Genomic DNA, 40,859 nt, shown 5'->3' with positions numbered 1-40,859 from the left:
GAATAGAAGATTGATGTCATTGGTCTTTGTTTCGACTTTGAAGCCGTTTTCTTTCAGTATGCTTTTTATACATGCTATAGTGTTTTCTTCTTGATAGCAAGTTATAATTATGCTATTTGTATGTGGCTTTGATACTATGTGGTGGTTTTTAAGAGCTTTTCTTAAAAGCTCATATACAACATCTTGGTAAACTTTATTTACCTTTATTCTTATCCTACCCTCTTTGGCGCTTACAATTTGCACTTCTTTCATACTTTTTATTTTAGATGTCTTTTGTTAATATTCTGTTAATTTTTTGCTTTTATATAATGATATATATCAATATCAGTTGCTTATAAAAGCCCAAATACTCTTATGCTCTTTTTTGGCTAAACGCTTTATATAGTCCATCATCTTCTTATAACCTTTTTCACCTTTGGTGGCGATTAGCGTTTGTCTAAACTGTTCAAATCCGGATACTTTAAGTAAAGATGTGGGAGTGTATAGATGTTTGGGGTCTATATTGTAAGAGTCTCTTTGTTTTTTTAGTTTGTGTTTTTTTAGCCACTCTGGTGTTATGTAGTTTCCGGTAACTCCTGCTTCTCTTCTTAAAAGGGTATAATCTGGACAATATCCTTTGTTAAAAGCCACTTTTACTTTTGGTTTTATGGCTTTTATAGGACTAAAATTGGGTTTTTTGCTCCATATATCGGTGAAAATAGAAGCGGTTTGGTCGTATATAGACATAGGCGGAATACCTAAAATCTCTTCTATGGTTTTTACTATGTTTATTTGAGAATAGTGTTTATAAGATATGTATCCTTTTTTTACCCATGGGCTTATCACCACCGCAAAAGTCCTATGTGCGTCTATATGGTCTGCCCCAGACTGGGCATCGTCTTCGGTGATAAATATAGCCATATGCTTCCAGTAAGGGGTATGGGATAGATATTCTACAATTTTGGCGGTAGCGTAATCGTTGTTTGCCACATAGTAGTTTGGCGTGTAATAACAAGGGTTAAACCCAGCGGTGTGGTCATCCGGAAGCCATATATATAAAAACCTAGGCATTTTATGGGATTTAAGCCACTTTATAGCCTCATCGGCTCTATAAGTATCTAGTATAAACCTATCCCAACCAGGATATGAAAGGGCTATATGTTTTTTCAAAGAAGGTGGTATGTCCCCTTCTCTGTTTCTTGTGACAAATTCTCCAAAATCTTCAAAACTAACATGGTTTTTAAGAAGATTGTTAAAAAGATAGAGTTTGTAAGGGTAAGATATCCAAGGATTGCTCCACTTTCCAAGCTTTTTTAAGTCTTCATATATAGCAAATGGGTTATCTTTTCCTATTGGAATACCACCCCAACCAGAAGCTAGTCCAAAACCCATGTAACTTATCCACCCTGGGTTTTCCATAAGCCCCCTTCTAGAATAGTACTGAGCCCAAGTGCGCTCCACAAAATCCGATGAGTTTGCCCCGGCGGTCCATTGGTGTCCTTGGGCTGTAACTTCTCCATCCGCATAAAAGTTTGCCATCAGTACATAGTTATTGGCAAAATTAAACAAGTTTGGAAGTTCTTTTTCCCCATAAACAGCTAAATTTGGGTCTGCCCAAGCCCCAGCTCTTTTATAAGTCCCAAACTCTTCATCAAAAGTCTTGTTTTCTCTTAATATAAAAACCACATACTTTATATGATGTCTTAGAAAAGATACCAACTTTTTGTCTTTTTTCATATCGTTTAGATTATCATAAGCATATACATCTTTTGTGTAAGTGTTTAGGTTTTTAGAAATATCAGAAAAAGAGACCTTCTGCAAGAGTCCTGGCATCTCTATACCTATCCAGTAGTAGTTTGGATTTGGATATGAACCAAGACCTTTGGCGGATACTATGTATATATTTTTGTTATCTTTTGTCATAGAACTAGGATACCAACCAGTAGGGACAGAGCCTATTAGTTTTTTGGATTTTAAATCAAATATATTTACCGCGTTTAAACCAGCGCTTGATACAAAAAGCTTTCCATCTTTCTCAAACATGCTGTTTGGATATGAACCCACCTCTTGATTTTTAAACATTTTATCTTCTAAAAAGTCAGAAACTTTAAGATTTTTCGTATCTATTATACCTATTTTATTTGTGTTTGCAAGGCTTACGAAGAGCTTTCCATCTTTATAGTATAGGTTTGTGGGGTGCATGCCAGCCACTTGGCTTTTTTTGTTTAGTTTTTTACCAAGCTCTATGTGTTTTATAAGTTTAAAGTCTTTTTTATCCAATACAGCCACAGAGTTATTCCCCCAAAGGCTTACAAATATGTACTTATTATTTGAAGTGATGTCATAGGGGTATGGTCCAACATTTACATAGTCTATCTTTTGAGTTTTTTCGTTTATTCTAGCAATAGCGTTTGATAAAAGCCCGCAAGCGTATATGTATCCATCAGATTCATAAACACAGGAAGTGAAAAAATGTCTCAAATCATACCTTGCTCCTTGATATATGTAAGGATATTGATTTTTTGGAAATTTTTTTGCATCAAGATGTATTTTCTTATCAAGCACAAGCTTATCGCTCTTTACATCAAAAACAAGCACATTGTCAAAATCCCCGCCCGCTACATATAGTTTATGGCTTTTATAATAAAGTCCTTGATATAGATTTTGGTAAGATATGAAAAGCATATGCGGGTCTTTTGAAGTAGAGACCTCGGAAGGGTATGCCCTCACTTGGAAGACTTCGCGTAAATTTTTATCGTACATATTTATGGTTTGATAAGGGGTAGCTCCGTTTGTAAGCACAAACACGTGATGTTTTGACACCACCACGTTTGTAGGAAAGTTTGGAGTAGATATATATTTGCCAACCGGGTTTATCTTCCACCCCCAAGGCGTTTGATGAGCAAAGGCAATGCTTGAAAATAAGCTAAGCATAAGCAAGAGCTTTTTCATATTTATTCTCCTTCATTCAGTCTATAGTTTACTTTTAAATCAAAGGTTATACCACCTTTAGGTGGTGGTGGAAACTTCAGACTCTTTATGAGTTCTTTAGTATACTCATCTAAAATATAGCTACCGCTGGAGTTTAAAAGGCTAACACTATCTACTCTACCAGAACTAGATATTCTAACTTTTACAAAAACACTACCCGAATCACCTCTTCTCTTAGCCAAAGAAGGATAATGTTTATGCTCTTCTATTATCTCATAAACCTTAGTTAAATATAGAGATATTTCATCACGTGTGGGTTTTGATGATGAAGCCGGCGGAGAAGGTTTTTGAGAAACTTGAGAAGGAGAAGCTTTTTCCTCTACGGGTTTTGATGGTTCTTTTGTTATATTTTGCTCCTGTGGATTTATAACCTTTTTAGGCACTGGCACTGGTTCCGGAGGCGGTATTTTAGAAACTATAGGTTTTTCCACAGGTTTTGGTTTTTGTATCTGATGGACTGGTATATGTTTTGCTACTTTTTTGACTATGTGTTTTATAACTTTCTTCTCTACATGTTTTTCTACTGGTTTTTGAGTTATAGGTTTATTTAAGGGCAGATTCGTAACAAGATGAACTTTTATCTCTTTTGGCATCCTATAGTTATATATATTTACTTTTAAAAGCGTTGCTAGAAAGAAGACAAATAAAGAGAAAATAATAGCTACAAAAAACGAAACTATTCTATATTTTTTCTCGTCTAAATACAAATTGTTTGTCATGATTGTTTATTTACTATGGATATATTTGAAATGCCTGCTTGTTGTATGTGATCCATAACATTTACAAGGGTTTGTACGTTTGCGTTTTTGTCAGGTACTATATAGACATTTATATTGTTGGCCTCTTTGTATTGGTTTTTAAGATTTTGAAAATATGATGATAAACCATCTAAACTGTAAGGATATTTGTTTGAACCCACGTAAACTAGGTTGTTTTTTGTAAGATAGACCTTTACATTTTTTACTCTTGGTAATGGGTCTGTATATTTAGACGCTGGTACGCTTAGTTGTTTACCGTTTAGAGATATGGAGTTTATTGTTAAAAGCACAAAAAACGTCAACAAAAACAACATAACATCTATCATAGGAACTATATGTATTTCTTCTTTCTCTTGGTGCTCTTCTTCCCATAGGTTTGCCATATTAATTTCCTCCTGCAAAAATTAGTTTAGCTTCATCTTTGATGTTTCTTATCATATCGTTTAGCATCTTATAAAATACCAAATCCCAAAGTGCCAAACATATACCGAAAGCGGTAGCCACAAGGGCAAATCCTATAGATTTGCTTATAACCACTGGATTTGAAATCCCTCTCGATGCTAAGTTGGCAAAAGATTCTATCAAAGCCAATATACTTCCAAGTAGCCCAAGTAAAGGTCCTGATGTTACTCCAAAGTCCAATATCCACATACTACTCTTTAACTTTGTTATGAGTTTGTATGCTTCCTTTTCCGACACTTTACCCACTTGATTCTTTATCTTGCTTATCTGAATAAACTTATAAATTATTACATAGTTAGATACGATAAAGACTATACCCATAATAACAAAAACAGCTTTATGCAATAACTCTAAATCCATCATTTCCTCCTTCAAAACCAGTATAAAAAACTTTTGTTAATTTTTTGTTAAGAAAACCCATCTCCCCCTCTCCTGCTTGCATGAAAAAGAAGCATTAAAAATCTGCCCTCAAAGAACCATATATAGTGAAAGGTGCTCCAGGATAAGCCTGAACATACCCTCCGTTTACTCCATAATACCCTCCGCTTGATATATACTCAAACTCGTTGTATTTTTTGTTGGTTATATTGAGCGCTGTAAGGGTAAAGTCTATATCCCTCAACTTTAGCTCTTTCGACAACCTTAAAGAAGGCATAACTATAAAAGACATGCTAGCATTTAAAGTGTAATAGCTTGGCATCTTTTGGGTATCTGGCAATCCAGTGTTGTTGTTAAACATAGATTGAGAGCCCACATATTGATACCAAGCAGATGGCTTTACTATGATTCCACCAAGATAATCCAGCAAGTATGAATAGCTAGCTCCTAAGTTAAACAACGTATGAGGTACATAAGACACCGGAAGACTACCGGCATTTGTTACAGCACCATTTGCGTTTGTATAAGTGTAGTTATTGAAATTAGCATCTTCGTATGTACCGTTTGTCCATATATAAAAGTGTTTTGTTGGATAGTAATCTGCAAAGAGGTTTACACCTTTATAAACAGAAGTACCTGCTCCGTCTCCAAGATAGTTGCCATTTGCATCGTAAATTGGGAAAAATAGATTAGAGAATATCATATGGAAATAATTGGCGCCTACAAACACTTTTTCTGCGTATGGAATATGTTGTTTTAAGATTTTAAAACCTATTTGATATTGTTGAGACTTTTCTAAGTGTATTTCTGAGGCAGGTACTGATTGATAAGGACCTCCACCACCACCGTTTTCTGGCACTTTATAGGTTTCAGCGTAGTTTCCATATAATGACAACCAATCAAAAGGTTTATAGCTTAAAGCCAAAGAAGGCTCTGTCTTAGTGAAATTAGTATGAGCAGATGGATATTGGGCTTCATTACCTTTTGGGTTTAATTGACAGGCAAGTGGAAAATCTGAGCATGTAGAATTGTTATAATCTGTTATAAAATCTACCCACCTTATACCTGGTTCTATCTCAAGCTTGTAAAATTTAATCTTATCTTCTATAAAAGCTGCTACATCTGTTTGATTCCAGTAGTTGCTCCTATATTTTGCGTTTGGCACAGTTGGACTTCCATAAACACCTGGTGCAAGTTCTACAGAAGGATTCCAGAAAGCATTCCTTGAGTTGTATTGAGAATATAGCCAATAACCACCAAAGGCTAAGTTGTTGTAATAAATGTTGTTTAACTCAAAGTAAAGCTTATCTCCAAACACCTTATCGTATGGGTTGTTGTACTCATACAAGTTTCCCGGATTTGAGCCAAGCGGATAATCGTTGTAGTGATTGTGTCTTCTAAAGCCATATCTAAACCAAACAAGATTATGGAATTTAGTATGCTTATCAAAATTTAAATTTAGTTTTGAGTAAACTAAGTCTATGCCGTTTTGGTCTAATTTATGCAATACACTAAAATCAGGAGCACTATAAAAACCAGTGGTAGCCTGACTTAAAAGTGGCGTGTTTGGGCTTCCATCTGCTGTAAGTCCAGGCTGAGGAGATACTGGTATCGGTGGATTTCTCCAGTAAAAGGATTGGGCAGCGTAAGCACCCAATGAAAAATCACCATCACCGTTTGCAAATACTTTTTTAGTTTTTATATAATATGCATAGTTATGAGATGGATATCTAAAGCCGTCCACCGATGTAACATAGTTGTTGCCAGCTCCCCATCCTGCTGCAACTACTGTGCGCCAACCGTGTATATCTCCTGTGTCAAATGCCAAAAATAGGTTTCTTGAGTTAAAGCTTCCATAGGATAAATCTACAAACCCTCCCATGTTCTTGGTGGGTTGAAGTGGAGTGAATTGTACCTGACCACCTAGGTCGTTATACCATCTATTTTTAGGATTACCAGGTCCATATATTATACTTATACCTTGTATTAGGTCTAGCTGAGGCAATTGGTTTGATTGCCAGAGTCCAGTGGAGGGGTCTACCAAAGGTACGCCATCAAATGTCACACCTATACTGCCGTTATCTATACCTGTAGCTCCAGTAAATCCACCCCATCCCTGCCTTATACCATTTATGACTATAGACTGCTTTCTGGAGCTTCCAACTCCAAAACTGCTTATAGTAACCCCTGGCGCATAAGACATAATTTGAGCCACATTTCCCGTAGGACCAGCTACTTTTAGCTGGTCTTTTTTGATTACTTTGATGCTAAAATTTGATTTAAATATATACTTATCTTTTAGCTTCAAAAGTGCTCTATGATATCTTTTCTCCTTTTTCTTTTCTATAGAAGATACATGCTCAGCTCCTACGTTTATCTGTCCTATGTTGTAAACTGGGCTTGAGTTAGGCTCTCCAAAAGAAAACCCAATACTAAAGACAGCTATGCTAAGTAATATTTTTTTTAAGCTTTTAGTATACATACTTTTGTCCTCCTATTCAAATTTGACGTCTATTATATAAGTCTATTGTTAATTTTTTGTTAAGATTTTGTTAATTTTTGGTTAATAAAACTCCTTCCCTTCCCTCTCCTGCTTGCATGAAAAAGAAGCATTAGAAATAAGCTCTAGCTCCGGCGGATATGGTAAATGGCGGTGCTACATAATAAGTGCCGGATGTATTACCAGTACCTATATATCCTATATAAGTTTTATTGGTGAGGTTGTATGCATTTAAAAATAACGATATCTTTTTTTGGAATATATGAACATCTCTTGATACATTTAGATTAAATACCACATAAGAAGGTATTTCTTGAGTATTTGTGGAATCTCCGTATCTTGAGCTTTCGTATATGGCGTATGGGAATATATCAAACCCATATATCTTATAGTCTAATCCAACTTTTGCCATATACTTTGGAGTATTTGGAAGCTGATTGCCGACCACATTTAGAAATTGAGATCCTGAGTAGTATCCGTTTTGGAAAGTAGCTTTGTTGTAAGAGCCAGAGGCTATAAGTGTAAGGTTTTTTAGTAGATTTCCAGCCACAAAAATTTCACCTCCGTAAGCGTGTACCTTTCCGACGTTTTGAGGATAGGTTATTTGTGGATTGTTTGGTTCAGCAAAATACTCTATCTTGTCCTTGTAATCCACGTAGTATACGTCTGGTTTTATAAGGAAGTTTCCAAGGCTTATATTTATACCAGCATCATAACTGTCCGCTTGCTCCGGCGATAGATTGTTTATAACCTCCTGAGCTGTAGTACCTTTTGGTGGTGAACCTTGATAGCTTCCTGGGATTTGAAAATTCTTTGCGTAGTTAAAATACGGAGCTAAATATTTGTTAATACGATAAGATATGTTTATAGTAGGGAGCAATTTTCTATATGTTCTATCGTATGATTGACTTGGTATACTTTGCAATGGATAGTTGTATATATCATCATCTGGCAGGTCAGGTAGTTTCGCATATGTGTTGTATTCAATATAATTTCTTCTAATCTGAGCATATTTTAAGCCAAGTTCAAAGCTAAACCTATGAAAGTTATTTAAATCAAAGACTACGTATGGGGTGTTTGTAATAGTGTAAACTTTGTCTATATATCCATAATAGTTTAGACTCGCTATATATGAGCCATTTTGAAAGTTTGCCAGTTTTAGGTTTTTATTAAAATTTTCAAGGTCAGCGTTCTCATACCAATAACCTAAGGTGACTTTGAAGGGGGTTTTATGAAATACCGCTTGAGCTATAAATCCTGGTCTTTTTGTGTAGTTGTAGCTTATGCTTTGATTTACGGCGTTTTGCTTAGAATTATAGTAAGCAGAACTTCCATACCCTCTTCCCCTCCAATAATATGGCTTTAGCTCAAAGTAAAGATTTTTTGTAGCGTCAAAACTTATGTTGCCCCTAAATTCATAGTTTTGGTAAGGGTTGTAGAAGAATTTGTAGTAATTGGCGTCTATCTTTGGATTTCCAGTAAGAGAACCGTTGTAATCAAGGTCTTTGTAGGCACTCAAATTTTGAGCCTGCTGATAATTAAGCCCGCGATAATAATAATTTAACTGATTGTTTTCATCCATATAAAAGTCTGCATGAAGTCTGCCAAGGTTTGCTACCCACCCAAAGGTTACGTGGTCTCTGTATTTTGGGCTTTGTCCTGGACCTTTCCATTTGTTAGCCTGAGCATGAGATAAAGATATGAAAAATCTTGAGTTCATAAGCGGCAAAAACCCAGAATCAATACGAGTAAAGGTCTTCTCAAATCCGAAAGAACCAAATATTTGCTCTAATTCTAGTCCAAACTTATCCCTTGGCGGTATTGTCCTAAGGGCTATTCTACCACCTAAATCAGAATAAAGAGGAGAGGTTTTGCCTGTGCCTCCCCTAGTGATAGTTTCTGCTTCTATGTTTTCCATGTCCGCATACTCGTTTGGATATATGGCAAAATTACCAGAATCGTTTAGAGGCATACCATCTATAGTGACTCCTATTTGACTGTTGTTGAAACCTCTTATAGTAACTTCACCACCAGATAATCCATAAGGGTCTTGGGTTTGAAAGTTTACAGACGGTAAAAGCTCTAAAGCTTGATATATATTTGCTCCACCTACGTTTAACTTGTTTATGAGTTTCTTCTCCACTTTTTCCTTAGCTTTAGCGTATTTTTTGGTTTTTATGTACTTTTGACCCTGTTTTTGTTTTTCTTTATGAGCGTTTACATTTACATTGAGAGTAGGCTCTTCTTGAGCATATGATATAAATGATATCAGAAATCCTAAGCCAACTACGTAAACTAGTTTACTTTTCATAAACACCTCCTTGTTTTTTCATTTTACTTTCATTATGTTAATTTTTTATTAATAAGCATTAAAAAATTGTCATATTAGACAAACTAAAATTTATCGGCACTATCATAAAAAATTTTAGTCTTCTTAACCAAAAATTAATTTTTCGGCCTTAAATTAAATTTAAATCTAAAAGGAGGTAATTAGCCATGGTTAAATATTTTGATGAGATTAGGCATCTTTTGGAAGAGGGCGAAGAGCTTTTGCTATCAGTATTTGATAGTGGAATATATCATATGCTCACTTATAATAAATATTACAATGTGATATTTTATTTTAAAGCTGAAAAATTTGGCAACGACCAAAAATACTCCAGAACTTCCGAAGAGATAATAACTCCCTTAAGCTTAAAGGAAAAGTTATCACACCTGTTGTCGCCAAAAGTCATAGAATTTTTGGAAAAATTTTTAGAAAAAAGCATGGTAGAAAATCGCCAATATGCAACTTGAACAAGCGATTTTGCTGTTGGAACCGAAGTTAGATGTGTATTTAGAACAAGAGGAAGAGCTTATGGCCTTTGAACAGATGATAAGAGCATCATTTGACTGTTTTGTAATAAACCAAGAGAATACTTTGATATACGATGTAAACGATATAAAAAGCCTAAAACTACCAACAAACGTGAAAGTTTACAATTTAGATTGCAACTTTTATAAATCTCATATAGGTAAAGCTGAAGACATAAAAGTTATAAATCCTCATATAAGCAAGATGTGGATATCTTCTACAGATACTAGAGCTGATTTCTCTGAAGCTTTAGAAAGTATAAAAGCCGATAAGCTAAGCGGCTTTTTAGAGATAAAGTCAAAGTTCTTGGGAGTAGATAGTTTTTTGTATTTTAAAAATGGTGAGATTTTGAACGTAAAATTTGGAGATTTAGAACAAGAGCCAGCTATAGGCTTTTTGGTGAAAAAGATATCTGATAGGATAGTGAGTATGAATTTCTACAAACTCAAAGAAGATATGGTAAAAGTATACGCTTCATCGCACAAGCTTTTGTATTTGGAAGAAGATGAGGTTATAAAAAGCTTAGATTTTGGGCTTGATTTAAAAAATGTGCTTGTGCAAGGTATGTTTCCAAGCGGATACTTTCAAATATACATAGAAAACGGCAAAAAAATATTTCAAATATTAAATGATGAGCTGGTGGATAAAATAGAAATATACGAACCTTTTTATTTGGCAGTATTTTCTCTAGAGTTTAAAAAGACCGAGTTAGATATATTTGATTTTCTTAAAAGCTATAAACCAGCAAATATAAGGTTAAAACCCACGAGCGCCGATAAGAATTTTGTGTTCTTTTGTCCTATGTGTTGGAATGCTATAAACCAAGAAGATAAGATTTGCCCACATTGTGGGTACAACATAGAATATTTTATAAAATTACCTTACGAGACCAAATTGATAATAGCTCTTAACCATCCTATAGCAGATTATAGAATTACGGCTTTGAACGTGATAAAAGTAAAAAATGTAAAGATGGCCGTCCCTTTTGTGAAGGAAATAATATTAAAAGAGGATAATCCAGCGGTAATTCAAGCAGCAATAAATACATTAGTGGTAATGGACGAAAAAGCTTGCGAATTTTTAAAGGGAGTGTTAGAAGAACATGAATACAACACAATAAAAAGATATGTAGAAGAAACTTATAGGAGGTATTGCAGATGAAGGTAGTATTTTTTGACAAGGAGTTGTCGAAATCTTTAACAAGAAACTATGAAAACATGGAATCTTTATTAGAAGATAATATTTTACAAGAGTATGAATATTTTATAATTGATGATAAATTATGCCTTAAACGTACAAAATATATAAATGAAAATATAGAACTCTTGAGACTATTGATAAAAAAGCAGATAACCATGTTTTATCAACCAATATTTTCCAACAAAGATGGTTTTGTATACGCCTACGAGGCTCTTATGAGGATTAAGCATGATGAATATTATATATCGCCGAAATTAGCTTTTGATGTAGCAAAAGAGATAAGCATAGAGTATTTTTTAGATGCTGTGTGTAGGGAGCAAGCGATATTGCAATACAAACAAAAAGGTCTTAAGCTTTTTATAAATATAAACCCAAACTCTTCAAACAGTGGATTTTTTAAAAGGGGCTTTACGTTAAATATAGCCCTTCAAAACAATTTAAAGCCTGAGAATGTGGTGTTAGAGATTACAGAATCTGAAAAGTTTGAAGATATAGAAGCGTTGAAAGAGATTATAGAATACTATAAGTCCATAGGGTTTAGTATAGCTTTTGATGATTTTGGTACAGGGTACAACTCTTTGAATATATTAAGCCAAATAGAACCAGATTATATAAAGTTTCCCATAGAACTTATAAAAGGCATATCACGATCAAGGTTAAAATGGCAAATAGTAAGAGGCATAATGGATATGGCTATAAAAAGCGGTATAAAAACCATTGCAGAAGGTATAGAAAACAAAGAAGATTTAAAAACTATCTTAGAGCTTGGTATAGACTATTCCCAGGGATTTTTACTGGCTATGCCATCAGCATCTCAAGAGCTTCCAAAAGAGGGTATTATGCTTTTAAGAAACGTAATAATACAGAAAAAATTAAACTCTATAAAGGATAGATACAGTATAAGCAAAGATGACCTTGAGCCTATACACGTTTTAAAAGGTAAACCTGATATAAAGTATCTTATAGAGATACTCAAGAAAAATGAGTCTGAATGGCTTTACTTAGAGGATTTTGACATTTTGATAAACGAAAGCTGTATAAAAAGAATATTGAATACGTTTAGTGAAAACTTGTTTTATTATAAAACAATTGATTACTTCTTTGAGCATGTAGACTGCCATTATCAAGGTATAGAAAAATTTGATATTCAGGATAATATTCTGCACGCTTATCATATCAGCGTAGAGAAACATGTGGATGCTATATTGGTTAAAAATACTCAAGGCATATTGGGAGTTTTAACAAAAGCCAAAATACTGGAAAAACTTTTTGATACTTTTTACAAGATAACCCTTTACACAAACCCTCTTACTGGTCTACCAGGTAATGTAATTATAGAAAAGGAGATAGAAAACGCCATAGAGCAAAAGATAAATGCATACGTTGTTCATATAGATATATCTAATTTTAAGCCTTTTAACGATGCATATGGTTTTTTGGCTGGAGATATGATGATAAAAAAACTTGCTCAAACTTTGCAATCTTTTGCCTTCAACTACGATGCCTTTGTGGGGCATATCGGTGGTGATGATTTTGTGGTTATATTTAAAAATCTAAAAAACAAAGACGAGGTAATAAATAGTTTATACAAGGAGGCTTCAGATGCTATAAAAGAACTCTACAAAGAAGAGGATATAAAAAATGGGTACTTTGTATCAAAAGACCGAGAAGGCAACGTAAGAAAATTTCCTATAGCAAAAATTACGCTAGCTGCCGCAAATACTTTAAACTATAAAAATTCTCAGGATATAGCTAGGAAGTTAGCGGAGCTTAAAAAGGAGTCAAAGAGGCTTTTAAAACCTGTAGTGGAGGAATCAAGCGAAGCGCTGGTAGGTCAGATAACGGCTTAGAGATTGATATATATAGAAAAGATAGGCCATATTCTTTTCTAAAGAAAAACGCTCTTTTACAAAGTTTTTTATTGGGTCTTTGTTTAGATAAGGATATATTTTTGAGATAGCCAATATATTTTTTACAAACTCTTCTTTTGAATTTGCCAAAAATTCTTTGTAGTAAACAATCTCAGGGAAAGACACATCGTTGTAAGCTACCACTGGAAGTCCACAGGCTTGTGCTTCTATGACAGAGTACCCAAAGGTATCAGATTTGGAGGTGCTCACAAATATATGAGATGACTTGTATATGCTGGCCAATATCCTTTTGTCTTTTATATAATCTAATACCGTAAAGTTTGAATCTAGTATTTTGTTTACATGCTTTTTATCTGGACCATCTCCTACCAACAAAAGATGAAACCTTTTGTCAAGGTTTTTAAGTGTTTTAAATATATCTAAAAGCTCAAGGAAGTTTTTATCTTTGGAAAATCTACCTACATATATAAGTACTATTTTATCCTTTAGCGTGGTTTTTAACTCTTCGTTTGGAGCTTGATTTTCAAAGATATTAAAGTCTATACCGTGATAAACCACTTCTACATTGTATAAACCAAGTAGATTTAGATAATCTTTTACATAGTAAGAGGGCGCCACAACTAAATCCATATCGCTATAAGTTTTATAAATATATTTTCTAGTAATTTTAGAAAGCATGTTGCTGTCTTTGTTGAGCCTAAAAACGTTTAACAGACTCTTTTCCAAGTTGGAATGAAAAAATCCGACGGTACTAAAGTTTAATTTGTCTTTTAATTTCTTTATAAAAGATGGCAACAGAAACAAAGACCCTATCTCCACTATATTTGGTTTTTCAAACTCTATTATATTTGCTATCTTTTGTTGGTTTATAAGAAGCCTATATTGTTTCCATACAAACATATAAGGAGATTTGATTTGATATATCTTGCTACGGTTTATATAATTAAGCGTATCTTTCTTGCCTGGCACTATAACCACATGCTCTATGTCTTTGTCTTTTATATATTCTATTTTGTTGTTTATATATGTTTTTATGCCACCGCTTCTATCTGAATAAAAATGCGTTATGTCTAAAAGCTTCATACCAAGCTTTCTTCGGAAAACTCTAAGCTTTTAACCCTCCCAAAAGACAGCAGGTGCATCATTTCTAGCAAAAGTTCCCTTTCGTTTAGTGTACTTGCATAGGCTATGGCTTTTTGTTTTACCTTTTTATAAAACATATCATCCTCTAAAAGCTTTTTAATGATTTTTGCATACTCTAATGGGTTGTTTTGCTTTATTATAAAGCCGTTTTCACCATGAGTTATATGTTCTTTTGCACCTCCAGCGTCCGGGACCAAGGGTACTATGCCGCTTGCCATAGCTTCTAAGACTACATTTCCAAAGGTTTCAGTGGTACTTGGAAATAAGAATATGTCTGCACTTGCATAAGCTTTTGATAAACCCTCCCCCTCTAAAAAACCTGTAAAAATAATCCTATCTTTATAAACTTTTTCAAGTTCATACTTATATGGGCCATCTCCTACTATAGCAAACTTTATATTTCTTTCTTCTTTTAAAAGCTCAAACACTTCCACGAATATGTCCAAATCTTTTTCTTTGGCTACTCTTCCTACGTAAGCTATAACTTTTTCGCCTCTGTAGGTAGGGTCAAACATTCGCCAAAACTCTTTGTCTTTAAAGGACTCGTTAAATTTATCTCTATTGACCCCTCTTTTAAAAATAGCTAACTTGTCTTCTTTGATGCCGTAGTCTAAAAGCTTTTCATAGTAAGACATGCTTGGTACAAGTACTCTATCGGAAAGTCCATAGAAGCTTTTCATAAACACTTCTGCAAAGTATTTAAAGTATGGCTCGTTGGTATACCTTATTGCGTATTCTGGAAAATCTGTATGGTAAGCTGACACAAAGGGGATGCCTAATATTTTAGCTATCACAAGGGCGTAAATCCCTATGACTCCAGGCGTAGCAGCGTAGATTATGTCAAAGTTTTCAGATTCTATGTAATCAAGAATTTCTAAAAGATTTGGTATATTTATGGTTATATTTTGATATTCTGGTAGTGCAAAAGAAATCATAGGTTTGAAATTTTTTATATGGGAGTCTTCTATGATTCTTTCATCAGAAATAATAAATTTGACGTTTAGGCTTTCTTCTTTTGAGAGTTCCAAAAGCTTTTGGGTGGTTCTGGCCACTCCGTTTATATCAAAAAATGTGTCGGTAAAATAAGCTACTTTACCCTCCGTGTGTTCTTCATTGAAAAACTCTTTGTAAAATTTCTTTGATATATTTTTCTCATCTGCTCTTTGCTTGTAAACAGACAGATAAGCTACATAGGGTGCTAAAAATATAACGCTTCTTCCTACATAAGCGCTAAACTTATCAAAATCAAAGGATTTCATGGATTTTATCTGATTTAGTGTATAAGGAAGTATGTTTGAGAAAAAGTAAAATATATTTTCGTGGGGATTTTCCGATAATACACCTTTAAAGTTTATGACGTTTTCTATGAAAGTAGCTACAGAGCTTTTACCTAGTATAGAATCTAAGAATGAATATTTTGACACTTCCTTGGGTTCAAACAGCGTATCTAAAAGATAGCCAAGGTTTCCAAGGTTGTATCTTTTTTTCATGCCTTCTTTTGCTATGTTCATTACCATATGTGTTAGTCTTTTGGGATTGCCATGATATCCATCTACTTTTGTTTGTCCATTTTCTATGGCTTTTTTAAGATCTTCTACATTATTTCCTTCCGCTATTGTATACCCATAACCAAGGTCAAGTCCTCCATGGTCATCGGAGCCACCAGTAAAAGATATAAAATCTTTTCTTCTTTTGAAAAATCCGTATTTGTTGGCTAGGTCCTCCAAGTCTCTTTTTGTGTAAGATTTAGCTATCTTTTTTGTGATGATAGAAGACGTTTTTGACCTTGTACCGTTTAAAATCTCCCAGTTGTCAAAAAGAAGTAAAAACCTTTCTATGTGCGTTTTATTAAGCTTTCCATCCATATTGTAAAGAGGGTGAGCCAAGATATGCGTTATGTTGTTAAATTGAAGATAATCTACAAGCTCATATATATTGCCTCTTAGATGCTGGATGTCGTCGTGATGTTTTGGTGTTATATCTATAGCTATGACGTGTACTTTACATCTATCCTCTGGAAAATATGTAGTGATTTCTTCTGATATGAATACGTTTGGTAAGTGTGCTATTTCAAGACATCCATCTATGGTATCATGGTCTGTGATAGTAAACAGTGTCATACCTCTATTTGCCAAGGTGTTGTAAAGTTTTTTGGGTTTGGTATAGCTCTCGCCAATCTTAAGTTTTTCAGATATGTAGCCTCCTGGCCTATTTGAAGCTTCCGAGTGAAGGTGTAAATCAACTTTTACCATAAGACCTCCCTTAATCTAATATTTAAATTATCAAACTTATGTTAATTTTTTATTAAGTTTTTTGCTTTTATGATATGATATAAACTAGCTATTTTAAAATCTTCCTTTTTAACAATATCCAATATTTTTAAAAGCTTATAAATCTTTGAGGGATTTGATGCGTCTACTGGATGAAGGGCTATTCTTACCAAACCCAAGTTCCTTGTTAGAAAATAAGTCTTATCGAAAGAAAAAATAGAAAGCTTTTCTACAAACCCTCTGCTACCAAACGTTATAACTGGTGCGAATATTTTTTGATTATTTTTAATGTCGTATATATATCTTCTATCTGTTGTAAACAAAAATCCTTTTTCTTTTAAAAGCTCTAAAACTTCTTTTCTAAAAAGCCAAGCTGGAGCTATAAAACCCTTTGGCGTTATGCCAAGCTCTTTAAATGTTTGAAGCCCTTTATCAAGCCTTTGTGAAAGGTTATCTTCTAATAAAAACTCTGCTTCTTTATCTGTAAATATCTTTCTATAATCGTATTTTGCAAAATCCCTTGACATATGTGCATATCCATGCAAAATCGCTTCATTGTCTTTTGTTAGCTCTTGTATCTCGCTTTTAATATCTAAAAGAGACTCTTTCTCGTGGTAAAATGGGATAAGGAGAAACGTTATATTATCAATGTCATGTTTAACTAGCAACTCTTTTAGTTTGAAAATATTTTGAAGATTTGATGGGCACACATCGTGTATTGATATATTTAAAAACTTGTGGTTTTTTCTAAATAACAAGAACGTATATCCTCGTACAATAATTTTGTTAGTTCTTTTCTGCTAAAGTGAGATGTTTGATATAAAGGGTTTAAAAAGAAAAGCTCTATTTCCATAGAGTTTACGTTTAGCAAAAAGCTAAATACATGGTTTAAAAGTGTCATATCTCCATAATAAAATACATAGTCTCTGTTTGATATCGCTATCGGTTTGCCGTTTATAGATTTGTATTTTATACATATTGGTAATATTGGTTTTTGGGCTTTTAATATGACTTCTACAAAACTGCTTTTAAACGGCAATATATCATCACCGTTTGAAGTGGTACCTTCCAAAAACACCACTACGTTAAACCCTTCCTCTAAAACATCTCTAAAAAGCTCCATATCAGAAAGTATGTTTGACTTGTTTTTCCTGTCTATAAATATTGCACCGCCGTATTTTGCTATATGTCCAAATAAAAATGTTTTTTCTACCTCTTTCGTTGATATAAACACCGCTTCTACAAAAGCACTCAAAACGATAATATCAAAATAGCTAAGGTGATTTGATACAATTATATGGTTCTGACCATCATTTACATACATGCCTCTTTGAGATACTTTTATGTTAAAAAGCTTTAAAACAAGCTTAGAGAAGTATGATGCATTTTTTATAAGGCGTTTTCTCTTTTCTTTTTGGTTTTTAAAATATATATCTATATACAAAGATATTAGAATAAAAGCTATAAAAAGCACTAAGAAAACAAATATTTTATAAACAAATTTAATATACCTCATATCTTTATATTAAACTTTTATTTTTAATTTTTGGTTAATAAAAAAGCCCCAAATGGGGCTTGTGGAGATTATATGTTTAGGCGGCAGGTATTGGCTTTTGAGATTGGATATCTTCTTGAGATATCTCTTCCAAAGATTTTCCTTTTGGTTCTGGAATGGCTATGTAAGTAAGAATGAGCCCAGCTAAAGAGAATACGAACGTCAAAAGCAAAGTATGGCTTAATCCTAACGATTTTAATAAGATAGGGAAAAAATAAGCACCTATGAAAGCACCTATCTTGGCTACGCCAGCCGATATACCATGAGCTGTGGTTCTAACGTTTACTGGAAATACTTCGGCTGGCAACACAAAAGTTGTAGTATTTGGACCAAATTCTGCAAAGAAGTAAGATAAACCGTATAAAGTTACAAAAAGAGGAAAGTTGTTTACTATGGAAGGGGATATACCTATTATGAAAAACATAAGACCCATCATAAAGAAGCCTAGCATTTGCAAAAATTTATGTCCTATTTTATCTATGGTGGCTGCGGCTATAAAATAGCCTGGTACTGCAAAAACTACAAATATTAAAAAGCTTATAGCTGTGCTTTGTATCAAATTTGCATGTGGGGCAATATGTTTTAACACTAAAGGTGTAGATATGGTGTTGCCATAATAAGCGTAGTCAAATAAAAACCATGTACCAGCAGTACCTAAGAGTTGTAGCCAGTATTTTGATAAGGGTTGTTTCACTATATTGTCTTTGGGTTCTTCTATAATCACTTCACCAAGAGAAAAAGAAGCTAAATCTTTTGCCGCTACTTCTTTTTCACCTTTTACCCTTGCAAGCCACCTTGGAGATTCTGGCAACCTTCTCCTAAGATAGATAACGGTGGCCGCAGGCAATGCACCTAAACCAAGCATTATTCTCCAAGCCAAATCTTTATCTACCCCGGCTGCTAAAAGAGAAAGTGCTACCATAGGTCCAGCTATCAAACCTAATGCCTGGGCGCTAAATACAAGCGTTACCATCCTTCCTCTGGTGGTGGTGTTGGCGTATTCACTCATTATAACTGCAGAAAGAGGATAGTCTCCGCCTACTCCTAAACCTAGTATAAAACGAGATATCAATAGAAAAGTTACGTTAAAAGAAAATGCAGACATCAAAGCACCTAATACCATCAAGATGGCTTCTATGCCGTATACAGACTTTCTACCTAGCCTATCCGCTAAATTCCCAAAGATAAAAGCTCCAAAGAAAGTGGCTATAAGAGATATAGAGCCTATAAGCCCTATTCGTTGGGCACTTAAATGCCATTCATCTTTGATAAGCACAAGCGCCGTACCTATTATAAATAGGTCGTAAGCCGATGTGAAAAATCCCATAGCAGAAGCGAACATAGCCTTTATATGAAAAAGGCTAAACTGCGACGTGTTTAGCGCCTCTGCTATACTGCCTTTTACTACCTTTGCCATAACAAACCTCCTAACGTGTAATATGTAAGCATTTTAAAGTTTTATTGTTAATATTTGATTAAAAATTTGTAAAAAAAATATAAAGGGAAAATAAGTATAGTATATAAATTTTGATGATTTGTAAATTATTTTATAAAATAAGCATGATATCAATTGTTTGAAGAATAGTTTATTTAAAGCAAAAAAGTATAGATTAAAAAGCGTTGTTTATTTTTATGAGATTAATATGAGCCACGGGGGATTTGAACCCCCGACCCACGGATTAAAAGTCCGTTGCTCTGCCAGCTGAGCTAGTGGCTCTAAGCAATAATATTATATCACAGTATCAAAATTTTGCAACCCTTTTAAGCTTTTAAAAGCCAAATGTCCTTCTTTTAGCTTAATGTCTTTGTACCCCATGTCTCTAATTGGCTCTAGGTTTTCGTTTTCTCCTAAGACAAGAAATACATATTTTTCTGATAGGTTTTCCATTGTTCTTGTTATGTCTGTTGGTTTGCCAAGAGCTCTTTCTATGGTAGATTCAAATTTTCTACCTAATTTGTTGGCATCTTTACACAAAACTTCGTATTTTAATCCAAGCTTTATTTTTACGTATTCTAAAAAAGCACATTTTTTGGCAACAAATTCTATAAGGCTCACTTTCAGAGTTTCATCAAGCATTGAAAAAACAACGCCAAAAAAGCCAGCTCCGGCTCCCACATCAGCTATTTCTCTTATATTAAAATCTTTTATCTTATCAAATATTTCCTCTGCATTTTTTATGTGTCTTTCAAATATTTTTGATTCATCACCCTTAGATATAAGTTTGTGTACTTTGTTCCATTTTAATATTTCGTTTATATATATTTCGTAAGCTTTCATTTTGTCCATAAAAATAAATTATAAATTATGTTATAATATATAGCTTGAAAACTTTCTATAAAAGGAGAGATTGCTATGAAGAGAGTTAGTGTTGAGCTTTTAGAAAGAACAGCTTCTACAAAGGGCGATAAAAAGACCAAGAGAAAGGAAGGATTTGTGCCAGTAGAGATTTATGGCAAAGGTGTACAAAATATTCACGCCTATATGAGGATAAAGGATTTAGCGGCTATGCCCCATGGTACTACGTTTTTGATCGAGGCAAAGCTTGGCAATGAAACACTGCCTTGTCTTCTTAGGGATATTCAGTATGGATGGCTTGGAGATAACCCAGTGCATGTAGATTTGTACAACATATCAAATGTTACTGAAACAGGTGTGGAGGTGCCTCTTGAATTTGTAGGCACACCTAAAGGTGTGGAGCTGGGTGGTACTCTTGAAATACATCTTCACAGCATAGAATTAAAGGTAAACCCAAGAGAGATACCGGATAAAATAACGGTGGATATATCAAATGTAGGCCTTGGTGGGGTTTTGCACGTTAAAGATCTTAATATACCGGCAAATTGTAAATTGATGGAAGACCCAGAAGAGGTTGTTCTTGTAGTGGCAGAACCAGAGGAAACTAAAGAAGGCGAAGAAGAACAAGCTCAAGAAGCTGCCACCAAATAATGATAAAAGCTTTAGTGGGCCTTGGAAATCCTGGGCCCAAATACAAAGATACAAAGCACAACATAGGGTTTAAAGTAATAGATGACATAGCTTTTAAGCTACATTTAAAAACACCTATTGAAAAATATATGTCTTTGGTTTTTTATATAAAAGAAAAAGATGTATACCTTATAAAACCACAAACTTTTATGAATAACTCAGGTATAGCTTTAAGACAGTTTGTAGAAAAAACAAAGATATCTCCAAATGATATACTTGTAATATACGATGATATGGATTTACCAATTGGCACTATAAAGCTAAAACCAAGCGGAGGCTCTGGAGGTCATAATGGAGTGGAATCTATTATAAAAGAGTTGAGGACTCAAGATTTTCCAAGGTTAAGGATAGGGATAGGTAGACCAGCCTCTAAGGATGATGTATCTCAGTACGTCTTAAGCCATTTTGATTATAAAGATGTGGCTGTTGTAAAAAAGGCTGTGGAAAAAGCAAGCGAATGTGCTCTTAGGACTTTAGAAGAGCCTCTTGAAAACGTAATGACTTTATGCAATACAAAAAGCTTGTAAACTTTTTGCCTATTATAGTTTTTTCTTTATCGCAGCTAAGTTGCTCTTCTATAACATCCACCGTAAATTATGAAGCTTATAAGCTTGGCATAGAAAAATCTAAAGCTCCTTTAAAGTATCTTGCTGATAGGATGGCGCATCATACATGTCCTACTTTTAACGTTTACAACAAGACGTATACGATACCGGTGGTAGCTGTTATGACTTACGTAGATTCAAACAACATAAACTATACAAGCGCTCTGGGAAAAACCCTTACAGAGCTTTTTAAAGATGCTCTTATAAAAGAGTGTCATGTTAAAATCATTGAGATAAACTTATCAAAGTATGTAACGGTAAATTCACACGGCGATGTAGCTCTTTCTTCCAATGTAAAGGATTTGAGGACGAGATTTAGAACATCTTACATATATCAAGGTATGTACACCCTAACAAGGCATCAGCTTATAGTGTATACAAGACTTATAAATTTGAGGACTGGAAACATAGATAAAGCTTATACCGATGAGATACCAGCCAACGATGAGATAAGAGAACTTCACGACGAATAGTGGCTATTTTGCTTGATTTCCGAAAAATTTTTTATATAAACCAATATTTATTGCCATTATAGAGGTATATATATAAAACGGTAAACTTACAAACGAAAACTCCCATAACAGGCTTGTGAGCATCGTAGCTATAGAAGAAGCACCCAAGCGTGATATTTGATTGAGGCTAAAAGCTCTAGCTATTTCGGATATGTCGATCATCTCGCTCATCATAGATTGTTGTATAGGTAAAGCCAGCACTCTAAACGAAGGGTAAAGGCTATATAAAATCAAATCTACATAAAGGTTTCTTGCGAGCGGCATAAAAAATATGATGATAGCGCCTACAGCTCTTGTAAGTATTATGCTTTTAAGATTGCCAAGATGTTTATACAGTATATTTGCAAGAAGAGGTGAAATGGAAGCTAAAATACCAGCTAAAAAAGCCCAAAAAGCCATATCAGATTTTTTGATATGATAAACTATTATAAAAAATGGAATTAAAAATGGTGTTATAAGCCCTTGGGAAAATCCATTTAGAAAACCCACCACTGAAAATTGACCTATGGTTTTTTTGCTGTTTAGTGTATCCAATCTACCCTTTTTATGGTATGAATCTATTGGTATTATAAAAAGTATGCCCAATAAAGATATCCAGAAAGCTACCAAGAAAGCTTCTTTGTTGTTTGGGATAAACCTTATCAAGTATGCACCAAAGGCACCTGATATACCTGTTAGAAAAGTAAATATAGAATAGGCAAACACCCTTTTTTCTTTTGGTATTATATCTGTAGCCAAAGCGTTTACGGCGGGCATGATGGCACCACCTACTCCACCGCTCATCAAAGAACCAGTGGCAGAGTACCCACCTAAAACAGCGCTTAAAAAAGCCATTATGTAAGAAGGCTCTAAATAGAGTAGCAAAGCGCTCAAAGGCAGAAGTGCCGACATAACAATAACAGCATTCTTCCTATGCCAAACATCCGCTATGATACCGCCCAATACGGATAAAATAGCGGTGGAAATAGTGGCTAAAGCGTATATAAAACCTAAGTATCCTATGCTTTTATGGAAATCTTTTAAAATTATATAAGGGAAAGCTATTGTGATGATGCCACCGGCAATACCCCTTAGGACTCTAAATATAGAGATGTAAAGTAGATTTTTATACATTTAGACCATATCTTTAAATTCTTTAAATATATAAAGAGCATCGTGAGGACCTGGTGAAGCTTCCGGATGAAATTGTACAGAATAATAGGGGATATTTCTATGAGCCATGCCTTCTACCGTGTTATCCAACAAATTAATATGCGTGACTTCCATGAAGTCTGGCAAATCTTCTACGGCGTAGTTATGATTTTGAGAGGTTATAACTACTTTATTGTTTCTTACATCCTTGACAGGATGATTGGCTCCGTGGTGTCCAAATTTTAACTTGTAAGTTTTAGCTCCGATTGCTAAAGCCATTATCTGATGACCGAGACATATTCCAAAAACTGGCTTTTTGCCAAAAAAGTATTTTGCTATGTTTATACCGTTTAATACATTTGCGGGGTCTCCGGGACCGTTTGATAAAAATATTGCATCTGGATTTATTTGTTCTATATCTTCTTTTGATATATTGGCTGGCACTACGGTACATGTTATGCCGTTTTCTACAAGATACTTTATTATGCTTTTTTTGATACCAAAATCTATCACTACGAAATGTTTTGAGCTTTTATAAGCCTCTACTTTGTAAATTTTCTCAGTGGTAACTTCTGATACTAAATCAAGAGAGGATATGTCTTTGACCATCTTTACCTTTTCGTATATTGTTTTTGGCTTTAAGTCTATGGTAGAGATAAAACCTCTGGTTACACCCCTTTCTCGCAATATCTTGACCAAAGCCCTTGTGTCTATGTTTGATATTCCTACTATGTTGTGTTTTTCAAGATAACTAGACAGCGTAGAAATAGAAGTATGGTTGCTGGCTATTTTTGATATATCTTTTACTACAAACCCAGCCACCTTTGGAGCGTCTGATTCTATGTCATTGTCGTTCACACCATAGTTTCCTATCTGTGGATTTGTCATTACTACTATCTGACCTTTGTAAGAAGGGTCTGTTATAATCTCTTGATAACCTGTGATAGCTGTGTTGAATACTACCTCTCCAAAGCATTCTCCGGTTTTACCAAAAGATTTTCCAATAAAATATGTTCCATCTTCAAGGCATAAAATAGCTTTCATTAAAAGGTTATTATAGCATATATAAAGGATATAACTTATTACCATTTATCTTAGTTATTGATCTATAAATATGGATTATATTTATTATAAAAACTATTTATCTTTTTTATACATATAAAAATTATAAAATAATAATTGCTGAATAACTTGAGGTTGAGGAGGTGTATTATGAGAAATACAACGCTTAAGAAACAGGGCGTTGCTCTAGCGTTGTTGGGCTTCGGTCTAATTAACGGTTGTGGTGGAGGTGGTGGAGGTGGTGCAAGCGTAAGTAGTGGAAGTAGTTCTCAGGCTTATTATACCATAGGCGGTGTAGTAGTTGGTAGCAATCTTAGCCCAATTACTATATCAGATAATTTAGGGGATTCAATCTCTATATCTTCAGCTGGTAGCTTTACATTTCCTGCAAAATTTGTTAACGGTCAAGCTTACAGCGTTAGTGTTCAAGCTCCAGCGAGTGAAGTTTGTACTGTAATGAATGGTAGTGGTACTATTGACAATGCTAACGTTAGCAGCATAACAATAAGCTGCACAAACTTAGGTATACAAGCTGCCACTAACGGCTCAACTGCTTTTGCTGTATTTGCCACCAACAATATGCGCGTAGCATTTTTACCTACAAGTGCTGGAATAATACCCTTTAACATAGGGACTTCTAGCCTTACTACCGTATCTACAGTGCTTCGTTCTGTATCTGTACCAAATATGGCATCTTCTACTCTTAGCTTGAGTTTTATCTCATTAACTTTTTCTAATGGATATGGTCCTGATGCATGTTCCGTTGACTCGTTAGCTGAGAAAATGGTATGTATTCAATATGATAGCAATCAAGTAGCTATACTTGATTTAAGTAAATTTGCAACAACTGGAAACACTTCAGATATAGCTACTAATATTTATACGCTTAGTGATTTACCATTGCAGGCTACAATATTCTCAGGAGATAGTTGTACAGATTGCGGTGTAGCTACTATGCCAAATATTAGTAATCCGTTTGCTGGCCAGTTTATTGTTGCTGGATATGATGGATATCATGTATATAACTACCCTTCTTCTACTGGGACATCCTCTATAACAGCTGCCACTGTATATAGTATGTCTATCGGTGAAAACATGAGCGTTGATCCAACACGTAGATGGATTATAGCACCAGGCTCTTACGTAGGAACGTATGGATACGTTACTTTAAATATAGCCAGTATGACCAACAATACGATATATTCTATGACAATTAGCTGTTCTTCTATATCTGACACAAATCAGCAAAATCTTTGTTATCAGTATTCCGAAGATGAAACGGATTCCGAAGCCATAGATCCTGCCACGGGAATAATTATAATGCAAACTGAGGGTCCTACTGTACTTTTAGAAATAGACATGAGTCAAGCTACTTATAGTGGCACTGTATTTACAGCTCCTTATAAATTCTTTTCAGAAGCAAATATGCCAGCTAGATTCACCGGTGTGTTAGCTTCTGGCAGTGGTGACTTTCTATTCATGGGTACTGAATTTTCCCCAGATGCTTGGATTGGTGCTTCGATGTTGCCTACATTGTCTGGTACTACAGGTACAAATCTACTTACAAGCTATACATTCAACCCAGTTTATGTTGACCTAACACAACTCCTACTAAATTCTTCATCTAATCCATCTTGCAGTTCATTTGTTAGCGCTGGCGATCCTCATTCTGAAGCTATGACAGTTTCGCTTGGTGGAAACCAGTATGGACTTTATGCTTCCGGTGATAAGAGTTGCGTAGCTGTTGTAAACTTAAACGCTTTAATGTTGGCTCCCCGTGATCCAAATAATCCAAATTCAATAAGCAGTGGATATAATCTTATTGGTAACGGTGTAGTACAGTTTATACCAGCTCAATAAATAAGTCTTTTGTTCTAGATGGGGCTCTGGTGGCCCCATTTTATATAATAATCATTTATATCTCTAGCGAGGAATTTAATCTTGCATCATTTTTAATAAAAAGCCAGAGTAAAGCTTGGATTGTAATATCACTCAAACTACTTTCTAGAGTTATCCTAAATGTAAATCGTTAGATTTTATAACATGATATTGAAAAAGGCTTGAGGATTTAAAGTGGTATTTCACAAAAAAATAAACTACCTAAAGCATATTCATATAATCTTTTATCGCTTGTTTATATGTTTATGTATAGTACATAGCTTTTTAGTACTAGTGAGCTAGAAGGGTGAATTTCTAACGCGAAGTGCATAAATAGATTATTAGATATATTTTGGTGATTTTTGTTTTAACTTTTCTCTTTTATAATTGTCTTGTTTTCTAACTGGTAGATAATATTTTAAATATTAAATGTAAATCTTTTACGCTATCCTTCTTTAAAAGCCTCAAAACTAAATGCATTTATATCATAAAGTACATTTGTAAAAAGTTTATACTTTTTTTATAAAATTACGATATAATATATATAGCTTGACAAAAGCTTTGAAAAGAGCTATACTTTAGTTAAAGGAGGAGAAAGCTATGAATAGGTTTCTTACAATGCTGGCGCCAGCCATAGGACTGGGGTTCATGCTTTATGCCGCAAGCGCACACGGAAATGAAGGCGCAGGTGTGTACGCAAATCCTGAACCAGACACCTGTAACGACGGTGCTTATTGGATTACTTGTATCGATATCAACAAGATTAAAGCTCTTGGTAAAGAAGAGCACAAACCGGCCCCTCCACCACCTCCACCTCCCCCACCACCTCCACCTCCCCCACCACCTCCACCTCCCCCACCACCACAAACTCCACCTCCACCACCTCCGCCGCCGGTAAGTAAACCCATAGTAAAACCGCATGCTATGTATGGTTATTATAGGGTAAAACCATGCGATACCCTTTCCACTATAGCACAAAGGATTTACGGTACTCAAGTATACTGGCCATCTATATATGACTTAAACAGAAGGGCTATAGGTAGAGACCCATGGATACTAAGAGTTGGTATGAGATTGAGATACTTGGTACACCTTACACCTGCTGAAAAGGCTAGAGCAAGACGTGAATTTAATTACTGGACCCTCAAGTATAAAGACAGAAAACGCAATCCTCTTTGTATATTGAACGGTAAACCAGTAGATGTAAAATCTCACGCTCACCATGCTAAAAAGGCAGCAGCCAAGATGGCTAAAAAGGCCCATAAAAAAGCAGCTAAGAAGAAATAATTGTTAAATTTTATAGAGTCTATAGCCGGATGTAGTGGCCGGCTATAGATTTTTATATTGTTAATGGTTATATTATGATATATATAACGGATGAAGAAATAGATAAGTTTATAAAAGATGATGTGCCATATTGGGATATAACTACAGAACTTCTAGACATAAGGTCTAACGCTACGCTTACAATATCAAATAGGGAAAATGAATGTATCCTTTGCGGTACGGAAGAAGCTGTAAGGATAGCCAAGAAACTAGATTTAGATATAAAGGATTTTAAACCGTCTGGTACTGTTTTAAAGCCTAACGAATCATTTTTTGAAGCTTATGGATATGCAAAAAGCGTGCATAAGGCTTGGAGGCTTTGTTTAAATATATTGGAATATATGTCTGGTATAGCTACAAAAACATATGAAATGGTAAGAAAGGCAAAAAGCGTAAATGGCAATATAGAGATAGCCACCACTAGGAAAACGATAGGTTTTAATAAAAGCCTAACTATCAAGTCTATAATTACCGGCGGAGCAATACCTCATAGGCTAGGACTTTCTGAGAGCATATTAATTTTTGATCAGCATAAAATATTTTTTAAAAATCATGAAGAGCTTTTAAGAGCTGTTAAAAACCTAAAACATAGAGCTAAAGAGCATAAAGTATGTATAGAAGTATCTTCTTTAGAAGAAGCCACAACGTTTATAGATGTGGCTGATATGATACAGTTTGATAAGATTGATGTCAAGCTTTTAGAAAAAGCGGTAAAGCATTTAAAAGCCATAAAGCCAGACTTGATTGTTTTAGCTGCTGGTGGGATAAATATATCGAATATAGAGCACTACGCTGCTACTGGTGCAGATATATTGGTAACCTCTAGTTTATACCAATCGCCTATGATGGATTTTAAAGCAGAAATAAAGCCTTTATAGATTTTTATAATATAAATTGTTATATTTTATCATATATATTGCTATTGACATTTTTTATATATCGTAATATACTAAAGTATATTACGGTTTAGGTATACTAACTTTTTTAGATATACTAACTAGAGAAGGAGTGACTATGGTAAAGTTAGCTTGTGCCCCAAATTTAGAAGGTATTATTGATAAGATAATAGACAGAGTAAATATTGCTAAATCTATTACAATAGGTGATAACTGCCTAGTATACAAGCAATCACTAATTAATTTATATGAAAAGCCTTATGATATTTTCTTATCGGCAGATGTAGAGTCAGCTAAAGAATTAGAAGAGCTTGGTATAGGTAGTGAGTTAAGAGTATATGCTAGAGGAAGACTTTGTTTATTTGCTTTTGATAAAAAACCATCTGAAGAAGATATAAAGAAAGTAGATGTTATAGCAATGCCAGATCCAAGCATTGCCCCTTATGGGAGAGCTGCGTATGAGTTTTTGCAAAATATAAATTTATACAACAAAGACAAACTCATGTTTGGCAAAAACCCAAAGGAAGTTTTAGAAATACATAAAACTCAAAAATCAAGCATTGCTTTTTTGCCGTTGTCTTTTGTGCTAGCCAATTTAAAATCAAAAAACTATCTTGAATTGAGCACATCTTATTATAAGCCTATAGAACAAGCTGGGGTAATTATAAACAAAACCAAAGAAGCTATTTTGCTGTTTGATTTTATAACGTATAGCGAAGAGGCAAAAAATATTTTTAAGGAGTATGGATTATGAAATTAAGCAAGGTTTCCCTAATTTTGGTACCGTTTTTTATAACCGCTTGTTCTCAAAAATCAAATGTATCATCTTCTGGCAATCAATATAATAGAGAGAACAAGACTCCAAAGTATGCGGTTTTATTTCCTATGGCTTTGCCCTTTTGTTTCATGCTAAAAGCCCAAAATAGAATAGTAGGATATCCCGGCATGAATAGAAAAGCTGTACCGTTTTTTGCTGGCAACCTCATATTGAAAGAAGACCCAGATTTTATAGATAAAACTATAGACATAGGAAATCCTCATATTACAAATTTGGAAGTTATAAAAAGTTTGAATCCATCTTTAGTAATAACTGCACCTTTTGGTATTTACAATGAAAAGTTAAACAACATGGGTATTAAAACATTTCCCTTTTGTGGGCAATTTTGTGGTGTAAAATCCCTATTGAGCGACGTAAATGAGCTTGGAAAACTTTTAAATCATCAAAAAGATGCAAAGGAAATAGAAGATTTTTACAAACAAGATATCGATTATGCAAAGCTACATCTTCAAAATATAAAGAGAAAGCCAAAGGTGCTATATCTAACCCAAGAGGGACCAAGCGGTAAGTCTTTAACTGCTGGTGGTGGATTTACAAAACTAGATTCAGAGCTTATAAGTATGGCAGGTGGAGTTGACGTAGCAAAGGATGTAAAGGGTATGTTTGGTCAAATATCTACAGAAGATATGATAAAATGGAATCCTGATTTTATTTTTATAGGAGCTGGCGGTAATGTAAACTCAATATATAAAAACAAAGCTCTTTCTCATGTAAGCGCCGTAGTTAATAAAAGAGTATATGTGGTTCCATCTTTTTGTTCTTCAGAGAAATCTGTTTATTCAAATTGGTATTCTTCTGAGCAGTTTCCGCTTGGTCTTATTTGGACAGCTTACATATTGCATCCTACTCATTTTCAACATTTTAAAAGCTATATACAAAAAGAAGAGGCAAAATATCTACATACATTTTGGAATATAAACTCAATGAAAGTGTGCAATTTGACTTTCAAATAGGAGGTAAATATGAAAAAGCTAGCTCTTGTAATGGCTTTGTTCTCTTTGTCTGGTTTTGCAGAAAAAGTTTATGAGCTTCCACCTTTGAAGGTTAGCTCTTCTGGTAAGTTTTACGAGGTTCTAAGCCAAAAGCAAAAAATATTAAACTTTTTTGTAAACCAAAAACAGCAAATGCTCTCAACGTCTCAAAGTTTTGTGGTGTCAAATAAAAGTTTTAAAGCCATCAGTCCCTTAAATTTTGACGCTTTTGATATGGTTAAGATACTTCCATCTATAAACGTAGAAGGACCAGATTACATAGGAACAGATGAGATTGTAAGAATAAGAGGGCTAAATGTTACCCATGCTGGTAATGTAGAGATAGAAGATGCCCCTATGCCAAACGGTCCAGGAGCCGGTGCTTCTGTGTCTATTTTTAATCCACAAGATATATCTAAAATAACTACATACCTTGGTGCTATACCGCCAGACCAGGGTTTTAACGTGTTTGGAGATTTTCCTGGAATATTGGATTTGCATATATTAAAACCAAGCAATACATTCTCTACCAATATAAAAGAGTATTTTGGTACGCACGATCTTACAAATACATATTTTAGAGTAGATTCTGGAAATATAGAAAATAGATTTAAGTTTTTTATATCTGGGTCTTATCTTTATTCTCACAAATGGAAAGGGCCTGGCGAAATAAGAAGGGGTAATCTTACCTTTGATGGGGATTTAAAAATAGGCGATGCTCTTACTATAAATCTTTTAACTGGCTACACAAAAAACAAACATAACAACTATTTTCAATATACGTTTACCCAGCTTCAGCAATATGGTTATGATTACGATTATAATGAAGACCCTAAGTCTTCTTTTTATTACAACTATAATTTAGAAGATGTTAGATACTATTATATGTTGCCAACTTTCACTATCAAACCTGATAATTATCAAAAGCTTATATTTAAACCTTATTGGTGGTCCATAAAAGGTTATAACGAATACGGTATGATGCAAGGACCTATAAAGAATCCTCAACCTGTGGTTCAACTTTTTTCTTTGGATAGCAAAAGGTATGGATTTATTACAAAATATGTGTATAGTTTTGATAAAAGCAAAAAACTTATACTTGGCTATTGGTACGATAGACAACAAATGCCTGGTCCTCCTTATTCTATAGCAGTATTTAATCCAAGCTCTGGCAATTTAGTGTTTATGAAATATCCTATAAAAGCACTTCACAATTACCATACTACCAATGAACCATTTTTGGCTTTTAAATGGAATATAGAAAACACGCGTTTTGAGACCGGGTTTAAATGGTTAAACTATAAATCTATGGCTATAGCTGGCCAAAATCAAAATGAGCAGGCTTCAAGCGTTGTGTTTAACAAGCCTCTTCCTTATATAGGTGTGAACCATTCTTTTGGTAAAAATCTTAACTTATTTGCAAACTACGGTGAAACCTATGCAGGAGCCAACGTAAACCTATGGCCTTTTTACGCTTCAAACGAGCTATTTTTTACTCAACACAACATAAACCTTCAATATCTTTGGGATAGATTTTTTAATCTTACTACAGCAGATAACGTAGATTTAGGATTAAAATATCAAAAAGATAATTTTTATATAAGCCCTACAATTTTTTATAGCTTTTTGCATCACTACGGTGCTTTTGTGCCTCTAAGCACTCCAAATGGGCTAGCATACCTTCCAGCAAATATAGCAAATGCCAAGTCCTATGGAGCGGAAATCTTAACCGCTTATGCTTTTACGAATCACTTTTCTACATTTTTAAGCTATTCTTATAACAAATTTTACTATACGTCAAATGTAAGTGTAAACTTACCAGGCATAGTATCTCAAAATTATAATATTGCTGGAAATCAAGCCCCAGATACCCCTAAAAATATGGTGAAAGTAGGTATGCTATATAAGTATAAAAATCTATCCATAGTTCCAAGCGTTTATTATGTTGGTAGAAGATGGGGAGATTCTACGCATACTCAGGAGGTATCCCCTTATATAATTGCCAATTTAACATTGGATTACAAGAAAGCATTGGCTGGACATAATTTAGATTTGTCTTTGAGTCTTTTAAACCTATTTAACAAACACTACATATCCACCGTATGGTCTCCAAACTCAAACCAAGCTACGCTAAGCCAACCAACCTACCAAGTGGGAGCTCCTTTTACGCTTATAGGAAGTATAGGCTATGAGTTTTGAGCATAAAAATGATGATATGGTTTATATAGCAGAAAACATATTTAGAGATATATATCCTGTGATAGCGGCGCAGATTGTACAAAAAACTGGCGTATCGAAAGGTAAGGTTTTAGATATAGGCACAGGTTCTGGAGCTCTAGCAAGGGCTCTTTATGAACTTGGGGATTTTGAGATAGTGGCTATAGACTCAAAAATAGATATGTGCGACGCTGCAAGAGATTATATTTTAGTAGAAAATAAGCCTATAAAAGTATTAAATGCTTTTGTAGAATGCATGCCTTTTGACGATAGCTCTTTTGATCTTATAATAAGTAGAGGTTCTGTGTTTTTCTGGAAAGATAAGGTAGCATCTTTTAAAGAGATATATAGAGTATTAAAGGAAGGTGGTATAACTTACATAGGTGGTGGATTTGGTACAAAAGAACTTGCTAGTGAAATTTCAAAGATAATGGAATCTAAATATCCTGAATGGAAGTTTTATGTAAAAAAGCGCATGGAGTCTGTGCCTGGCATATTAAACGATTTGGCTACGTTGGGCCTTCCTTTTGAACTTATAGATAACGAAACTGGTATATGGATTATGATTAGAAAATGAGGTTAAAAATTTTTTATCTTTTTGTTCTTCTTGTATTTTCCTTTTGTTTATCAATTTTTGTTGGTCCTATAAAAGTTCCTTTTGATTTTTGGCTTTTGAAGAATAAAGGCTATTATGAAACTATAGTGTATGATATAAGATTGCCACGTATAATATTATCTTGTATAGTTGGTGGAAGTATGAGTTTGGCGGGAGTTGTTTATCAAAGCGTATTTAAAAATCCGTTGGCTTCCCCAGACATCTTGGGTACTGCTTTTGGATGTGCTTTTGGAGCAGCTATAGGCATATTGCTTTCAGGTAATACGCTTTTTATACAATCTTTAAGCTTTATCTTAGGTATCATATCCACTGTTATAGTATTTTACATAGCTCAAAGAGATAATATACTAAGCTTGGTTGTGTCTGGGATTATAGTGGGTTCTTTTTTCTCTTCTTTGCTTGGATTGGCGAAATACTTTGCTGACCCGGACAACAAGCTTCCAGCTATAACTTTTTGGCTTATGGGTAGTTTTTCGGATGTTGGCTATAAAGATGTGTTGATTGGCCTAATTTGCTTTATACCTATAATGATGATATATAGTAAAAGATGGTTTTTAAATATAGCCAGCTTAGAAGATGAAGAGGCGATGGCTCTTGGTTTTGATATTCATAAGTTTAGAATGCTTATGGTAGGGCTAGCTACATTGCTTGTATCTATAAGTATAGCTTTGGTAGGTATCATTGGGTGGGTAGGGCTTGTGGTACCCCATATTACAAGAATGATAGTAGGTTATGACAATAGATATGTATCGGTAGCAAGCATATTGATAGGAGCAATATTTGTGCTTATATGCGATGATATAGCTAGAAGCTTAACCACTGGAGAAATACCCATAGGTATAATCACATCGTTCATAAGTGCACCGTTGTTTGGGTTTTTGTATAAAACGAACTATGCTAAAAGTAAATAATATAACTTACAAGGCAAACAATAAGCAAATTTTAAAAGGTATAGATTTAGAATTTAACAGTGGATTTGTTTACTCTATTTTAGGACCAAATGGTGCTGGTAAAAGCACCCTTCTTAAAAGTTTAGTAAAGCTAATAAAGCCAGATTTTGGAGATATCTTTGTGGCTGATAAAAGCCTAAAAACTATAAAACAAGAGGAAATATCTAAATATTTGGCTTTTCTAGGGCAAGAACACTCTTCTAAATATTCGTTAAAAGTGTTAGATGTAGTAGTTATGGGTATGCTTTCTAATATAAACTCTGTACCTTCTTCAAAGCATTATGAAAAAGCAAACGTTGTAATAGAGATGCTTGGGCTTAAGGATTTAGCCTATGAGGATTTTGACAAGCTAAGCGGCGGAGAGAAAAAGCTTATACTGATAGCGAGGGCTCTAGTGCAAAATCCACCGGTGTTAATATTGGATGAGCCTACGAATCATCTTGATTTTAGAAATAAACATCATATTCTAAGATTTATAGTGAATTTCACAAAGTCAAACAATGTTATATGTATAATGACTCTCCATGAGCTAGAGATGGCGTTTTATTACAGTGATTTTGTTATCCTTATGAAAGATGGTAAGATAGTAGCTTTTAAAGATAAGTATAGTGTATTTAAAGAATACGATATATCAAAATTATATGATTTGGACATAGATATTAAAATAGAAGAAGATTTTATATGTGTTAAGCCTCAAAAAGTATAAGTTTTTAAGAGTTAAGTTTTTGGATATATCTCGTCTAAAATGTCTAAACCACAGCGAAGGTTGTATAACCAGTTTAAAAATTTGTTTACGTTTTCCCCTTTGAATATTTTCCCATGTTGAGGTGCTATCATATTTATGTTTCTTTTTCTTATTTCTTCAACCCATTTTCTACAAACTATATTGCTTTGCATATATCTTTTGTGAAAGGATTCCATTTTTGCTAAATGTTCGTTAAAATCTTCTACAAATATATCCTCTTCTTCGTTTGTTACAATAGAAGCTCCTATATCACCGCTAAATAAAATACCTGATTTCTTATCGTAAAGAGAAAAATTTCCTACACTATGAAGAAAATGTGCTGGGATAAACTCAATTTCGTTACCGCTAGGCAATGTTATACTCATACCATGGTCTGGAATTTCCTTTATTTTTGTCATATCTTTTATGCCAAAGTGAGATATAAATCTTTTCCATAATTTTGATACATAAACATCAGCTTTTGTATTTGCCATAAGCATTGTGACGCCTGAAGCTACATCAGGGTCTTGATGAGAGTAAAATATAACTTTTATATCTTCTGGGCTGACATAATCAAGGATTGAATCATAAACTTGAAAAAACGAATATATGCTACCTGGGTCTATTAAAACGGCATAACCCTTTTCTACAACCATATACTCGTTGGTCCATATATAATCTCCGCTAAGTCTCATACCTTTTAACAATATAAACTTATGGGCTCCATCGTCATATAAATTCATAATACCCCCTTATTTTTTATTATATCATGTAAACTTATTTTTGTAAATATATACACCTCCACCTTCTTCTATATGCACCATTACCTTATCACCTACCTTTAGTCCCCATTCTGTTACCATTTTCTTTGGTATTACAGCAGAAAGTTCCAAATTTTTAAACTTTACCATTATAGAAGCTCTAAACTCACCAACATCCAAATCCGTTATGACGCCTTTAAACAGAGTATATTTCGTTACAGGCTTCAAGCTCATGTTCCAAACACCCCACTATTTTACCGTGTTCTAAAAAGTTAACAACATACACTACTTGGGTTTGTAAAAATCTTCCTATATCTATTACTATTCCTTCTGCTCCTTTTGGTAGAAGAAGCTCGCCCCAGGGTAAACCTGGAAACGTGCCGTCGTTTCTTATTTTCCTCTTTGTTCTCACTATATCTCCTACTTTAAACTTTGGCTCTATCATTTAAACCAACCTCAAAAACGACGTTAGGCTTCACAACATCTTGGTGGACTTTAAATAGTCTTTCTTTAAATGGGCTATCAGAGCTTTGAAAATCAGAGTAGGCTTTTATAAGAAAGTCCCGCATTTTTTGATAGGCTTCTTCTTCAGAAGTTACCGATAGAGTGTCTATGTAAACCCTAAACTTTTGCAAGATATGTAGTCTAAAAGGTTTTAATATGTGTTCTTCATAGGGTATTTTAAAGTAATCAAAAAATTCTTCTGCACTGCTTAGCTTTTTTATATCTTCAAACAAACTCATATACTCACCTCCTTTAACTTGGTAATGCATAGGTCTATAGGGCATATAGCTACACATTGCGGTTCGTCGTAAAAGCCTTCACATTCAACGCATACCTTAGGGTCTATAAAGAACACCTCATCGTGGTCGTGGTATATCGCTTTAGTAGGGCACAGATCCTCACAAGCATAACAAGATACACAAGCGTTTATATCTATAGAGTAAGCCATACATCATACCTCCACTTTTTCGCCCATCTTTTCAAGAACATATTCTTTGTAATATTTAGCTAAGGCTTCATCTATCGTAAGAAATGCATATTCATCAACGCAATCTATGTTTTTCTCTTTTAAAACATCCCTTGGTTCAAATCCTATTTTAGCGGCTATTATAGCTTTACAATCTGAGAGTTTTGATATGGTGTCTTCTAGGATGTTCTCACCTTCTAAACATGATATAGAACCATGACAATAAGGTGTTACCTTTCTATGGTGTATAAACTTAGCGCCGCTAGCGCTTACTTCGTATATTAAAAATTCGTTGGCTGTTCCAAAGTGTTCGTTTACCGTCATTTGACCTTTTGAGGCTACAGCTACCAATACTTTAGGGCTATTATCTTCTTTTGCACTGTAAAGCAGCTCTCTAGCTTTATGTAACTTTTCTCTTTCTTTTTCTATCTCTTCATGTACTTGTTTACGCCAATTTGGGTCATAGTTTATATTTAGCTTATCTAACTTATCCTTCGTAAACTCTTGCCCTCTATCTTCTCCTAAAAGCCCTACCGCATCAGCTCTACATTGTCTACAGTGCCTCATGAGATTCATATCGCCTTCACACTTTTCTTGGATTTCTTTCAACACTTGAGGAGAAGGAGATTTTATACCTGCTTTTTGGAAAGCTGTTCCATCACCTTCTACGTACGGCATTATGTTGTGTAGAAATGCTCCCATTGACTTTACTTTTTTGCTAAGGTCTAAAATCTCATCACCATTTATTTCTGGGACAAAAACGGTATTTACTTTGACTAGAATACCATTTTCTACACAGGCTTGTAGACCTTCGTATTGTTTTTCTAGCAATATAGCTGCCGCTTCTTCGCCTTTGTATCTTTTGTGATTATAAAAAACCCAAGGATATATTCTTGATGCCGTATCAACGCTTACAGCGTTTATAGTGACAGTAACATGGTCTACATCAAGCTCTTTTATTTTATCTACGTATTTATCCAATACAAGACCGTTGGTAGAAAGGCATAGTTTTATGTCTGGAGCCTTTTCTTTTATAAGCTCAAAAGTCTTAAATGTTCTTTCTGGATTTGCCAATGGGTCTCCAGGTCCTGCTATACCTACTACGGATAGCTGAGGTATTTCCATAGCCACGGCCAAGACCTTTTTAGCTGCCTCTTCTGGTGTAAGAAGCTCGCTTACAACACCGGGTCTTGATTCATTTGCACAATCGTATTTTCTATTACAATAATTGCACTGTATATTGCAAGCCGGTGCTACGGCAACGTGCATCCTAGCGTAAAAATGATGTGCCTCTTGAGAGTAGCAAGGATGATTTTTGACCTTTTCCTTTATGTGATCCGGAAGAAAATCCTCCGTGTTTGAACCTATTCCACAAGCTTTAGAATTGCAACCCATGATATTAACCTCCTTTCATATTTTACTGTAGCAATTACGATGCCATATTTTATTATTCAAATTGTGCTTGATAATCAATAGTAATTTAGATTTGTTATAAAGTATACAAGCTTTTGACAATTGTTATAGTTATAACAAATTTGTAATGTTTTTTACATTAGGCTAAGAGAATACTCTTCAAATTCTTCTTTCGATAAAAGTCTTTGGTCTTCCACAGAAAATACAAAGTCAGATAGTTTGAATATGTCACCCAAATCGTGGGCTACAAAAATTGTGTAAAATTTGTAAGTATTAGCAAATTCTATTATTTTATCCTGTATAAAATGTTTTGTCTTTCTATCCAAAGCTGAAAACGGTTCGTCCATTAAAAGTACTTTTGGAACTCTAGCGATGGCTCTTGCTATTGCCACTCTTTGGCGCTCACCGCCGGAGATTTTGTTTGGGTACTTGTCTTTTAGATGTTCTATGTTAAAAGCTTTTAAAATCTCTAAAGCTTTTTCTTTTGAAGAGGCATAAGCGATATTGTCAATTACTTTCATGTTTGGAAACAATGCAAAGTCTTGAAATACAAAACCCACAGAGCGCTTTTGAGGTGGCAATGATATCTTTTCATCAAGCCATACTTCGTTATCTACTACAATCTTACCTTTAGCCTTCTCTAGACCGGCTATCGCTCTTAAAGTGGTAGTTTTGCCAATACCAGAAGGTCCTAATATTCCAAGTATTTGGCTTTTAGAAAGATTGATTTCAAATTTAAAAAGCCTAGTCTCAATACTTATGTGCATCATCTTTCTTGAAGCCTTTTTAAAATTTGTAAAAATATAAGAGTGCTCATCGCTATGCCAAAAAGTATCAGCGCCGTAATATTTGCATCTTTATAATTTAGCTCTTGTACATAATCAAATATGGCTATAGAAGCGGTTCTGGTTTTATCTGGTATATCACCACCTACCATAAGCACTACGCCAAACTCTCCTATTGTATGTGAAAAAACCAGTACCAGTGAGCTTATTATAGAGTATTTAGAATTTGGTATTATCACTTTTAAAAGCGTATAAAACTTTGATTTTCCAAGCGTGTAAGAAGCTTCTGTAATGGATTTTGGTACAGACCTAAACCCAGATAACACTGGAGAAACGGCAAAAGGCATGCTGTATATGATAGAACCAAAAAGAAGCCCTTTGAAGTTAAATACAAGCTTTATACCAAAATGATTTAAAAATTGTCCTATGGGACTTCCAAGCCCAAATATGTATATTATGTAAAACCCTAGTACAGTTGGTGGTAGTACCAATGGGCTCATGATAAAAGGCTCTACAATATCTGCTATTATGCTTTTACTAAAAGCTAAAAAATAGGCTATAAAAATACCTACTACACCAAGGATTAGCGTAGTAGATATGGCTAGCTCAAAACTTATTAAAAAAACTTTGTAATCCATTTATTTTGGTATGCCGTATCCAAAGGATTTCCATATGGCTACAGCTTCCGGAGAATATAAGAAGTTAAAAAATCTAAAAGCAGCATTTTTATCTTTCGTTGCTTTTATTACAGCAGCCCCTTGTACAATGGGTTTATAACAACTTTGAGGTATGAGATAAATTTTTCCTTTTCCTTTTAACTGAGGAGTTAAAAGAAGTGAATAAGACACAAGCCCCACATCGGCATTTTTAGAGGCTACGTATTGAGCGGTTTGTATTATGTTTTCACCAAAGACTATTTTATTTTTAACATCGTTATATATATGATAACAATGGAGCGTTGATATGCCAGCGATGCCGTAAGGAGCTACTCTTGGGTTTGCTATGGCTATTTTTTTTGCTTTTAAAAGGGCAAGCTTAGGATTGTTTACATTTATGTTTGACTCTACGGTGAAAAGAGCTAGTTTACCTATGGCGTAAGGTCTTGGTTTGTAAGATAAACCTTGTTTATAAAGAAGCTCTGGATAATGGGTATCCGCAGACATAAATACATCTATAGGATAACCTGCCCTTATCTGATTGTAAAAATTACCAGAAGCCCCGTATATAAATTTTAGCTTGTCTTGAGGGTACTCTTTCTCATAAAGGGCTGTCAAATCTTGTAACACAAACCTAAGGTCTGCTGCAGCCGCCACTGTAATTGTGGCGCCAAAAACTATTTTGCTTGCCAAAAGCCCAAAAACAATAAACTTTTTCATAAATAACCTCCTAAATTACATAAATCATAACGTTTGAAGCTTTTATTATGACATAAACTTCTGAACCTTCTTTTATACCAAGCTCTTTTAGTGATTCTGTAGTTATTACGGAGCTAATGGTAAGCTCTGAGCCTATATCCACTTTTACCATGCTGTTTACATCTGACTCTACAATGTGCTTTACCGTTCCCTTTAGTATGTTTCTCACACTCAATGGATATAGTTTTTCTACATCCTCCCCCACCCCCAAAATAACATCAGAGGACTTTATAATAGCCACTACATCCTTGCCAGGTTTTAAATCTAAAGCGTCTGCCGCTTCTGTGGTGATTACAGATTTTACCGTAGCACCGTTTCTTATTGAAATTGTGACTTCAGAGACCGCCTGACCTCTCTCGACAGAGCTTACTTTTCCAAGCAACTGATTTCTTGCAGACAACTTCATATCTAACCTCCTTATAAAGTATAGACTTTCTAATTCTTCTTCTTTTAAAAGCTCCAAAAATTTTTGGTACTCTTCTTGTATACGTTCATAGTTTCTTAAAAGCTTTTTACCATATGGTGTAAGTATAGTTTGTCCACCGTCTTTACCACCAGTTTTTGTATAAACGATAGGCTCTTCCGCTAAATTGTTCATAGCCTGTATATGGTCCCAAGCTGCTTTATAGCTCATCTTCATTTCTTTAGCAGCTTTTGATATAGAGCCGTATCTATCTATAAGCTTTAAGAGCTTATAACGACCCTCTCCAAAAAATCCTTCACCGTTTTTGTTTATAAAGATATCACCCTTAATCTCTATCATAGCAATATTATATTAAAATACTGTCCTCAAAGCCAACGTATAATCCCAGAAAGATTTTAGAGAATCTTTGCCATTTGCC

At 34.4% G+C, this 40,859-nt stretch carries 40 protein-coding genes and 1 tRNA gene; 15 read left to right on the top strand and 26 right to left on the bottom strand.

Features of this window, described 5'->3' with window-relative positions:
* From ACYQZV_RS07425 to ACYQZV_RS07395, 7 genes are all read right to left on the bottom strand, one after another.
* Positions 1 to 252, bottom strand: a 252-nt coding sequence (locus ACYQZV_RS07425) for a hypothetical protein (RefSeq protein ID WP_459894544.1), incomplete at its 3' end; no start/stop codon positions are given.
* A gap of 72 nt (positions 253 to 324) precedes the next feature.
* Positions 325 to 2,931 carry an alkaline phosphatase family protein gene (locus ACYQZV_RS07420; protein WP_459894541.1) on the bottom strand — a complete coding sequence of 869 codons (2,607 nt, stop codon included), beginning with the start codon at positions 2,929 to 2,931 and terminating at the stop codon, positions 325 to 327.
* A 2-nt stretch (positions 2,932 to 2,933) separates the two neighbouring features.
* Positions 2,934 to 3,689, bottom strand: a complete 756-nt coding sequence (locus tag ACYQZV_RS07415) for an energy transducer TonB (protein ID WP_459894538.1) — start codon at positions 3,687 to 3,689, stop codon at positions 2,934 to 2,936.
* Complete coding sequence (locus tag ACYQZV_RS07410) at positions 3,686 to 4,111, bottom strand: ExbD/TolR family protein (RefSeq protein ID WP_459894536.1); 426 nt, start codon at positions 4,109 to 4,111, stop codon at positions 3,686 to 3,688. Before ACYQZV_RS07410 ends, ACYQZV_RS07415 begins: the two co-directional genes overlap by 4 nt.
* Before the next feature lies 1 nt (position 4,112).
* Positions 4,113 to 4,550 carry a MotA/TolQ/ExbB proton channel family protein gene (locus ACYQZV_RS07405; protein ID WP_459894534.1) on the bottom strand — a complete coding sequence of 146 codons (438 nt, stop codon included), beginning with the start codon at positions 4,548 to 4,550 and terminating at the stop codon, positions 4,113 to 4,115.
* A gap of 94 nt (positions 4,551 to 4,644) precedes the next feature.
* Positions 4,645 to 7,050: a TonB-dependent receptor gene (locus tag ACYQZV_RS07400; protein WP_459894532.1), complete on the bottom strand. Its 2,406-nt coding sequence runs from the start codon at positions 7,048 to 7,050 to the stop codon at positions 4,645 to 4,647.
* 130 nt (positions 7,051 to 7,180) lie between these two features.
* A complete protein-coding gene (locus ACYQZV_RS07395; RefSeq protein ID WP_459894530.1) occupies positions 7,181 to 9,379 on the bottom strand; it encodes a TonB-dependent receptor in 2,199 nt (732 codons plus the stop codon).
* Positions 9,380 to 9,564: 185 nt separating this feature from the next.
* On the opposite strand from ACYQZV_RS07395, the gene ACYQZV_RS07390 reads away from it, so the two are divergent.
* The 3 genes from ACYQZV_RS07390 to ACYQZV_RS07380 are packed head-to-tail and all read left to right on the top strand — an operon-like array spanning position 9,565 to position 12,972.
* Entirely contained in the window at positions 9,565 to 9,864 is a 300-nt protein-coding gene (locus ACYQZV_RS07390) for a hypothetical protein (RefSeq protein WP_459894528.1), read from the top strand.
* Entirely contained in the window at positions 9,854 to 11,083 is a 1,230-nt protein-coding gene (locus ACYQZV_RS07385; RefSeq protein WP_459894526.1) for a HEAT repeat domain-containing protein, read from the top strand. Before ACYQZV_RS07390 ends, ACYQZV_RS07385 begins: the two co-directional genes overlap by 11 nt.
* Positions 11,080 to 12,972: a GGDEF domain-containing protein gene (locus tag ACYQZV_RS07380; protein ID WP_459894524.1), complete on the top strand. Its 1,893-nt coding sequence runs from the start codon at positions 11,080 to 11,082 to the stop codon at positions 12,970 to 12,972. The genes ACYQZV_RS07385 and ACYQZV_RS07380 overlap by 4 nt, the downstream gene beginning before the upstream one ends.
* Here ACYQZV_RS07380 and ACYQZV_RS07375 read toward each other — a convergent pair.
* The 7 genes from ACYQZV_RS07375 to ACYQZV_RS07345 form a co-directional block, all read right to left on the bottom strand.
* Complete coding sequence (locus tag ACYQZV_RS07375) at positions 12,937 to 14,076, bottom strand: glycosyltransferase (protein WP_459894522.1); 1,140 nt, start codon at positions 14,074 to 14,076, stop codon at positions 12,937 to 12,939. The genes ACYQZV_RS07380 and ACYQZV_RS07375 overlap by 36 nt on opposite strands.
* Entirely contained in the window at positions 14,073 to 16,388 is a 2,316-nt protein-coding gene (locus tag ACYQZV_RS07370; RefSeq protein ID WP_459894519.1) for a glycosyltransferase, read from the bottom strand. Before ACYQZV_RS07370 ends, ACYQZV_RS07375 begins: the two co-directional genes overlap by 4 nt.
* A gap of 41 nt (positions 16,389 to 16,429) precedes the next feature.
* On the bottom strand, positions 16,430 to 17,164 hold the full coding sequence (locus ACYQZV_RS07365) for a DUF2334 domain-containing protein (RefSeq protein WP_459894517.1): 735 nt from the start codon (positions 17,162 to 17,164) through the stop codon (positions 16,430 to 16,432).
* Positions 17,134 to 17,922: a lysophospholipid acyltransferase family protein gene (locus tag ACYQZV_RS07360; RefSeq protein ID WP_459894515.1), complete on the bottom strand. Its 789-nt coding sequence runs from the start codon at positions 17,920 to 17,922 to the stop codon at positions 17,134 to 17,136. Before ACYQZV_RS07360 ends, ACYQZV_RS07365 begins: the two co-directional genes overlap by 31 nt.
* Positions 17,923 to 17,998: 76 nt before the next feature.
* Positions 17,999 to 19,378, bottom strand: coding sequence for an MFS transporter (locus ACYQZV_RS07355; RefSeq protein WP_459894512.1), 1,380 nt, complete (start codon positions 19,376 to 19,378; stop codon positions 17,999 to 18,001).
* Between the two features lie 227 nt (positions 19,379 to 19,605).
* A tRNA-Lys gene (locus ACYQZV_RS07350) sits at positions 19,606 to 19,678 on the bottom strand.
* Between the two features lie 12 nt (positions 19,679 to 19,690).
* Complete coding sequence (locus tag ACYQZV_RS07345) at positions 19,691 to 20,248, bottom strand: RsmG family class I SAM-dependent methyltransferase (protein ID WP_459894509.1); 558 nt, start codon at positions 20,246 to 20,248, stop codon at positions 19,691 to 19,693.
* A 66-nt stretch (positions 20,249 to 20,314) separates the two neighbouring features.
* On the opposite strand from ACYQZV_RS07345, the gene ACYQZV_RS07340 reads away from it, so the two are divergent.
* From ACYQZV_RS07340 to ACYQZV_RS07330, 3 genes are read left to right on the top strand one after another with little or no spacing between them, the layout of a single operon-like run.
* A complete protein-coding gene (locus tag ACYQZV_RS07340; protein WP_459894507.1) occupies positions 20,315 to 20,908 on the top strand; it encodes a 50S ribosomal protein L25/general stress protein Ctc in 594 nt (197 codons plus the stop codon).
* Positions 20,908 to 21,474 (top strand): aminoacyl-tRNA hydrolase, encoded by a 567-nt coding sequence (gene pth, locus ACYQZV_RS07335; RefSeq protein ID WP_459894505.1) that lies wholly within the window; start codon positions 20,908 to 20,910, stop codon positions 21,472 to 21,474. Before ACYQZV_RS07340 ends, pth begins: the two co-directional genes overlap by 1 nt.
* Positions 21,453 to 22,025, top strand: a complete 573-nt coding sequence (locus ACYQZV_RS07330) for a FlgO family outer membrane protein (RefSeq protein WP_459894503.1) — start codon at positions 21,453 to 21,455, stop codon at positions 22,023 to 22,025. The genes pth and ACYQZV_RS07330 overlap by 22 nt, the downstream gene beginning before the upstream one ends.
* Positions 22,026 to 22,028: 3 nt before the next feature.
* Here the strand turns inward: ACYQZV_RS07330 and ACYQZV_RS07325 are convergent, their stop codons facing one another.
* On the bottom strand, positions 22,029 to 23,177 hold the full coding sequence (locus ACYQZV_RS07325) for an MFS transporter (protein ID WP_459894501.1): 1,149 nt from the start codon (positions 23,175 to 23,177) through the stop codon (positions 22,029 to 22,031).
* On the bottom strand, positions 23,178 to 24,239 hold the full coding sequence (gene carA / locus ACYQZV_RS07320; protein ID WP_459894499.1) for a glutamine-hydrolyzing carbamoyl-phosphate synthase small subunit: 1,062 nt from the start codon (positions 24,237 to 24,239) through the stop codon (positions 23,178 to 23,180).
* Between the two features lie 213 nt (positions 24,240 to 24,452).
* Between carA and ACYQZV_RS07315 the strand changes: the two genes are divergently transcribed.
* The 9 genes from ACYQZV_RS07315 (at position 24,453) to ACYQZV_RS07275 (ending at position 34,655) form a co-directional block, all read left to right on the top strand.
* Positions 24,453 to 26,117: a hypothetical protein gene (locus ACYQZV_RS07315; RefSeq protein WP_459894497.1), complete on the top strand. Its 1,665-nt coding sequence runs from the start codon at positions 24,453 to 24,455 to the stop codon at positions 26,115 to 26,117.
* A 618-nt stretch (positions 26,118 to 26,735) separates the two neighbouring features.
* Positions 26,736 to 27,422, top strand: a complete 687-nt coding sequence (locus ACYQZV_RS07310) for a LysM peptidoglycan-binding domain-containing protein (protein ID WP_459894495.1) — start codon at positions 26,736 to 26,738, stop codon at positions 27,420 to 27,422.
* A gap of 74 nt (positions 27,423 to 27,496) precedes the next feature.
* On the top strand, positions 27,497 to 28,339 hold the full coding sequence (gene modD / locus ACYQZV_RS07305; protein ID WP_459894493.1) for a ModD protein: 843 nt from the start codon (positions 27,497 to 27,499) through the stop codon (positions 28,337 to 28,339).
* 136 nt (positions 28,340 to 28,475) lie between these two features.
* Positions 28,476 to 29,111, top strand: a complete 636-nt coding sequence (modA, locus tag ACYQZV_RS07300) for a molybdate ABC transporter substrate-binding protein (protein ID WP_459894491.1) — start codon at positions 28,476 to 28,478, stop codon at positions 29,109 to 29,111.
* Complete coding sequence (locus tag ACYQZV_RS07295) at positions 29,108 to 30,148, top strand: ABC transporter substrate-binding protein (protein ID WP_459894488.1); 1,041 nt, start codon at positions 29,108 to 29,110, stop codon at positions 30,146 to 30,148. Before modA (ACYQZV_RS07300) ends, ACYQZV_RS07295 begins: the two co-directional genes overlap by 4 nt.
* 9 nt (positions 30,149 to 30,157) lie before the next feature.
* A complete protein-coding gene (locus ACYQZV_RS07290) occupies positions 30,158 to 32,365 on the top strand; it encodes a TonB-dependent receptor (protein ID WP_459894485.1) in 2,208 nt (735 codons plus the stop codon).
* Positions 32,355 to 32,960, top strand: coding sequence for a class I SAM-dependent methyltransferase (locus tag ACYQZV_RS07285; RefSeq protein WP_459894483.1), 606 nt, complete (start codon positions 32,355 to 32,357; stop codon positions 32,958 to 32,960). The genes ACYQZV_RS07290 and ACYQZV_RS07285 overlap by 11 nt, the downstream gene beginning before the upstream one ends.
* Positions 32,957 to 33,910 carry a FecCD family ABC transporter permease gene (locus ACYQZV_RS07280; RefSeq protein WP_459894481.1) on the top strand — a complete coding sequence of 318 codons (954 nt, stop codon included), beginning with the start codon at positions 32,957 to 32,959 and terminating at the stop codon, positions 33,908 to 33,910. Before ACYQZV_RS07285 ends, ACYQZV_RS07280 begins: the two co-directional genes overlap by 4 nt.
* Positions 33,894 to 34,655: an ABC transporter ATP-binding protein gene (locus tag ACYQZV_RS07275; RefSeq protein ID WP_459894479.1), complete on the top strand. Its 762-nt coding sequence runs from the start codon at positions 33,894 to 33,896 to the stop codon at positions 34,653 to 34,655. Before ACYQZV_RS07280 ends, ACYQZV_RS07275 begins: the two co-directional genes overlap by 17 nt.
* Before the next feature lie 11 nt (positions 34,656 to 34,666).
* On the opposite strand, the gene ACYQZV_RS07270 is transcribed toward ACYQZV_RS07275, so the two are convergent.
* The 10 genes from ACYQZV_RS07270 to ACYQZV_RS07225 all read right to left on the bottom strand — a co-directional run bounded on the left by ACYQZV_RS07270 (position 34,667) and on the right by ACYQZV_RS07225 (position 40,780).
* A complete protein-coding gene (locus tag ACYQZV_RS07270; protein WP_459894477.1) occupies positions 34,667 to 35,416 on the bottom strand; it encodes an oxygen-binding di-iron domain-containing protein in 750 nt (249 codons plus the stop codon).
* A gap of 24 nt (positions 35,417 to 35,440) precedes the next feature.
* Positions 35,441 to 35,614 (bottom strand): AbrB/MazE/SpoVT family DNA-binding domain-containing protein, encoded by a 174-nt coding sequence (locus tag ACYQZV_RS07265; RefSeq protein ID WP_459894474.1) that lies wholly within the window; start codon positions 35,612 to 35,614, stop codon positions 35,441 to 35,443.
* 16 nt (positions 35,615 to 35,630) lie between these two features.
* On the bottom strand, positions 35,631 to 35,879 hold the full coding sequence (locus ACYQZV_RS07260) for a nitrogen fixation protein NifZ (RefSeq protein ID WP_459894472.1): 249 nt from the start codon (positions 35,877 to 35,879) through the stop codon (positions 35,631 to 35,633).
* The gene (nifW, locus tag ACYQZV_RS07255; RefSeq protein ID WP_459894470.1) at positions 35,860 to 36,177 is read right to left on the bottom strand and encodes a nitrogenase-stabilizing/protective protein NifW; all 318 of its coding nucleotides are present in this window, start codon (positions 36,175 to 36,177) and stop codon (positions 35,860 to 35,862) included. Before nifW ends, ACYQZV_RS07260 begins: the two co-directional genes overlap by 20 nt.
* Positions 36,174 to 36,386: a 4Fe-4S dicluster domain-containing protein gene (locus tag ACYQZV_RS07250; protein WP_459894468.1), complete on the bottom strand. Its 213-nt coding sequence runs from the start codon at positions 36,384 to 36,386 to the stop codon at positions 36,174 to 36,176. Before ACYQZV_RS07250 ends, nifW begins: the two co-directional genes overlap by 4 nt.
* A gap of 3 nt (positions 36,387 to 36,389) precedes the next feature.
* Positions 36,390 to 37,799, bottom strand: a complete 1,410-nt coding sequence (gene nifB / locus ACYQZV_RS07245) for a nitrogenase cofactor biosynthesis protein NifB (protein ID WP_459894466.1) — start codon at positions 37,797 to 37,799, stop codon at positions 36,390 to 36,392.
* 152 nt (positions 37,800 to 37,951) lie between these two features.
* On the bottom strand, positions 37,952 to 38,584 hold the full coding sequence (locus ACYQZV_RS07240) for a sulfate/molybdate ABC transporter ATP-binding protein (protein WP_459894463.1): 633 nt from the start codon (positions 38,582 to 38,584) through the stop codon (positions 37,952 to 37,954).
* Positions 38,584 to 39,240, bottom strand: coding sequence for a molybdate ABC transporter permease subunit (gene modB / locus ACYQZV_RS07235; protein ID WP_459894461.1), 657 nt, complete (start codon positions 39,238 to 39,240; stop codon positions 38,584 to 38,586). The genes ACYQZV_RS07240 and modB overlap by 1 nt, the downstream gene beginning before the upstream one ends.
* Positions 39,241 to 39,978, bottom strand: a complete 738-nt coding sequence (gene modA, locus ACYQZV_RS07230; protein ID WP_459894458.1) for a molybdate ABC transporter substrate-binding protein — start codon at positions 39,976 to 39,978, stop codon at positions 39,241 to 39,243. It abuts the gene before it with no gap.
* Positions 39,979 to 39,988: 10 nt separating this feature from the next.
* Entirely contained in the window at positions 39,989 to 40,780 is a 792-nt protein-coding gene (locus ACYQZV_RS07225) for a TOBE domain-containing protein (RefSeq protein WP_459894456.1), read from the bottom strand.
* Positions 40,781 to 40,859: the final 79 nt, after the last annotated feature.

The organism is Hydrogenobaculum acidophilum (genome assembly GCF_054656715.1).
The sequence above is the reverse complement of the archived record's forward strand: the minus strand, read 5'-3'. Positions and strand labels throughout refer to the sequence as shown.

Coding starts and splice junctions, on each gene's coding strand:
- ACYQZV_RS07420 (WP_459894541.1), bottom strand. CDS start 2,931: ATGAAAAAGCTCTTGCTTATGCTTAGCTTATTTTCAAGCATTGCCTTT.
- ACYQZV_RS07415 (WP_459894538.1), bottom strand. CDS start 3,689: ATGACAAACAATTTGTATTTAGACGAGAAAAAATATAGAATAGTTTCG.
- ACYQZV_RS07410 (WP_459894536.1), bottom strand. CDS start 4,111: ATGGCAAACCTATGGGAAGAAGAGCACCAAGAGAAAGAAGAAATACAT.
- ACYQZV_RS07405 (WP_459894534.1), bottom strand. CDS start 4,550: ATGGATTTAGAGTTATTGCATAAAGCTGTTTTTGTTATTATGGGTATA.
- ACYQZV_RS07400 (WP_459894532.1), bottom strand. CDS start 7,050: ATGTATACTAAAAGCTTAAAAAAAATATTACTTAGCATAGCTGTCTTT.
- ACYQZV_RS07395 (WP_459894530.1), bottom strand. CDS start 9,379: ATGAAAAGTAAACTAGTTTACGTAGTTGGCTTAGGATTTCTGATATCA.
- ACYQZV_RS07390 (WP_459894528.1), top strand. CDS start 9,565: ATGGTTAAATATTTTGATGAGATTAGGCATCTTTTGGAAGAGGGCGAA.
- ACYQZV_RS07385 (WP_459894526.1), top strand. CDS start 9,854: ATGCAACTTGAACAAGCGATTTTGCTGTTGGAACCGAAGTTAGATGTG.
- ACYQZV_RS07380 (WP_459894524.1), top strand. CDS start 11,080: ATGAAGGTAGTATTTTTTGACAAGGAGTTGTCGAAATCTTTAACAAGA.
- ACYQZV_RS07375 (WP_459894522.1), bottom strand. CDS start 14,076: ATGAAGCTTTTAGACATAACGCATTTTTATTCAGATAGAAGCGGTGGC.
- ACYQZV_RS07370 (WP_459894519.1), bottom strand. CDS start 16,388: ATGGTAAAAGTTGATTTACACCTTCACTCGGAAGCTTCAAATAGGCCA.
- ACYQZV_RS07360 (WP_459894515.1), bottom strand. CDS start 17,922: ATGAGGTATATTAAATTTGTTTATAAAATATTTGTTTTCTTAGTGCTT.
- ACYQZV_RS07355 (WP_459894512.1), bottom strand. CDS start 19,378: ATGGCAAAGGTAGTAAAAGGCAGTATAGCAGAGGCGCTAAACACGTCG.
- ACYQZV_RS07345 (WP_459894509.1), bottom strand. CDS start 20,248: ATGGACAAAATGAAAGCTTACGAAATATATATAAACGAAATATTAAAA.
- ACYQZV_RS07340 (WP_459894507.1), top strand. CDS start 20,315: ATGAAGAGAGTTAGTGTTGAGCTTTTAGAAAGAACAGCTTCTACAAAG.
- pth (WP_459894505.1), top strand. CDS start 20,908: ATGATAAAAGCTTTAGTGGGCCTTGGAAATCCTGGGCCCAAATACAAA.
- ACYQZV_RS07330 (WP_459894503.1), top strand. CDS start 21,453: ATGCAATACAAAAAGCTTGTAAACTTTTTGCCTATTATAGTTTTTTCT.
- ACYQZV_RS07325 (WP_459894501.1), bottom strand. CDS start 23,177: ATGTATAAAAATCTACTTTACATCTCTATATTTAGAGTCCTAAGGGGT.
- carA (WP_459894499.1), bottom strand. CDS start 24,239: ATGAAAGCTATTTTATGCCTTGAAGATGGAACATATTTTATTGGAAAA.
- ACYQZV_RS07310 (WP_459894495.1), top strand. CDS start 26,736: ATGAATAGGTTTCTTACAATGCTGGCGCCAGCCATAGGACTGGGGTTC.
- modD (WP_459894493.1), top strand. CDS start 27,497: ATGATATATATAACGGATGAAGAAATAGATAAGTTTATAAAAGATGAT.
- modA (WP_459894491.1), top strand. CDS start 28,476: ATGGTAAAGTTAGCTTGTGCCCCAAATTTAGAAGGTATTATTGATAAG.
- ACYQZV_RS07295 (WP_459894488.1), top strand. CDS start 29,108: ATGAAATTAAGCAAGGTTTCCCTAATTTTGGTACCGTTTTTTATAACC.
- ACYQZV_RS07290 (WP_459894485.1), top strand. CDS start 30,158: ATGAAAAAGCTAGCTCTTGTAATGGCTTTGTTCTCTTTGTCTGGTTTT.
- ACYQZV_RS07285 (WP_459894483.1), top strand. CDS start 32,355: ATGAGTTTTGAGCATAAAAATGATGATATGGTTTATATAGCAGAAAAC.
- ACYQZV_RS07280 (WP_459894481.1), top strand. CDS start 32,957: ATGAGGTTAAAAATTTTTTATCTTTTTGTTCTTCTTGTATTTTCCTTT.
- ACYQZV_RS07275 (WP_459894479.1), top strand. CDS start 33,894: ATGCTAAAAGTAAATAATATAACTTACAAGGCAAACAATAAGCAAATT.
- ACYQZV_RS07270 (WP_459894477.1), bottom strand. CDS start 35,416: ATGAATTTATATGACGATGGAGCCCATAAGTTTATATTGTTAAAAGGT.
- ACYQZV_RS07260 (WP_459894472.1), bottom strand. CDS start 35,879: ATGATAGAGCCAAAGTTTAAAGTAGGAGATATAGTGAGAACAAAGAGG.
- nifW (WP_459894470.1), bottom strand. CDS start 36,177: ATGAGTTTGTTTGAAGATATAAAAAAGCTAAGCAGTGCAGAAGAATTT.
- ACYQZV_RS07250 (WP_459894468.1), bottom strand. CDS start 36,386: ATGGCTTACTCTATAGATATAAACGCTTGTGTATCTTGTTATGCTTGT.
- nifB (WP_459894466.1), bottom strand. CDS start 37,799: ATGGGTTGCAATTCTAAAGCTTGTGGAATAGGTTCAAACACGGAGGAT.
- ACYQZV_RS07240 (WP_459894463.1), bottom strand. CDS start 38,584: ATGCACATAAGTATTGAGACTAGGCTTTTTAAATTTGAAATCAATCTT.
- modB (WP_459894461.1), bottom strand. CDS start 39,240: ATGGATTACAAAGTTTTTTTAATAAGTTTTGAGCTAGCCATATCTACT.
- modA (WP_459894458.1), bottom strand. CDS start 39,978: ATGAAAAAGTTTATTGTTTTTGGGCTTTTGGCAAGCAAAATAGTTTTT.
- ACYQZV_RS07225 (WP_459894456.1), bottom strand. CDS start 40,780: ATGATAGAGATTAAGGGTGATATCTTTATAAACAAAAACGGTGAAGGA.